Source organism: Thermomonas fusca DSM 15424, assembly GCF_000423885.1.
In the GTDB taxonomy this organism is placed as follows: Bacteria; Pseudomonadota; Gammaproteobacteria; order Xanthomonadales; family Xanthomonadaceae; genus Thermomonas; species Thermomonas fusca.
The window spans coordinates 1-55,437 of record NZ_KE384101.1 but is presented as its reverse complement, the minus strand read 5'-3'; the positions used below and the strand labels follow the sequence as shown (position 1 = coordinate 55,437).

The 55,437-nt window shown below is 69.7% G+C and carries 53 protein-coding genes and 1 pseudogene (1 of these 54 only partly in view); 24 read left to right on the top strand and 30 right to left on the bottom strand.

Annotated elements, in window-relative coordinates; all coding sequences use genetic code 11:
• Window positions 1-765 carry the 5' portion of a ribosome small subunit-dependent GTPase A gene (gene rsgA, locus G582_RS0113610; RefSeq protein WP_028840280.1) on the bottom strand. Its footprint begins 360 nt before the window's first position, so the window shows 765 of its 1,125 coding nt (coding positions 1-765); it begins with the start codon at window positions 763-765; its stop codon lies beyond the left edge, outside the window.
• Between the two features lie 138 nt (window positions 766-903).
• Here rsgA and G582_RS0113605 point away from each other — a divergent pair, with 138 nt between their 5' ends.
• From G582_RS0113605 to grxD, 3 genes are all read left to right on the top strand, one after another.
• Complete coding sequence (locus tag G582_RS0113605; protein ID WP_028840279.1) at window positions 904-2,163, top strand: aminotransferase class I/II-fold pyridoxal phosphate-dependent enzyme; 1,260 nt, start codon at window positions 904-906, stop codon at window positions 2,161-2,163.
• Between the two features lie 60 nt (window positions 2,164-2,223).
• Complete coding sequence (locus G582_RS0113600; RefSeq protein WP_028840278.1) at window positions 2,224-2,850, top strand: SGNH/GDSL hydrolase family protein; 627 nt, start codon at window positions 2,224-2,226, stop codon at window positions 2,848-2,850.
• A 115-nt stretch (window positions 2,851-2,965) separates the two neighbouring features.
• Window positions 2,966-3,889, top strand: coding sequence for a Grx4 family monothiol glutaredoxin (gene grxD, locus G582_RS0113595; RefSeq protein WP_028840277.1), 924 nt, complete (start codon window positions 2,966-2,968; stop codon window positions 3,887-3,889).
• Window positions 3,890-3,967: 78 nt separating this feature from the next.
• On the opposite strand, the gene G582_RS0113590 is transcribed toward grxD, so the two are convergent.
• Window positions 3,968-4,510 carry a DUF924 family protein gene (locus G582_RS0113590; protein ID WP_028840276.1) on the bottom strand — a complete coding sequence of 181 codons (543 nt, stop codon included), beginning with the start codon at window positions 4,508-4,510 and terminating at the stop codon, window positions 3,968-3,970.
• On the bottom strand, window positions 4,507-5,283 hold the full coding sequence (locus tag G582_RS0113585) for an AMP nucleosidase (protein WP_028840275.1): 777 nt from the start codon (window positions 5,281-5,283) through the stop codon (window positions 4,507-4,509). Before G582_RS0113585 ends, G582_RS0113590 begins: the two co-directional genes overlap by 4 nt.
• A 119-nt stretch (window positions 5,284-5,402) precedes the next feature.
• Here G582_RS0113585 and G582_RS0113580 point away from each other — a divergent pair, with 119 nt between their 5' ends.
• The 5 genes from G582_RS0113580 (at window position 5,403) to G582_RS0113560 (ending at window position 10,288) form a co-directional block, all read left to right on the top strand.
• A complete protein-coding gene (locus tag G582_RS0113580) occupies window positions 5,403-6,785 on the top strand; it encodes an amidohydrolase (RefSeq protein ID WP_028840274.1) in 1,383 nt (460 codons plus the stop codon).
• The gene (locus G582_RS0113575; protein ID WP_028840273.1) at window positions 6,782-8,092 is read left to right on the top strand and encodes an amidohydrolase family protein; all 1,311 of its coding nucleotides are present in this window, start codon (window positions 6,782-6,784) and stop codon (window positions 8,090-8,092) included. Before G582_RS0113580 ends, G582_RS0113575 begins: the two co-directional genes overlap by 4 nt.
• A gap of 135 nt (window positions 8,093-8,227) precedes the next feature.
• Window positions 8,228-9,169 (top strand): DegV family protein, encoded by a 942-nt coding sequence (locus G582_RS0113570; RefSeq protein WP_028840272.1) that lies wholly within the window; start codon window positions 8,228-8,230, stop codon window positions 9,167-9,169.
• Between the two features lie 62 nt (window positions 9,170-9,231).
• The gene (locus G582_RS0113565) at window positions 9,232-9,576 is read left to right on the top strand and encodes a hypothetical protein (RefSeq protein WP_028840271.1); all 345 of its coding nucleotides are present in this window, start codon (window positions 9,232-9,234) and stop codon (window positions 9,574-9,576) included.
• A 13-nt stretch (window positions 9,577-9,589) separates the two neighbouring features.
• A complete protein-coding gene (locus G582_RS0113560) occupies window positions 9,590-10,288 on the top strand; it encodes a Dph6-related ATP pyrophosphatase (protein ID WP_028840270.1) in 699 nt (232 codons plus the stop codon).
• 93 nt (window positions 10,289-10,381) lie between these two features.
• Here the strand turns inward: G582_RS0113560 and fghA are convergent, their stop codons facing one another.
• The 5 genes from fghA to yihA form a co-directional block, all read right to left on the bottom strand.
• Entirely contained in the window at window positions 10,382-11,212 is an 831-nt protein-coding gene (fghA, locus tag G582_RS0113555; RefSeq protein ID WP_028840269.1) for an S-formylglutathione hydrolase, read from the bottom strand.
• A 13-nt stretch (window positions 11,213-11,225) separates the two neighbouring features.
• Window positions 11,226-12,335 carry an S-(hydroxymethyl)glutathione dehydrogenase/class III alcohol dehydrogenase gene (locus tag G582_RS0113550; RefSeq protein WP_028840268.1) on the bottom strand — a complete coding sequence of 370 codons (1,110 nt, stop codon included), beginning with the start codon at window positions 12,333-12,335 and terminating at the stop codon, window positions 11,226-11,228.
• Between the two features lie 168 nt (window positions 12,336-12,503).
• Window positions 12,504-15,218, bottom strand: coding sequence for a phosphoenolpyruvate carboxylase (gene ppc / locus G582_RS0113545; RefSeq protein WP_248642820.1), 2,715 nt, complete (start codon window positions 15,216-15,218; stop codon window positions 12,504-12,506).
• Window positions 15,219-15,308: 90 nt separating this feature from the next.
• Window positions 15,309-16,673, bottom strand: a complete 1,365-nt coding sequence (locus G582_RS0113540) for a glutamate--cysteine ligase (RefSeq protein WP_028840266.1) — start codon at window positions 16,671-16,673, stop codon at window positions 15,309-15,311.
• A gap of 247 nt (window positions 16,674-16,920) precedes the next feature.
• Window positions 16,921-17,532, bottom strand: a complete 612-nt coding sequence (gene yihA, locus G582_RS0113535; RefSeq protein ID WP_038054343.1) for a ribosome biogenesis GTP-binding protein YihA/YsxC — start codon at window positions 17,530-17,532, stop codon at window positions 16,921-16,923.
• Window positions 17,533-17,632: 100 nt separating this feature from the next.
• Between yihA and G582_RS0113530 the strand changes: the two genes are divergently transcribed.
• The 4 genes from G582_RS0113530 (at window position 17,633) to G582_RS0113515 (ending at window position 20,820) form a co-directional block, all read left to right on the top strand.
• The gene (locus tag G582_RS0113530; protein WP_169380658.1) at window positions 17,633-18,418 is read left to right on the top strand and encodes a c-type cytochrome; all 786 of its coding nucleotides are present in this window, start codon (window positions 17,633-17,635) and stop codon (window positions 18,416-18,418) included.
• Window positions 18,419-18,497: 79 nt separating this feature from the next.
• Window positions 18,498-19,190 carry a thiol:disulfide interchange protein DsbA/DsbL gene (locus G582_RS16835; RefSeq protein ID WP_051247287.1) on the top strand — a complete coding sequence of 231 codons (693 nt, stop codon included), beginning with the start codon at window positions 18,498-18,500 and terminating at the stop codon, window positions 19,188-19,190.
• A gap of 18 nt (window positions 19,191-19,208) precedes the next feature.
• Window positions 19,209-20,051, top strand: coding sequence for a thiol:disulfide interchange protein DsbA/DsbL (locus tag G582_RS16830; protein WP_051247285.1), 843 nt, complete (start codon window positions 19,209-19,211; stop codon window positions 20,049-20,051).
• Between the two features lie 10 nt (window positions 20,052-20,061).
• A complete protein-coding gene (locus tag G582_RS0113515; RefSeq protein ID WP_038054337.1) occupies window positions 20,062-20,820 on the top strand; it encodes an endonuclease/exonuclease/phosphatase family protein in 759 nt (252 codons plus the stop codon).
• A gap of 7 nt (window positions 20,821-20,827) precedes the next feature.
• Here the strand turns inward: G582_RS0113515 and G582_RS0113510 are convergent, their stop codons facing one another.
• Complete coding sequence (locus G582_RS0113510) at window positions 20,828-21,628, bottom strand: sulfite exporter TauE/SafE family protein (protein ID WP_156880565.1); 801 nt, start codon at window positions 21,626-21,628, stop codon at window positions 20,828-20,830.
• A 49-nt stretch (window positions 21,629-21,677) separates the two neighbouring features.
• Between G582_RS0113510 and G582_RS16825 the strand changes: the two genes are divergently transcribed.
• A complete protein-coding gene (locus G582_RS16825) occupies window positions 21,678-23,744 on the top strand; it encodes a lytic transglycosylase domain-containing protein (RefSeq protein WP_051247283.1) in 2,067 nt (688 codons plus the stop codon).
• A gap of 45 nt (window positions 23,745-23,789) precedes the next feature.
• Window positions 23,790-25,019 carry a multifunctional CCA addition/repair protein gene (locus tag G582_RS0113500; RefSeq protein WP_028840261.1) on the top strand — a complete coding sequence of 410 codons (1,230 nt, stop codon included), beginning with the start codon at window positions 23,790-23,792 and terminating at the stop codon, window positions 25,017-25,019.
• Window positions 25,020-25,070: 51 nt separating this feature from the next.
• Here G582_RS0113500 and G582_RS0113495 read toward each other — a convergent pair whose 3' ends face one another.
• From G582_RS0113495 to tsaD, 6 genes are all read right to left on the bottom strand, one after another.
• Window positions 25,071-25,478, bottom strand: a complete 408-nt coding sequence (locus G582_RS0113495; RefSeq protein ID WP_028840260.1) for a VanZ family protein — start codon at window positions 25,476-25,478, stop codon at window positions 25,071-25,073.
• Between the two features lie 10 nt (window positions 25,479-25,488).
• A complete protein-coding gene (locus tag G582_RS0113490; RefSeq protein ID WP_038054334.1) occupies window positions 25,489-26,679 on the bottom strand; it encodes a class I SAM-dependent methyltransferase in 1,191 nt (396 codons plus the stop codon).
• Window positions 26,679-27,170, bottom strand: a complete 492-nt coding sequence (locus G582_RS0113485) for a 6-pyruvoyl trahydropterin synthase family protein (RefSeq protein WP_028840258.1) — start codon at window positions 27,168-27,170, stop codon at window positions 26,679-26,681. Before G582_RS0113485 ends, G582_RS0113490 begins: the two co-directional genes overlap by 1 nt.
• Window positions 27,167-27,871 carry an SDR family oxidoreductase gene (locus G582_RS0113480; protein WP_028840257.1) on the bottom strand — a complete coding sequence of 235 codons (705 nt, stop codon included), beginning with the start codon at window positions 27,869-27,871 and terminating at the stop codon, window positions 27,167-27,169. Before G582_RS0113480 ends, G582_RS0113485 begins: the two co-directional genes overlap by 4 nt.
• Entirely contained in the window at window positions 27,868-28,227 is a 360-nt protein-coding gene (gene folB, locus G582_RS0113475; RefSeq protein ID WP_028840256.1) for a dihydroneopterin aldolase, read from the bottom strand. The genes G582_RS0113480 and folB overlap by 4 nt, the downstream gene beginning before the upstream one ends.
• 111 nt (window positions 28,228-28,338) lie before the next feature.
• Window positions 28,339-29,355 (bottom strand): tRNA (adenosine(37)-N6)-threonylcarbamoyltransferase complex transferase subunit TsaD, encoded by a 1,017-nt coding sequence (gene tsaD / locus G582_RS0113470; protein WP_028840255.1) that lies wholly within the window; start codon window positions 29,353-29,355, stop codon window positions 28,339-28,341.
• An 89-nt stretch (window positions 29,356-29,444) separates the two neighbouring features.
• Between tsaD and rpsU the strand changes: the two genes are divergently transcribed.
• The 4 genes from rpsU to dnaG all read left to right on the top strand — a co-directional run bounded on the left by rpsU (window position 29,445) and on the right by dnaG (window position 32,505).
• Window positions 29,445-29,660, top strand: a complete 216-nt coding sequence (gene rpsU, locus G582_RS0113465) for a 30S ribosomal protein S21 (RefSeq protein ID WP_028840254.1) — start codon at window positions 29,445-29,447, stop codon at window positions 29,658-29,660.
• A gap of 100 nt (window positions 29,661-29,760) precedes the next feature.
• Entirely contained in the window at window positions 29,761-30,207 is a 447-nt protein-coding gene (locus G582_RS0113460) for a GatB/YqeY domain-containing protein (protein WP_028840253.1), read from the top strand.
• Window positions 30,208-30,261: 54 nt separating this feature from the next.
• Entirely contained in the window at window positions 30,262-30,759 is a 498-nt protein-coding gene (locus tag G582_RS0113455; RefSeq protein ID WP_028840252.1) for a GNAT family N-acetyltransferase, read from the top strand.
• Window positions 30,760-30,780: 21 nt separating this feature from the next.
• On the top strand, window positions 30,781-32,505 hold the full coding sequence (dnaG, locus tag G582_RS0113450; RefSeq protein ID WP_028840251.1) for a DNA primase: 1,725 nt from the start codon (window positions 30,781-30,783) through the stop codon (window positions 32,503-32,505).
• A gap of 3 nt (window positions 32,506-32,508) precedes the next feature.
• Here the strand turns inward: dnaG and ada are convergent, their stop codons facing one another.
• The 6 genes from ada to G582_RS0113420 all read right to left on the bottom strand — a co-directional run bounded on the left by ada (window position 32,509) and on the right by G582_RS0113420 (window position 37,505).
• Entirely contained in the window at window positions 32,509-33,360 is an 852-nt protein-coding gene (ada, locus tag G582_RS16820) for a bifunctional DNA-binding transcriptional regulator/O6-methylguanine-DNA methyltransferase Ada (protein ID WP_083961228.1), read from the bottom strand.
• A 62-nt stretch (window positions 33,361-33,422) separates the two neighbouring features.
• Window positions 33,423-34,067, bottom strand: a complete 645-nt coding sequence (gene alkB / locus G582_RS0113440) for a DNA oxidative demethylase AlkB (protein ID WP_038054331.1) — start codon at window positions 34,065-34,067, stop codon at window positions 33,423-33,425.
• A complete protein-coding gene (cyoE, locus tag G582_RS0113435; protein ID WP_051247281.1) occupies window positions 34,064-34,993 on the bottom strand; it encodes a heme o synthase in 930 nt (309 codons plus the stop codon). The genes alkB and cyoE overlap by 4 nt, the downstream gene beginning before the upstream one ends.
• 2 nt (window positions 34,994-34,995) lie before the next feature.
• Complete coding sequence (locus G582_RS0113430) at window positions 34,996-36,144, bottom strand: COX15/CtaA family protein (protein WP_028840249.1); 1,149 nt, start codon at window positions 36,142-36,144, stop codon at window positions 34,996-34,998.
• Window positions 36,145-36,156: 12 nt separating this feature from the next.
• Complete coding sequence (locus G582_RS0113425) at window positions 36,157-36,744, bottom strand: hypothetical protein (RefSeq protein WP_028840248.1); 588 nt, start codon at window positions 36,742-36,744, stop codon at window positions 36,157-36,159.
• Entirely contained in the window at window positions 36,741-37,505 is a 765-nt protein-coding gene (locus G582_RS0113420; protein WP_038054328.1) for an SURF1 family protein, read from the bottom strand. Before G582_RS0113420 ends, G582_RS0113425 begins: the two co-directional genes overlap by 4 nt.
• 60 nt (window positions 37,506-37,565) lie before the next feature.
• Between G582_RS0113420 and G582_RS0113415 the strand changes: the two genes are divergently transcribed.
• Complete coding sequence (locus tag G582_RS0113415) at window positions 37,566-37,793, top strand: twin transmembrane helix small protein (RefSeq protein WP_028840246.1); 228 nt, start codon at window positions 37,566-37,568, stop codon at window positions 37,791-37,793.
• Window positions 37,794-37,859: 66 nt separating this feature from the next.
• On the opposite strand, the gene G582_RS0113410 is transcribed toward G582_RS0113415, so the two are convergent.
• The 5 genes from G582_RS0113410 to coxB are packed head-to-tail and all read right to left on the bottom strand — an operon-like array spanning window position 37,860 to window position 42,125.
• Entirely contained in the window at window positions 37,860-38,750 is an 891-nt protein-coding gene (locus G582_RS0113410; RefSeq protein ID WP_028840245.1) for a cytochrome c oxidase subunit 3, read from the bottom strand.
• A 31-nt stretch (window positions 38,751-38,781) separates the two neighbouring features.
• Window positions 38,782-39,360 carry a cytochrome c oxidase assembly protein gene (locus G582_RS0113405; RefSeq protein WP_028840244.1) on the bottom strand — a complete coding sequence of 193 codons (579 nt, stop codon included), beginning with the start codon at window positions 39,358-39,360 and terminating at the stop codon, window positions 38,782-38,784.
• A complete protein-coding gene (locus tag G582_RS18260; RefSeq protein WP_169380656.1) occupies window positions 39,357-39,494 on the bottom strand; it encodes a hypothetical protein in 138 nt (45 codons plus the stop codon). The genes G582_RS0113405 and G582_RS18260 overlap by 4 nt, the downstream gene beginning before the upstream one ends.
• 19 nt (window positions 39,495-39,513) lie before the next feature.
• Window positions 39,514-41,136, bottom strand: coding sequence for a cytochrome c oxidase subunit I (gene ctaD, locus G582_RS0113395; protein WP_028840243.1), 1,623 nt, complete (start codon window positions 41,134-41,136; stop codon window positions 39,514-39,516).
• 29 nt (window positions 41,137-41,165) lie between these two features.
• Window positions 41,166-42,125, bottom strand: a complete 960-nt coding sequence (gene coxB, locus G582_RS0113390; protein WP_051247270.1) for a cytochrome c oxidase subunit II — start codon at window positions 42,123-42,125, stop codon at window positions 41,166-41,168.
• Window positions 42,126-42,400: 275 nt separating this feature from the next.
• Between coxB and putA the strand changes: the two genes are divergently transcribed.
• A complete protein-coding gene (gene putA / locus G582_RS0113385) occupies window positions 42,401-45,616 on the top strand; it encodes a bifunctional proline dehydrogenase/L-glutamate gamma-semialdehyde dehydrogenase PutA (RefSeq protein WP_051247267.1) in 3,216 nt (1,071 codons plus the stop codon).
• A 144-nt stretch (window positions 45,617-45,760) separates the two neighbouring features.
• Here the strand turns inward: putA and G582_RS0113380 are convergent, their stop codons facing one another.
• A complete protein-coding gene (locus tag G582_RS0113380; RefSeq protein ID WP_028840240.1) occupies window positions 45,761-47,140 on the bottom strand; it encodes an outer membrane protein transport protein in 1,380 nt (459 codons plus the stop codon).
• A 181-nt stretch (window positions 47,141-47,321) separates the two neighbouring features.
• Between G582_RS0113380 and G582_RS0113375 the strand changes: the two genes are divergently transcribed.
• Window positions 47,322-48,014 carry a rhomboid family intramembrane serine protease gene (locus G582_RS0113375; RefSeq protein WP_028840239.1) on the top strand — a complete coding sequence of 231 codons (693 nt, stop codon included), beginning with the start codon at window positions 47,322-47,324 and terminating at the stop codon, window positions 48,012-48,014.
• 15 nt (window positions 48,015-48,029) lie between these two features.
• Here the strand turns inward: G582_RS0113375 and G582_RS16815 are convergent.
• From G582_RS16815 to gpmI, 3 genes and pseudogenes are all read right to left on the bottom strand, one after another.
• A pseudogene (locus G582_RS16815) lies at window positions 48,030-49,379 on the bottom strand (S41 family peptidase); the annotation flags it as partial.
• Between the two features lie 102 nt (window positions 49,380-49,481).
• Window positions 49,482-50,687 carry a murein hydrolase activator EnvC family protein gene (locus tag G582_RS0113365; RefSeq protein WP_028840238.1) on the bottom strand — a complete coding sequence of 402 codons (1,206 nt, stop codon included), beginning with the start codon at window positions 50,685-50,687 and terminating at the stop codon, window positions 49,482-49,484.
• Window positions 50,687-52,246, bottom strand: coding sequence for a 2,3-bisphosphoglycerate-independent phosphoglycerate mutase (gpmI, locus tag G582_RS0113360; RefSeq protein WP_248642818.1), 1,560 nt, complete (start codon window positions 52,244-52,246; stop codon window positions 50,687-50,689). Before gpmI ends, G582_RS0113365 begins: the two co-directional genes overlap by 1 nt.
• A 111-nt stretch (window positions 52,247-52,357) precedes the next feature.
• Between gpmI and G582_RS0113355 the strand changes: the two genes are divergently transcribed.
• From G582_RS0113355 to G582_RS0113345, 3 genes are all read left to right on the top strand, one after another.
• Window positions 52,358-53,041 (top strand): DUF4097 family beta strand repeat-containing protein, encoded by a 684-nt coding sequence (locus tag G582_RS0113355; protein WP_028840236.1) that lies wholly within the window; start codon window positions 52,358-52,360, stop codon window positions 53,039-53,041.
• Window positions 53,042-53,094: 53 nt separating this feature from the next.
• Window positions 53,095-54,819 carry a M28 family metallopeptidase gene (locus G582_RS0113350; protein ID WP_028840235.1) on the top strand — a complete coding sequence of 575 codons (1,725 nt, stop codon included), beginning with the start codon at window positions 53,095-53,097 and terminating at the stop codon, window positions 54,817-54,819.
• Window positions 54,820-54,897: 78 nt separating this feature from the next.
• Window positions 54,898-55,290 carry an MAPEG family protein gene (locus G582_RS0113345; protein ID WP_028840234.1) on the top strand — a complete coding sequence of 131 codons (393 nt, stop codon included), beginning with the start codon at window positions 54,898-54,900 and terminating at the stop codon, window positions 55,288-55,290.
• Window positions 55,291-55,437: the final 147 nt, after the last annotated feature.

Here is a 55,437-nt window from a genome sequence, read left to right as displayed (position 1 = left end):
GTGGGTGGTGGTGTGGCGGCCACGGGCGTCGCTTTCGCGCACCGCGCCGGTCTTCATCTTCTCGCTGCCAAGCAGGGTGTTGCTCAGGGTCGACTTGCCCGCGCCTGAGCTGCCCACCAGCACCACGCTGCAACCCGCGCCCAGCCACGGCGCCAGCGCAGCGGCGGCGGCAGGGTCTCTGGCGTTCAGCGCCAGCACCGGCACCCCCAGCGCGCGCAGTGCCTGCAATGCGGCCTCGACGTCGGCGTCGTCCCTGTCGGACTTGGTCAGCACGACCACCGGCTGCACGCCGCTGCCGGCCACCAGCAGCAGGTAGCGCTCGATCCGGCGCGGGTTGAAATCCGCATCCAGCCCGCAGACCACGAACACCGTATCGATGTTGGCGGCGATCACCTGCTGGCGGTAGTGCTCGCCGGCGGCACCGCGCTTGATCGCGGAAAAACGCGGCAGCAGCGCGACGATCCGCAGCGATTTCGGCGCCTCGCCTTCCACCAGCACCCAATCGCCCACCGCGGGGCGCGCCTCGGGATTGATCTCGCCCTTGCGGTAGCTGCCGGCGCGCTGCCACTCCGGCAGCGATTCGGCCGGGTCGACCTGGTCGATGGCTTCGGCCACGCGGTAGCCGCTGCGGTGCTGCTCGACGATCCGCGCCGGCCGCGCGGCCGGATGCGCCGCCAGCAGCGCCGCCCAGCCGGGCTCCAGCGCCTGCGGCGGCCAGCGCCAGCCAATGGCGAAGAGCGCGGTGGGCGCGGCGGGCAGGCTCATGCAGGGCAGCTTTCAGTCATGCGGCGGATTCTAGCCCTGCCGGGAGGCGGCCATGCGGTGCGCCGCCCGGCCGGGCAAGCCGTGGCGGCGCGCCATTTTCCGCTAGGCTTTGCTTCCCCCCACCCTGCGTTCACGCCGATGTCATCGTTCAACCCCCGCAACAGGATCGCTACCCGCACGCGCCTCACCGAGGTCCGCTACGAAATCCGGGGTGAGCTGGCGCGGCGAGCGCGGGAGCTGGAAGGCCAGGGCCGCAAGCTGATCAAGCTCAACATCGGCAATCCCGGCGCGTTCGGGTTCCGTGCCCCGGAGCATCTGCAGGACGCCATCGCCGGCGGCATCGCCCGTACCGACCCCTACACCCACCAGCAGGGCCTGCCGGAAGCGCGCGAGGCCATCGCCGACTTCCACCGCCAGCGCGGCACCCCGAACGCGGCGCCGGAGCGGGTGTTCGTCGGCAACGGCGTGTCCGAGCTGATCGATATTTCCCTGCGCGCGCTGCTCAACCCCGGCGAGGAAGTGCTGGTGCCCTCGCCCGACTACCCGCTGTGGAGCGCCGCCACCATCCTCAACGACGGCCGCCCGGTCTATTACAAATGCGACCGCGACAACGGCTTCCTGCCCGATCCCGAGCAGATTGAATCGCTGGTGTCCTCGCGCACCCGCGCGATCGTGCTGATCAACCCGAACAACCCAACCGGCGCCAACTACCCGCGCGCGCTGCTGGAGCGCATCGTGGAGATCGCCCAACGCTACCGGCTGCTGCTGCTGGTGGACGAGATCTACGACGGCATCCTCTACGACGACGCGGTGTTCCAGCCGGTCGCGCCGCTGGCCGGCGACCTGCCGTGCATGAGCTTCGGCGGCCTGTCGAAGGTGCATCGTGCCTGCGGCTGGCGGGTCGGCTGGGCGGTGCTGTCGGGCGATCCGCTGGCCTGCGGCGACTTCCACCACGCGCTCGACCTGCTGGGCGCGCTGCGCCTGTGCGCCAACGTGCCGGGGCAGTTCGCGATCCAGCAGGCGCTGCACGGCACCGACACCATCGGCGAACTGGTGCGGCCCGGCGGCCGCCTGTACGAAACCCGCCGCGCGCTGATCGACAGCTGCGCCGCCAGCCCGCACCTGTCGCTGGTAGCGCCGGCCGGCGCGCTGTACGGCTTCCCGCGCATCGTCGGTGCCGCCGCGCAGGGCCTGGACGACCACGACTTCGCGCTGGAGATGCTGGAGCAGGAGGACGTGCTGATCGTCCCCGGCACCAGCTTCAACGTGCCCTACCGCGACCACTTCCGCGTCACCCTGCTGCCGGAAGCGCCGGTGCTGCGCGAGGTGTTTTCGCGCATCGACCGCGTGCTGACCCGCCGCGCCGAACGCGCGCAGCGGCAGAGCGCGGTGGCCTGAGCGAAATGGAAATGGTGTCAGGGACAATTTCTCCCCGGCATCGGAATGGAAAAGGCCGGCATGGAAATTGTCCCTGACACCATTTCCTACCTCGCGCTGGGCGACTCCTACACGATCGGCGAAGGCGTCGATCCCTCCGGACGCTGGCCGATGCAGCTGGCCGCGCGCCTACGCGACGCGGGGATCGCCATCGCCGATCCGCGCGTCATCGCCACCACCGGCTGGACCACCGACGAGCTGGTGGCGGCGATGGACGCGGCCGAACCGCTGGGCGATTGGGATTTCGTTTCGCTGCTGATCGGCGTCAACAACCAATACCGCGGGCGCAGCGTGGACGACTACCGGGAGGAATTTGCCGCGCTGCTGCAGCGTGCTATTGCGCTAACGCGCCAGCGCGCTGCGCGGGTGTTGGTGCTGTCGATCCCCGACTGGGGCGTGACTCCATTCGCCCGCCGCGAACTGCGCAGCCCGTGCCGGATCGCACAGGAGCTAGACGCCTACAACGCCGCCGCGAGCGAGCTGTGCTCGGCCGAGGGCGTGGCGTTCGTGGACATCACCGCGATTTCCCGCACGGGCGAGATCACCGACATGCTTGCGGCCGACGGCCTGCATCCGTCCGCGCTGCAATACGCACGCTGGGCCGAGGCGGCGCTGCCGGTGGCGCGACGGCTGCTGGCAGCGCCCTGACTGCCTGCCATTGCATCCGGCGGCCACCGGCGCCGCGCAGCTTGACCCGCGTCATCCGGCCAGCCACGGCCGCCGGCGTAGAATTGACGGTTCTCCCCACGTCGGAAGCTGCACCATGTCCCTCGACCCCGCCCTGCGCGCCCGCATCGACGCCCTGCTGGCCGCCAACCCCGTTGTGCTGTTCCTGAAGGGCACGCCGGATGCGCCGCAGTGCGGCTTCTCGGCCAAGACCGCCGCGGCGATGGACGCCACTGGCGCCGACTACGCCCACGTCAACGTGCTGGCCGACCCGGAAATCCGCGAAGGCATCAAGGCCTACGGCGACTGGCCGACCATCCCACAGCTGTACATCCGCGGCGAACTGGTCGGCGGCTGCGACATCGTCACCCAGATGGCCGCCAGCGGCGAGCTGCACGCCGCGCTGGGGGTGGCTGCGCCCGACCGCACGCCGCCGCAGATCACCATCACCCCGGCCGCCGCCGAAATGCTGAAGTCCGCGCTGTCCAACGCCGGCGAGGGCTATGCGCTGCAGGTCGAGGTGGACAAGGGCTACAACGCCCGCCTGCAGCTGGCACCGGTGGACGATAGTGCCATCGCCAGCGAATCCGCCGGCATCCGCGCCCAGTTCGACCTGGTCAGCGCGCAGCGCGCGCGCGGCATGACCATCGACTGGGCCGACGACGCCCGTGGCAAGGGCTTGGTCATCGACAACCCCAACGCCCCGCCGAAGGTGCAGGCGCTGACCCCGGCGCAGGTGCGCGAGCGCGTGCAGGCCGGCACCCTGGTGCTGGTGGACGTGCGCCCGTCGGAAGAGCGCGCGCTGGCGGAAGCGCCGGTGGCGTATCGCCATTTCGACGATGGCGTGGAGGAAATCGAGGCGCTGCCGAAGGACACCGCTCTGGCCTTCCTGTGCCAGTCGGGCGCCCGCAGCGGGCAGGCGGCGGAGCACTTCCGCGCGCTGGGCTTCAAGGCGCTCTACAACGTGGCCGGCGGCATGGTGGCCTGGGCCGACCTGGACCCGGCAGTGGCGCGCTACTGAGGCACCGAAGGTCGTGCGGACACTTCCCGCATGACCTGCCCGCGGCGCGCACTCGGCGGTGCGCGCCTGCGGAATCCGTCAAAAGCCGCCGCCGGCGTCCAGCCATGCCTGTTCGTCGGGCCGGTTGATCCGCCCCAGCGTGGCGTTGCGATGCGGGAAGCGGCCGAACTGGGCGATCACGTCGCGATGCGCCACCGCATAGCCCAGCAAATCGGGATCATCCAGCGCGGTGAACAGCTCCACCGCGCGCTGTTGGTCGGCCATCGCTTCGGAATGCTCGAACGGCATGTAGAAGAAGAACCGCAGCGCCGGCTCGACCCGTGCATCGAAGCCGGCGTCGATGGCGCGCGCAGCGTAGTGCAGCGCCAGCGAATCGGTGGCAAAGGCATGGCCGCTGCCGCGGAAGATGTTGCGCGGAATCTGGTCCAGCAGCAGCACCAGCGCCAGCGCACCGTCGGCATCGGCCATCCAGTCGTCATGTTCGCGGCGCGCGGCGGCGAAATGCGCGGCCTGCCAGCGCGCGCGGCATTCCTCGTCGAACGCGGCGCCACCGCGGAACCACTTGTCCATGCCGGCGTCGCGCCAGAACGCGAGGAGACTACAGGCGAGTTCCCGGCTCACTCGTCGAACCGCAGATGGCGCACAGACTTGCCGTTGCGGCGGATCAGCTTCAGCGACTCGATGCCGACCTTGATGTGGTTGCGCACGAACTCGGCGGACACGCGTGCATCGCTGGCCTCGGTCTTCACGCCCTCCGGGATCATCGGCTGGTCGGACACCAGCAGCAGCGCGCCGCAGGGGATGCGGTTGGCGAAGCCGGCGGCGAAGATGGTCGCGGTTTCCATGTCGATGGCCATGCAGCGCATCGCGCGCAGGCGCTCCTTGAAGGCGTCGTCGTGTTCCCAGACCCGGCGGTTGGTGGTGAACACGGTGCCGGTCCAGTAGTCCAGCTCCATGTCGCGGATGCTGGTGGAGATGACGCGCTGCAGGGCGAACGCGGGCAGCGCCGGCACCTGCGGCGGCAGGTAGTCGTCGCTGGTGCCCTCGCCGCGGATCGCCGCGATCGGCAGCACCAGGTCGCCCAGCTGGTTCTTCCGCTTCAGCCCGCCGCACTTGCCCAGGAACAGCACCGCCTTCGGGCAGATCGCCGACAGCAGGTCCATCACCGTGGCGGCGTTGGGGCTGCCCATGCCGAAGTTGATCAGGGTGATGCCATCGGCGGTGGCGCTGGGCATCGGCCGGTCGATCCCGACCACCGGCGCGCCGGTCATTTCCGAGAAATGCGACAGGTAGCCGCCGAAGTTGGTCAGCAGGATGTGCTGGCCGAAGCTCTCCAGCGGTACGCCGGTGTAGCGCGGCAGCCAGTTGTCGACGATTTCCTGTTTGCTCTTCATCGCGGTCCTTTTCGTTTCCCGGATTCTAAGCCCGGCCCCATGACCTCGGTCATGTGGCGGCCTGCGCGCGATGACGCTAGGGTGCTTGCATCGATTTTCCGCAGCAGGGGAACCACCGCATGAAACCGTTGACCGTCGCCGTGCTGGCGGCGCTGCTGGCCGGCTGCGCGAGTGCGCCGCAGAAGCCGGCTGCGCCCGCCAAGCCGTACGACTTCGCCGCCGATCCCTACCCCAGCACCTACCAGCGGATCGCCTCGCCGCCGGTGCTGCTGCAGCACGCCATCGTGCTGACCGGCACCGGCACGCGGCTGGACGATGCCGACGTGCTGATGCGCGACGGCCGCATCGTCGCGGTCGGCAACGGCATTGAAACCGGCAGCGACGCGGTGCGGGTGGACGCCACCGGCAAGTGGATCACCCCCGGCATCATCGACATCCACTCGCACCTGGGCGTCTACGCCAGCCCCGGCGCCAGCGCGCACAGCGATGGCAACGAGGCCACCGCGCCGGTGACTGCACAGGTGTGGGCCGAACATTCGGTATGGCCGCAGGACCCCGGCTTCCACGCCGCGCTGGCCGGCGGCGTGACCGCGCTGCAGATCCTGCCCGGCAGCGCCAACCTGATCGGCGGGCGCGGCGTCACCCTGAAGAACATCTCTGCCACCACCTACCAGGGCATGAAGTTCCCCGGCGCGCCGTGGGGCCTGAAGATGGCCTGCGGCGAGAACCCCAAGCGCGTCTATGGCCAGCGCGGCGGCCCGTCCACCCGCATGGGCAACGTGGCCGGCTACCGCGCGGCGTTCGCCGACGCCGCCGAGTACATGAAGAAGCGCAAGGCCGGCGGCAAGGACGCGGAGGCCAAGCGCGACCTCAAGCTGGACACCCTGGCCGGCGCGATCAACGGCGACATCCGGGTCAACATCCACTGCTACCGCGCCGACGAGATGGCGATCATGCTCGACCTCGCCAAGGAGTTCGGCTTCAAGATCGCCGCCTTCCACCACGGCGTGGAGGCCTACAAGATCGCCGACCGGCTGGCCGCGGAGGGCGTCTGCGGCGCGCTGTGGGCGGACTGGTGGGGCTTCAAGATGGAAAGCTTCGACGGCATCCAGGAGAACATCGCGCTGGTCGACCGCGTGCCCGGCGGCTGCGCGATCGTGCATTCCGATTCCGCCGAAGGCATCCAGCGGCTCAACCAGGAGGCGGCCAAGGTGATCGCCAACGCCGGCCGCGTGGGCATCCGCATCAGCCCCGAACACGCGATCCAGTGGCTCACCCGCAACCCCGCCAAGGCGATGGGCATCGACGACCAGACCGGCACCCTGGAGGCCGGCAAGATGGCCGACGTGGTGGTGTGGAACGGCAATCCGTTCAGCAGTTTCGCCCAGGCCGAGCAGGTCTACGTGGACGGCGCGCGGCTGTACGACCGCCGCGATCCGGCACGGCAGCCGACCTCGGACTTCCTGCTCGGGCAAGAGATCGTGTCGGGAGGTGTGCGATGAACGCCCGCATCATCAAGCGCCTCGCGCTGGCGTCGGCGCTGTTCGCCGCCTGCGGCCTGGCGCAGGCCCAGGACCTGCTGATCCGCAACGCCACCGTGCATACCGCCAGCGCGCGCGGCACCCTGCAGAACACCGACGTGCTGGTGAAGCAGGGCCGCATCGCCGCCATCGGCAGCGGCCTCGTCGCCGGCAATGCGCCGGTGGTGGATGCCCAAGGCCAGCCGCTGACGCCGGCGCTGTTCGGCGGCATCACCGACATCGGCGTGGAGGAGGTGTCCGGCGAGTCGGCCACCGTCGATGCCACCCTGGCGCTGGGCGCCAACGCCGCCGACATGCAGGTGCGGCCGGAGTTCGACGTCACCCTGGCCTACAACCCGGAATCGGTGCTGGTGCCGGTGGCGCGGGTGGAAGGCGTCGGCTGGACCCTGCTGGCGGCCGGCAGCCGCCCCGGCGGCTCGCTGATCGGCGGCCAGGGTGGCGTGGTGCGGCTGGACGGCAGCCTGGACGCGGTGGGCCCGCGCGCGCTGTTCGTCACCCTCGGCGGCGCCGGCGCCAACCTCAGCGGCAGCTCGCGCGCGGCGCAGTGGATGCTGCTCGACCAGCTGATCGACGAGGTGCGCGGGCGCATCCCGGCCGACTCGCAGTTCGCCCTGCTCACCCCGGCAGGCCGCACCACCCTGGCGAAATACTTCGGCGGCGGTGGCCGGGTGCTGGCGCGGGTCCAGCGCGCGGCCGACATCGTCCGCCTGCTGCGCTGGGCCAAACAGCGCGGCGTGCGGGTGGCGCTGGTGGGTGCGGCGGAAGGCTGGAAGGTGGCCCCGCAGATCGCCGCGGCCGGCGTGCCGGTGTTCGTCGACGTGCTGGCCAACCTGCCCGGCGATTTCGACGAGATCGGCGCCAGCCTCGAGAACGCCGGGCGCCTGCACGCGGCAAGGGTCAAGGTGTCGTTCTTCCAGGGCGGCGACGCCTCCCACAACGCACGCAAGCTGCGCCAGCTGGCCGGCAACGCGGTGGCCAACGGCCTGCCCTGGGAAGCGGGCTTGGCCGGCCTGACCTCGGTGCCGGCGGCGGCGCTGGGCGCGGGCGCGGACATCGGCGCGACCATCGCGGTTGGCCAGCGCGCCGACCTGGTGCTGTGGAGCGGCGACCCGCTGGACGTGGCCAGCGTCGCCCGGCAGCTGTGGCTGGACGGCCGCGCGTTCCCGATGCGCAGCCGCCAGACCGAGCTGCGCGACCGCTACCTGCGCGCCGCCGGCACGCCCCAGGAAGGCCAGTTGCCGCGCGCCTACCCGGCCGACGCCCGCTGACGCCCGCGGCAAACCGGGGCGCGCGCAGCTGAACGGCGGCGCTCTCCGGGACGCACCGTTGCCGCCCGGGCGCATGCACGCACGCCCGACTTGCGGTACGGTCGTGGGCAACTGAACGGGGGGCTGGAGGACAACATGCGCATCGGAATCATCGCGGATTCGGCCTGCGACCTGCCAAACGACTTCATCGAACGCGAGAACATCACCATCCTGCCGGTGACCGTGCAGATCGGGCAGGCGGTGCTGGCCGACGTGCGCAACGAGGAAGCGACGATGAACTTCCTCAGCGGCGAAACCGCCGCGCGGGCGTTCGAGGCGGAAACCACCCCGTTCACCGTGCAGCAGGTGCACGACCTGTTCCTGGGCAAGCTGGTGCACGACTACGACTACGTGTTCTGCATCACCACCACCCGCACCCGCAGCGGCATCCACGACAACGCGCAGCAGGCCAGCTTCACCATCCTCAACGACTACAAGGCGGTGCGGGCTGCCTCCGGCAACAACACTCCGTTCTCGCTGCGGGTGATCGACAGCCAGAGCGTGTTCGCCGGGGTCGGCGTGCCGGTGATCGAGGCGGTGCGCATGCGCGCCGCCGGCGAGTCGCCGCCGCGGATCCGCGCGCACCTGGAGGCCATCGCCAGCAAGACCCACGCCTACATGGTGGCGCCGGACCTGAACTACCTGCGCAACCGCATCAAGAAGCGTGGCGACAAGAGCGTCAGCTTCCTCAGCGCGACGCTGGGCACGGCGCTGGACATCAAGCCGATCCTGCACTGCAACCAGGGCGAAACCGGCCCGGTGGCGAAGGTGAAGGGTTTTGCCGCGGCCAGCCGCAAACTGTTCGATTTCACCGCCGAACGCGTGGCCTCCGGTTTGCTGACCCCCACCGTGAACCTCTGCTACGGCGGTGCGCTGGAGGAGATGCGCGCGCTGCCGGGCTACCAGCACCTTCGCGACGTGTGCAAGGACCGCGGCGTCGAGGTGTTCGAGAGCTTCATGGGCCTGTCCGGCCTCGTCAACGTCGGCCGCGGCGCGCTGGTGGTGGCGTTCGCGGCGCCGCCGCACCGCTTCGGCTGAGCAGTGACGGCGCCTCCACGGCCAGGCCACTAGCCTCTGGACTCATCTTTCCGGGATCGACCATGACCACTCGCTACTACATCCGCCTGCCCAATCCCGACGAGGCACGAGGCAACGACCCTGAACTGAGCTTCCGTTCGCGCGGCGCGGAAGGATTCGCCGAGGAGTTGCAGCAGGCACTGCGCGATGACGCCCTGTTCCTGCGCTGGCAGGCCAGGCAGGAAGAGCCTGACGATGTCGATCCGGCGCTGGCCGCCACCGACCCGGCCGCCCGCGTCACCGGCCAGCAGGACGACCTGCACATCGACCTGATCGTGGATACCCGGCTGTCCTCGGCGCTGCTGCGCCAGCGCATGGCGTTGCTGGCCGGCAGTCACTGGCAGCTGCGCGACGTCACCGCGGCCTGAGTTTCCCCACCCCATGATCCCGGCGCTGCTGTCATGGAGTGGCGGCAAGGACGCCGCATGGGCCCTGCACGCGCTGCGCGCGGCTGGCGAAGTCGAGGTGGTGGGCCTGCTTACCACCCTCACCGAAGGCTTTGATCGCGTATCGATGCAGGGCATCCATCGCGACGTGCTGCATGCGCAGGCCGGCGCCGCCGGACTGCCGCTGATCGAAGCGTGGATTCCGCAGGCGGCCGACAACACGAGCTACATCGCCAGCTTCACCGATGCACTGGCGCGTGCGCAGGCGCGCTGGCCGGACCTGGCCCATATCGCCTACGGCGACCTGCTGCTGGCCGACATCCGCGCCTGGCGCGAAGCCCTGTGCGCAGACCTGGGCTGGACGCCGCTGTTCCCGCTGTTCGACAGCGACACCGCACGGCTGGCGCGGGAGATGATCGAAGGCGGCCTGCGCGCGCACCTGTGCTGCGTGGATACCACCCAGTTCGACGCGGCGTTCGCCGGCCGCGCCTTCGACGCCCGCCTGCTGGACGACCTGCCCGCGGCTGTCGACCCCTGCGGCGAGCGCGGCGAATTCCACACCTGCGTTTCCGCCGGGCCGATGTTTGCCGCGCCGCTGGCGCTGCAACCCGGCGACACCGTGCTGCGGGACGGCCGCTTTGCCTACACCGATTTCATCCTCGACGGGCCGGGAATCTCCCGGACCGTCCTGTAGCCGCAGCTTCGGCCGCGGCCTGCCCCCGCGATGCCCATGGCTCGCACAGTGGCGGCCGAAGCCGCTCCCGCGGTCAGGGATTCGGAAGCCGGCCTACGCTTTCAGCGCGGCGGCGTGATGGGCGATGTGCTCGCCGATGAAACTGGCGATGAAGTAGTAGCTGTGGTCGTAACCCGGCTGCATGCGCAGATAGACGGGATACCCCGCCGCATCGGCGGCCTCCTTCAGTCGCCACGGCTGCAGCTGGGCGCCCAGGAACTCGTCCGACTCGCCCTGATCGATGAGCATCGGCAGCTGGTCCGCTGCCGCACCGATCAGCTGGCTGGCGTCGTACTGCGCCCACGCCGCGCGATCCTCGCCGAGATAGGCGGCAAAGGCCTTCTGCCCCCACGGCACCGCCGACGGCGCCACGATCGGCGAGAACGCGGACACGCTGCGGTAGCGGCCCGGCTTCGACAGCGCCAACACCAGCGCGCCGTGGCCGCCCATCGAATGCCCGCTGATGGCGCGCGCACCGGTGACCGGGAAATGCGTCTCGACCAGCCCCGGCAGCTCGTCCGCCACGTAGTCGAACATGCGGTAGTGCGCCGCCCAAGGCGCCTGCGTGGCGTTGACGTAGAAGCCGGCGCCCTTGCCGAGGTCGTAACTGTCGGCATCCGCCACGCCGTCGCCGCGCGGACTGGTGTCCGGGCAGACGATGGCGACGCCGTGTTCCGCCGCGTAGCGCTGGGCGCCGGCCTTGGTGATGAAGTTCTGCTCGCTGCAGGTCAGGCCCGACAGCCAGTACAGCACCGGCACCGGGCCGTCCTGCGCCTGCGGCGGCAGGTAGATCGCCAACGTCATGTCGCAGCCGAGCACCGCCGAGCGGTGCCGGTACACGTCCTGCCAGCCACCGAAGCAGGCGCGGTGTTCGATGCGTTCCATTTAGCCTGCTCCCTCAGAAATGCACCACGCTGCGGATCGACTTGCCTTCGTGCATCAGATCGAAGGCTTCGTTGATCGCCTCCAGGCCCATCGTGTGGGTGACGAACGGCGCCAGCCGGATCTCGCCGGCCATCGCTTCCTCCACCATGCCGGGCAGCTGGCTGCGGCCCTTCACCCCGCCGAACGCCGTGCCCAGCCACTTGCGGCCGGTGACCAGCTGGAATGGGCGGGTGGAAATCTCCTGCCCCGCGCCGGCCACGCCGATGATCACGCTCTGGCCCCAGCCGCGGTGCGCGCATTCCAGCGCCGCGCGCATCACGTGGACGTTGCCGATGCACTCGAAGCTGTGGTCCACGCCCCAGCCGGTCATCTCCACGATCACCTGCTGGATGGGTTTATCGAAATCCTTCGGGTTCACGCAGTCGGTGGCGCCCATGTCGCGCGCCATGTCGAACTTCGATGGATTGGTGTCTACGGCGATGATCCGCCCGGCCTTCGCCCGTTTCGCGCCCTGGATGACGGCCAGGCCGATGCCGCCGAGGCCGAACACCGCGACCGAATCGCCTTCCTGCACCTTAGCCGTGTTCTTCACCGCGCCAAGCCCGGTGGTGACGCCGCAGCCCAGCAGGCAGACCTGCTCGTGGTTGGCCTCGGGGTTGATCTTCGCCAGCGAAACCTCGGCCACCACCGTGTATTCGCTGAAGGTGCTGCAGCCCATGTAGTGGTACAGCGGCTGGCCGTTGTAGCTGAAGCGGGTGGTGCCGTCCGGCATCACGCCCTTGCCTTGGGTGGCGCGCACGGACGTGCACAGGTTGGTCTTGCCGGACTTGCAGAACAGGCATTGCCCGCATTCGGCGGTGTACAGCGGAATGACGTGGTCGCCCGGCGCGACGCTGGTGACGCCCTCGCCCACCTCCACCACCACGCCCGCGCCTTCGTGGCCCAGCACGCAGGGGAACAGGCCCTCCGGGTCGTCGCCGGACAGGGTGAACGCATCGGTATGGCAGACGCCGGTATGGCTGATCTTCACCAGCACCTCGCCGGCCTTGGGCGGGGCGACGTCGATCTCGACGATCTGCAGCGGCTGGCCAGCGGCAAAGGCGACGGCGGCGCGGGATTTCATGGGCAAGCTCCGGGTTGCGAATGGCCTGCATGATAGTCCGTGCGATCGCGCGCGATCACGATCGGGTTGCCACTCATAGCTCGACCAGATTGCTTCGAACGGCCCCGACCCGGCATCCGTGGCCGGGGGTTCACAGCGGCGTACGGCAGGCCGCGCGAGCACCGTTGCTCACCCCGTGTTCTGGATCCCCGCAGCGATGCCGTTGACGGTGGAGACCAGCGTGCGCAGCAGGGCTTCGTCCTCGCGCCCGCCTTCGCGCCAGCGCCGCAGCAGGTCCACCTGCAGCAGGCTGATCGGATCGACATAGGGGTTGCGCAGCCGGATCGACAGGCGCAGCCGGTAGTCGTCGGCCAGCAGCGCGTCGCGCTGCTTGATCGCGAGGATCGCTACGCGGGTGCGTTCAAACTCCTCGGCGATGCGCGGGAAGAACGCCGGATGCAGCTCGCCCGCCAGCGCGGAATAGCGCTCGAAGATATCGATGTCGGATTTCGCCATCGCCATCTCCACGTCATCGATCATCGCGGCGAAGAACGGCCAGTCGCGGGTCACCGCCGCCATCGCGTCCAGCCCGTGCGCGTCGATGCCGTGGCGCAGCGCGGTCCCGACGCCATACCAACCGGTCAGGCCGGAGCGGCTCTGCGCCCACGAGAACACCCACGGGATCGCGCGAAGATTCGCGATGCCGCCGTCGCGGCGGCGCGACGGCCGCGAGCTGATGTGCAGGCGCTCGATCACGTCCACCGGCGTGGCCGCGCGGAAGTAGGCCGGGAAGTCCGGATGCTCGTGCACCAGCGCTCGGTAGTGCGCGCGCGAGACCTGCGCCAGCTCGGTGGCAAGCGCGCGCCACTGGTCCTCGCGCGGCTCCGGTGGGCGCGGCCGCAGCGATGCGCGCAGCACCGCGCCGGTCATCTGCTCGAGGTTGCGCAGCGCCAGCGCGCGGATGCCGTACTTGCGATGGATCACCTCGCCCTGCTCGGTCACGCGCATGCGCCCGGCCACGCTGCCGCGCGGCGCGGCGATGATCGCGCGCTCGGTCTTGCCGCCGCCCCGGCTGACCGACCCGCCGCGGCCATGGAAGAACACCAGCTGCAGGCCGGCCGTGCGCGCGACCTCCAGCAGCTCCACCTGCGCGCGCTGCAGCGCCCAGCGCGAAGCCAGCAAGCCGCCATCCTTGGCGCTGTCGCTGTAGCCCAGCATCACCACCTGGCGCCCGCCGCGCGCGGCCAGATGGCGGCGATACAGCGGGTCGGCGAACAGCGCCCGCATCGTCGCCGGCGCCGCTTCCAGGTCGTCCACCGTCTCGAACAGCGGGGCCACGTCCAGCGGCACTTCGCCGTCGGCGACGCAGCCAGCGATCCGCGCCAGCGCCAATACCGCCAGCGCGTCGGCGGCATTGCGCGTCATGCTGATGATGTAGGGGCCGAAGGCGTGTTCGCCCAGCACCGCGCGCAGTTCGCGCACGACGCGGAACACCTCCAGCGTGGCCATGGCGTCGGCTGCGCCCGCATCGGTCGGTGCAGCGCCCGAGATCAGCGCATGCAGCCGCTCTACACGCGCCGGCAGCGGGCGCGCGGCCCATTCGGCATCCCCCTCCAGTGCCGCCAGCGCCTGCTCGTGCACGGCAGAATCCTGGCGCAGGTCCAGCGCGGCCATGTGCAGGCCGAAGCTGCGCGCACGCCAGAGGATGCGTCGCAGCGCGAAGCGGCCGGCGTGGTCGCCGCGATGTCGGGCCAGGCTGGCGTCGATCAGTTCCAGGTCGTCGATGAAGGCGGCCGCGTCCGGGTAGCCACCGGCCACACCGTCCTCCGTCGCCTGCAGGCGCGCGCGCATCGCCCACAGCAGCTGCCGGTACGGCATGTCGGCCAACCGCGGCCGGTTGCGCACCATGCCTTCCGGCAGCAGCGCGCGGTGCGCGGCGGCGCGCGCCTCGACCTCGGCATCGATGCCGGCATGGCCGTGGCTCTGGGTGAGGATGTCGCCGAGGGTGCGCAGGTCGGCCAGATAGCAGTCCAGCGCCAGCGCGCGCTGGGCGGTCAACGCGTCGCGCACGCTGGCCGCACCGACGTTGGGGTTGCCGTCCATGTCGCCGCCGACCCAGCTGCCGAAGCGCAGCAGCGGCGGCAGCGCGATGCGTTCGCCGTAGACGGCCTCCACCGCATCGGAAAACGCCTCGTAGAACACCGGCAGCACGCGGTACAGCACGCTGCCGAGGTAGAAGCCGACGTGCTCGACCTCGTCGGCCACGCTGGGCCGCTGCGGTGGCGCTTCGTTGGTCTGCCAGGCGGTGGTCAGCGACTGGCGGATGCGGGCGTCGTCGGCGCGCCGCTCCGGCGGCGTGCGGGTGCGGTCGATGTCGGCGATCAGCCGTTCGACCACGGTCTTTTCCTTCAGCAGCAGCGCGCGCCGCACCGCTTCGGTGGGATGCGCGGTGAACACCGGCTCCACGCACAGCCCGGCCAGTTGCGCCTGCAGCTCGGCCAGCGTCACGCCCTCCTCGCGCAGGCCGCGCAGCACCGCTTCCAGCCCGCCGGGCTGCGGCGCCGTGCCCAGCCGCTGGTAGTCGCGGCGACGGCGGATGCGATGCACGCGTTCGGCCACGTTGGTGGCGCTGAAGTAGGCCGCGAACGCGCGCACCAGCGGCTCGGCCTGCGCCAGCGGCACCTGCGCCAGCCGCTGCGCCAGCGCATCCACCGGCTCGCCCTGCTCGCGCCTTGCGATCGCAATCCGCCGCAGCGCCTCGACCTGTTCAAGGAATGCCGGCGCCACCTGTTCTGCCAGCATGTCGCCGACCATCGCGCCGAGCCGGCGCACGTCGTCGCGCAGCGGCGCGTCGGTGGCTGTGAAATCAAGCTGCTCGCGCAGCGGCATGTCGGAAGTGGCCATGCCCGCAGGCTAGCGCGATTTTGATGCACTGCGGCAACGGTTGCGGATGCGACCATTGCTCCGCCCGTTTTCCGCGGGAGGCGTCAGGCCTCAGTACGAGAACTCGCAGAACACTGGGTCCACGCTGCCGCGCCATTCGCCGTGGAACAGCGCCAGCTTGCGCTCGGCGGGGGTCTTGCCGGATTCCACGATCTCCACCAGCGGATCGAGGAAGCCGGTTTCGTCGGCGCCGCAGCGATCCTGTACCGCGCGGCGACGCAGGCCGGCGACGGAAATCTCCAGCGCGCGGCGGGCCAGCTCGCGCAGCGTGCCGCCCCGGAACGGCAGCCCCAGCGCCTGCTTCGGCACGCCATCGCGCAGGGCATGGCGCTCGGCCATGCTGAAATCCTTGACCAGGTCCCAGGCCGCATCCAGCGCCGCGTCGTCGTAAAGCAGACCCACCCAGAACGCCGGCAGCGCGCACAGCCGGCCCCAGGGACCGCCGTCGGCGCCGCGCATCTCCAGGAATTTCTTCAACCGCACTTCCGGGAAGGCGGTGGTCATGTGGTCGTTCCAGTCGCGCAGGGTCGGCAGCGCGCCGGGCAGCACGTCCAGCCGGCCCTGCATGAAGTCGCGGAACGATTTGCCGCTGGCATCAACGTAGATGCCGTCGCGGTAGCTGAAGTACATCGGCACGTCGAGCAGGTAGTCGACGTAACGCTCATAGCCGAAGCCGTCCTCGAACACGAAGTCGAGCATGCCGGTGCGGCCGGCGTCGGTATCGGTCCAGATGTGCGAGCGGTAGCTGAGGTAGCCGTTGGGCCTGCCTTCGGTGAACGGCGAATCGGCGAACAGCGCAGTCGCAATCGGTTGCAGCGCCAGCGACACGCGGAACTTCTTCACCATGTCCGCTTCGGACGCGTAGTCCAGGTTGACCTGCACCGTGCAGGTGCGGGTCATCATGTCCAGGCCCAGGCTGCCGACCTTGGGCATGTAGGACTTCATGATCTGGTAGCGGCCTTTCGGCATCCACGGCATTTCGTCGCGCCGCCACTTGGGCTGGAAACCCATGCCGAGGAAGCCGAGCTTCAGCTCGTCGGCCACTTCCCGCACTTCGCGCAGGTGGCTGCCGACTTCCTTGCAGGTCTGGTGGATGGATTCCAGCGGCGCCCCCGACAGCTCCAGCTGGCCGGCCGGCTCCAGCGTCACCGACGCGGCATCGCGCGACAGCGCGATCACCCGGCCGTTTTCCTCGTAAGGCGCCCAGCCGAACCGGACCAGACCCTTCAGCAGCGCCTCGATGCCGCGCTCGCCGTCGAAGGTTGGCGGGCGCAGGTCGTCCAGCCGGAAGCCGAATTTCTCGTGCTCGGTGCCGATCCGCCACGCCTCGCGCGGCTTCTCGCCCGAGGCCAGCACCTCGGCCAGCTGGTGGCGGTCGGTGATCGGCATGTCGCTGGCAGTGCTGGGTCCGGACATGCTGGGCTTCCCGTGTGGATGCGCAGGATATCGCGCGCGGGCGCCCCGCCGCAGCACGCTGGCCGACTTTCACTGTTCCGGCTGCATGCGTATTCCCGGCCCGGTCCGTTGTTGGCCAATCGGGCGCTGGTGGCCTCCGGAGCGTCGCCCGATGATGAGCCCCCATGCGCCTGTTGAGCTGTGCTTTCGCCCTGCTGTTCGGCTTCTCTGCCTCGGCACAGACGGTAGATCGGGTGGAGAACGAGCGTCAGATCCCCAGCCAGCCGGCGACCACGGCGCGCAGTTCGTCCACGCCCTGCTTCGACTCGCCGGAGAACAGCTGCACGCTGACGCTGTCGGCGAATGACCGCGACAGCTCCATCCGCACCGCCTGCAGGGTATTGCCGGCGGCGCCGCGACCGAGCTTGTCGGCCTTGGTCAGGATCACGTGCGCCGGCAGCCCGCGGCGCATGGCGTAGCCCAGCATTTGCCGGTCGTATTCCTTCAGCGGATGGCGCACGTCCATCACCACCACCAGCCCGCGCAGGGCGTCGCGGCTGCCGAAATACCCCTCGAGGAAGGCCTGCCAGTGCGCCTGCAGGTCCTGCGGCACCTTGGCATAGCCGTAGCCCGGCAGGTCGACCAGGTATTTGTTCTCGTGCGGCGGCAAGCCGAAGAACACCAGCTGCTGGGTGCGGCCGGGCGTCTTGGACACGCGTGCCAGCGCGTTCTGCTGGCAGAGCGCGTTCAGGGCGGAGGATTTGCCGGCGTTGGAGCGGCCGGCGAAAGCCACTTCGAAGCCGCCATCGGACGGCAATTGCCGGAAATTGTGGGCGGCCAGCAGGTACTGGGCGCGCGCGAACGGATTGGGTGCAGCCATGGGCATAGCATGGCATGTCCGCGCCGGTGCGCGCCCGGTTTGACCGCTTCGGGCGCGCCGACCATAATTTGCAGGTTGCGCGGCACCTGTCCGCGTCCTTATGCCAGTGGAGTTACGCATGCGTCCTGTCCATGCCCTTGCCGGTGTTGCCTGTCTTGCTCTTGCCGCGGCCGCCTGGGCCCAGAGCACGCCGGTCGCCGCACCCGACAACGCCCCGGTGCAGACCGCGCCGCTGGTGGAGAAGCCCGCCACCTGGGGTGATGCCCAGGCCGGACAGGCCAAGGCCGGCGCCTGCGCGGCCTGCCACGGCCTCGACGGCAACGCCATGCAGCAGAACGCGCCGCGCATCGCCGGCATGCCGGAACGCTATCTCGCCGAGCAACTGCACCTGTTCAAGAGCGGTCAGCGCACGGGCGGCCTGGCCGCGATCATGGCGCCGTTCGCCGGCATCCTCAGCGCGCAGGACATGCGCGACGTCGGCGCCTGGTATGCCACCCAGAAGGCCGGCACCGGCGTGGCCGACGATACCGCGATTGCCGAAGGCCCCAACCAGGGCCTGAAGTTCTACCAGGTGGGCGAGCGCCTGTTCCGCAGCGGCGACCCCGCCCGCGGCCTGCCCGCCTGCATGGCCTGCCATGGCCCGTCCGGCGCCGGCAACCCCGGCCCGGCCTACCCTGCTCTGCACGGCCAGGATTCGGCGTACGTGACGCGCCGGCTGGAGGAATACCGCATCGGGACCACCACCTACACCGCGCCGGCGCACTTCAAGCTGATGGCCGCGGTCAGCAAGTCGCTGAGCGACGAGGAAATCCGTTCGCTGGCCAGCTATGTGCAGGGCCTGCATACCCGCGCGCCCGGGACCACCAAGGAAAGCATCGCCCGCTGAGCGCGATGCTTCATCATGCGTTGGCCCTGGCCCGTGCATGCTCATCGGGCCCCTTAGTTGATCGCCGGAGCCTGATTCGATGCGCGCACTGCTGTTGTCGCTTGCCCTGCTTCTGACCATCGCGCCCGCGCAGGCACAGCGCGTCCTGCCCGGCCTGACCGATGGCGTGCAATACCGTTACGTCGACAACGGTCAGCCCTACCGGCCGCTGCCGCCCGGCATGGTGGAAGTGGCCGAGGTGTTCGCCTATACCTGTCCGCACTGCGCGCACTTCTCCCCGATGCTGGAGGCGTGGGCGAAGCAGCTGCCCGCACACGCCCGGCTGGTGCTGGTGCCGGGTGTGTACGACCGCGACGATCCGTGGCCGCGGGTGTTTTTCGCCGCGCAGGCCGCCAAATCCCTGCCGGTGCTGCATCCGCGCCTGTTCGCCGCGATCCATGAAACCGGCGAACTGCCGCGCAATGCCGACGCCGCGCAGATCCTCGCCTTCGCCAGCCGCGTGCAGGGCAGCAACGCCACCGCGCTCAAGATCGCGATGGCCAACGACGCGAAGCTGCTGCCGCAGCTGAAGCAGGCCTATGAATTCGGCGCCCGCAGCCAGATCGACGGCACGCCGTCGCTGATCGTGGCCGGGCGCTACGTGATCCTCGGCAACAGTTATGAAAGCCTGCTGGGCAATGCGCGCGCGGTCGTCGCCGCGCTGGCGCCAAAGCAGAAACCCAAGGCGACCGCGCGCCCGGCGCCGGCCAAGCCCGCCTCTCCCCGATCCTGACCGACTGACGGAACCGCCATGACCGCACTGCGCCACGCCCTGCTCCTGCTCGTCCTGCTGCCGCTGGCCGCCTGCAAGAACGACGCACCCGCGCCGGTTGCGGCCGGCGACGCCGCCCCGGCAGAACAGGCCGCCACCCAGGCCGCCAGCGCCGAAGACCCGCAGCGCGCCGCGCAGGCCGAAGCGGCGGTGCAGGCCGCCGCCGAAGCCGCCGCCAAGGCGCCGCCGCCGGTGGAAGGCACCGACTACGTCACCATCGCGAACGGCCAGCCGTTCGATACCGCGCCGGGCCGGATCGAAGTGGTCGAATTCTTCGGCTACGTCTGCCCGTTCTGCGCCGCGGTGCAGCCGCAGGTGGCGGCGATGAAGGCCAAGCTGCCGCCGGACGTGCATTTCGTCTACGTGCCGGCCGCGTTCGGTGCGATGTGGGACAACTACGCCAAGGCCTTCTACGCCGCCGAAGCGATGGGCCTGCTCGACAAGACCCACGATGCGATGTTCCGCGCCATCCACATCGACCAGACCCTGAAGGGCGAGCGCGGCATGGACACGCCGGAGGACATCGCCGGGTTCTACGCCAACTACGGCGCCAACCCCGGGCAGTTCCTCAACAGCATGCAGAGCTTCGCGGTGGCGACCAGGATGAACCGCGCCCGCCAGTACATGACCGAAGCCTTCGCCAACGGCGACCAGATGGGAACGCCTGCGTTCGTGGTCGCCGGCAAGTACCGGGTCAAGGGCAAGAGCGTGGACGACATGTTCCGCATCATCAACCAGCTGATCGTCGCCGAACGCGCCAAGCTCGGTGCCGCCACGCCGGCGGCGCCGGCGCCCGCCGCGGCGGAAGCGCCGCAGGGCTGATCCCGCCGCCATGCACAACCGCCGGCTGCGCCTGCTGAGCGCGAATATCCAAGCCGGCTCCAGCACGCGCGGCTACCACGACTACGTCGCGCGCAGCTGGTCGCACGTGCTGCCGGCCGGCAACAAGCGCGGCGCACTGGACACCATCGCCGAACTTGCGGGCCGCCACGACATCGTGGGCCTGCAGGAGGCCGACCCGGGCAGCCTGCGTTCCGGCTTCACCAACCAGACCCATTACCTGGCCGAGCGCGCCGGCTTCGCCTACTGGAGCCACCAGCCCAACCGCAGCGTGGCCGGCGTGGCCTCAAGCGCCAATGGCCTGCTCAGCAAGCTGGAACCGCGGCTGGTCGAGGATCACCCGCTGCCCGGCCGGGTCAAGGGCCGCGGCGTGCTCACCGCCACCTTCGGCGACGGCCGCAGCGCGCTGACCGTGGCGGTGGCGCATCTCTCGCTGGGCAGCCAGTCGCGGCGCTCGCAGATCGACTTCATCGCCGACATCCTCGCCGGCCTGCCGCATGCGGTGCTGATGGGCGACTTCAACTGCGATCCAGACCAGCCGGAGATGCAGCAGCTGTACCGCAAGACCCAGCTGCAGCCGCCCGACCGCTGCGTGCTCACCTTCCCCTCGTGGCGTCCGCAGCGTGCCATCGACCACATGCTGGTGACCCCGGCGCTGGCGCTGGCGACGATGCAGGCGCTGCCCGCCGCGCAGTCCGACCACCTGGCGCTGTCGGTGGAGCTGGACGTGCCGGAAGCGGCGCTGCGCTGAAGCGGCGCTAGAGCGCGCTGTACGCGAACGCGCAGCCAACCACCAACAGGAACACCGCGAATACCCGCTTCAACGCCGGCCCGCTCAGCGCATGTGCCAACCGCGTACCCAGCGGCGCCGCCAGCACCGAGGCCAGCGCCACGCCGATCGCCGCCGGCAGATAGACATAGCCCATCGCCCCCGCCAGCGGCAGCGCGTCCGCCGGCGCCTGCAATGCGTAACCCAGCGCGCTGCCCAGGCCGATGAAGATGCCGCAGGCGGACGAGGTGCCCACCGCGCGCACCGGCGCCACCCCGCGCCAGACCAGCAACGGCACGGTCAGGCTGCCGCCGCCGATGCCGACGATCGCCGACACGATGCCGATCCCGCCGCCGGCCAGCGTGTAGCCGGGGCCTTGCGGCACCAGCGCGGCATCGCCGCCCGACTTCGGCTGCACCAGCAACATCTGCGCGGCCACGATCCAGCAGTAGCCCGCCACGCACCAGCGCAACACGTTGCCGTCCAGCACGATGGCGAAGCGGCTGCCCAGCCAGCCGCCCAGCAGCACGCCCGGCACCATCCACGCCACCGTCGGCCACAGCACGCTGCCGCGGCGGTGGTGCGCGCGTGCCGACGACGCCGCGGTCAGCACGATGCTGGCCAATGAACTCGCCAGCGCCGCGTGCATCGCCGCGTCCGCCGGCACGCCTTGGGTGGGCAGCAGCCACGCCAGCGCGCCCACCAGCACCAGCCCGCCGCCGATGCCCAGCAGCCCGGCCAGCACGCCGGCGCAAGCGCCCAGCGCCAGGTAAAGAAGCAGCAAAGACATCACGCACCATCGAAAAAGACGTTCATCGATGCTCGGCTATAGTCGGGTGATGCACAAGATCGCGCCTTCGCTGCTGCTGTTGTCGTCGCTGGTTGCCGGCACCGCCACCGTCCACGCGCAGTCGCCCACGCCGCGCCCGGCGCCGCTGTTGCAACCGGCGCCGGTGCGGATCGCACCGCCCGACCCGGCACTGCGGGCCGCCTTCGACACCGCCGCCGGCAGCAACGGGCTGGATGATCTGGCGCTGGCCGGCTTCTCCAGCCAGCCGCTGGCCGGCTGGCTGGAATACGTGGCCCTGCGCGGGCGCATGGATACGCTGCCGCTGGCGCGCGGCAATGCCTTCCTGGCGGCACGCCGCGGCGAGCCGGTGGCCACGGCCTTCCGCACCGACTGGCTCAACGCGCTGGCCCGTCGCAACGAATGGCAGGCCTTCCTCGAACAGTGGGATGCCGACATCGACAGCGCCGCGCTGCGTTGCCTGCGCCTGCAGGCACTGATGGCGGTCAATCGCGCCGATGCGCAATGGACTGCCGAAGCACAGGCGCTGTGGCGCAGCAGCGGCCGCTCTCTGCCGGCGCAATGCGACGCGCCGTTCGCGCTGCTGACTGCAAAGGGTGGCCTGACGGATGCGCTGCGCTGGGAGCGCTTCGACCTTGCCGCCGCCGATGCGCAAGTCGGAGTGATGCGCGCGACCGCCGCCGGCCTGCCCGTCGCCGACGCCGCACTGGCGCTGCAGTACGCGGCCTATCTGGACGCACCGGATGCGGCGGTCGGGGCGTGGCCGAAGACCGCGCGCAGCCGGCTGGTCGCCTCGGTCGCGCTGGCGAAGCTGGCGAAGGCCGACCCGGACCGCGCCGAAGCGCTGCTGCCCGGCGTCGCGCAGGCGCTGGCGTTCGACGAAGCCGGCCGCAGTCGCGTGCTGTACCAGGTCGCACTGTGGACGGCGGCGTCCTACCTGCCGGAGTCCGCGCGCCGCCTCGCCAGCGTCCCGGCGTCGGCCTACGACGACAGCTTGCACGAATGGCGGGTGCGCGAAGCGCTGTCGCGCAGCGACTGGGCCGCTGCGCTGGCCGCGATCAGGCGCATGCCGGACGCGCAGCGCAACGACTCGCGCTGGCTGTATTTCGCCGCCCGCACCAGCGAGCTGACCGGCGATACGGCCGGCGCCAGGTCGCTGTATGCGCAGGCCGCGCGCAAGCCCGACTTCCACGGCTTCCTCGCCGCCGACCGTCTCGAACAGCCGTACGCGCTGTGTCCGTGGCTGCCGGCACCGACGCCGCCGCTGAAGCAGGCCGTGGCGCGCGATCCGAACATCGTCCGCGCCGTGCAGCTGTTCCAGCTCGACCGCAGGGGCTGGGCCGCGCGCGAATGGAACGCCGCGCTGGCGCGCTTCAGCGACGAGCAGCGGCGGCTGGCGGTGGAAGTGGCGCAGGACAACGGCTGGTTCGACCGCGGCGTGTTCGGCCTGGTCAACGTCGATGGCAAGCGCTACCCGGAAGAGCAGCGCCTGTACCGGCCGCGCTTCCCGCTGCACCACGACGCCACGATCCGCCACGAAGCCGCGCGCAACAACCTCGATCCGGCGTGGGTAGCGGCGGAGATCCGCGCCGAAAGCGTGTTCGACCCGAACGCCCGCTCCGGCGCCGACGCGCGCGGGCTGATGCAGGTGCTGCCGGCCACCGGCGCGGCGGTCGCGGCGAAGACCGGCCTGCCGTGGCGCGGCGCCGAGGGCCTGTTTGATCCCGACCTCAACATCGCCATCGGCAGCGCCTACCTGCGCCAGTTGATGGACCGCTACGGCGGCAAGCCGTACCAGGTGATCGCCGGCTACAACGCCGGCCCGACCCCGCTGAACCGCTGGGTGTCGCAGCGCCCGGCGATGGACCCGGATTTTTGGATCGAGACCATCAGCTACAAGGAAACCCGCGAATACGTGGCACGCGTGCTCAGCTTCAGCACGATCTACGACTGGCGCCTGGACGGCAGCGCGCAGCGACTGACCGACCGCATGCTCGGCCTCGCCAGCGGCCAGCGCAAAGCGTTTGCCTGCCCGGCGGAACCGAGCGCCGCACCTGCCGCGGCGACAAAACACGCACCGGCGAAGCGCCGCAGGTAAGGCAGCTCGGGCATCATCGGCGACATGACCGCGCTTCCCGAGACCGTGAAAACCTACCTCGTCGGCGGCGCCGTACGCGACGCTCTGCTCGGCCTGCCGGCAGGCGACCGCGATTTCGTGGTGGTCGGCGCCGGCGTGCAGCAGATGCTGGATGCCGGCTTCCGCCAGGTTGGCCGCGACTTCCCGGTGTTCCTGCATCCCGATACCGGCGAGGAACACGCGCTGGCCCGCACCGAGCGCAAGTCCGGGCGCGGTTACACCGGCTTCGTGGTGCACGCCGATCCGTCGGTGACGCTGGAGGACGACCTGCGGCGCCGCGACTTCACCATCAACGCCATCGCCCGCGCCGGCGACGGCACGCTGGTCGATCCGTTCGGCGGCGCACGCGACATCGAAGCGCGCGTGCTGCGCCACGTCGGCGAGGCCTTCGTCGAAGACCCCTTGCGGGTGCTGCGCGCGGCGCGCTTCATGGCGCGCTTCGCGCCGCTGGGTTTCACCGTCGCCCCGGAAACGCTGGCACTGATGCGGCAGATGGCCGCCAGCGGCGAGCTGGCCGAGCTGGTGCCGGAGCGGGTCTGGCAGGAGCTGGCAAAGGCGCTGCGCGCCGCTGCCCCCGGCGCCTTCCTGCGCACCCTGCGCGAGGCCGACGCCCTGCGCGCGGTGCTGCCGGAAGTCGATGCGCTGTACGGCGTGCCACAGCGTGCGGAATACCACCCGGAAATCGATACCGGCCTGCACTGCGAGCTGGTCTGCGACATGGCCGCCCGCCTCGCGCCGCGGGACGACCTGATTGGCTACGCCGCGCTGTGCCATGACCTCGGCAAGGCGCTCACCCCCGCGGACGTGCTGCCGAAGCACTTGATGCACGAGCAGCGCGGGGTCGCCCCCGCAATCGCCATGAGCCAGCGCCTGAAAGTGCCGAACGAACACCGCGAGCTGGCGGTCGCCTGCTGTCGCGAACACCTCAACGTCCATCGCATCGCCGAACTGAAAGCCGCGACCGTGCATGAACTGATCGCCCGCTGCGACGGTTTCCGCAAGCCGGCCCGCATCGACCAGCTCGCCAGCGTCTGCGAAGCCGACGCGCGCGGCCGTGCCGGCAGGTCCGAAGCCAACTATCCGCAGGCCGACACGCTGCGTCGCCTGCACGCAGCGGCCATGGGGGTGCGCGGTGCGGACATCGCCGCGCAAGGCGTCACTGGCCCGGCGTTCGGTGAGGCGCTGCGCAAGGCGCGGATCGCGGCGATTGCCGAAGCCCGCCAGCCCTCGGACTGAGAGAGCACCCGGCGACACAGGCGCAGGGCGATCACGCTGGACCGGCAGGCGTCAGTGGCGCCGATCGAAGCGCAGCAGAAGATCGCGCAGCGGGGTGAATGCGGTGGCCAGCCCGATCAGGACACCAAGCGTATTGGCCAGCGCATCGTTGCGATCCAGCATCCGGCCCAGCTTCATCGACGCCTGCAGGTACTCCAGGCCGATCCCCAGCAGCACCAGCAGCAGGCAGATGAAGGCCCACGACAGCCGCCGCGCGAACAGCTGCACCGCCCCCGCGGCCAGTACGGCGTAAGCGGCGAAATGCTCCATTTTGTCGCTGACCGGCAGCGGCGGCAGGTCCTTGCCCGGCAGCAGCGAGCCGATCACCACGATGGCGATCGCCAGCATCCACAATCCCGCCCACAGCCACGGCCGCTTGAACGGCTTCAGCGAACGGCCGATGCGCGGCGCGCGACTCATCGGCAGTGACTCACAGGCGATGGCTCAGGTCGCCGACCAGGAACGCGGCGTCCAGCTCGACGCCGCGCTGGAAGCCGATCGCCTGGAAGCGCTCGCCCATCTCGCTGGGCAAGGTCAGCACCTTGGCCTGCTGGCGCAGGTTGTGGCGCGCCACTTCATCGGCCGTCTGCGCCTCGGCGGCGGCAAGGTTCTCCTGCAGCCGGTTGCCGAGCAGGAAGCTGGCCTGCGAGCAGTAGCCGGAAAACTCGAAGCCCGCGCCCACCCCGGCTTCCGCCAGCGCAGTGAAATCCACCGAGGCGGTGATGTCCTGCAGGCCGGGCCAGGCGAACACGTCATTGGTCACGTGGTGCTGGCGGAACGCACGCAGGGTGCCGTCGTCGCGGCCGGGCTGGTAGTACTCGCTACGCGCATAGCCGTAGTCGATGAACAGCAGCGCGCCGTTGCGCAGGCCGCCGGCCACCGCCTGCAGCCAGTACGGCAGCTGCGCCAGCACCTCGCTGCGGTAGCCATCGGCGAACGGTTCCGGCAGCTGCGATTCGATCCGGCGCACCGCCGCCGACAGCATTGCATCCGCCGGCTGTTCGCTGCGGACAAAGCGGCCTTCGCCGTCCAGCGTCACGCATTCCTCCAGCACCTCGCCGGCGCGGATGACGAAACGCGGCGCCGGCAGCGCATCGATCACCTCGTTGGCGAACAGCACGCCGTCCCACGGCTCCGCGATCGGCCCGTCCAACCATTCCACCCGCGCGAACAGGTCCGGCGACAGCCGTGCCTGCAGCCGCTCGCATTGGCGCTGGCGCAGGTCGGCGCTGGGCTCGAGGATCGCGTAGCGCGCCGGCAGCACCCCGTCGGCGTGCAGCTTCTCCAGGCAGGCTTCGGCGAACGCGCCGCTGCCGCCGCCCACTTCCATGAACACCGCGCCCTTGCCCGCCTGCCGCAGCGCCGGCGCCAGCGCGTCGGCCACGCAGGCGCAGAACAGCGGCGAACGCTCCGGCGCGGTGGTGAAGTCCCCGCCCGGGCCGAACTTGTGCGCGCCGGCGCTGTAGTAGCCCAGCCCCGGCGCGTACAGCGCCAGCTCCATGAACTTCCAGAACGGAATGCGCCCGCCGGCGCCGATGATCTGTTCCTGGATCACCTCGCGCAGGTGCGCGCTGTGCGCCTGCGCGTCGGCGGAAGGCAAGGGCAGGGTGGAAGCGGCCATCAGTCGAGCTCCATGCGCCGGCCGGCGCTCTGTCCCGGCCCGGAAAACACCCGCACCTCGATCGCCGCGATGGCGTGCGCGCGCAGCGCGTCGCGGTCCTCGCACAGCCGCTGCAGGAACCAGTACGCGAACTCCTCCAGGGTGGCGTTCTCGATCGGCAGCAGCAGCACGTCGCCGCGCAGGAACGGGATGCGCTGGCCGTTGAAATGCGCGTGCACGTGTTCGCCCGCTTCCTCGATGCGCAGGTACTTCGAGCGCGTCGGCAGGATCGTCCACTCGTTCAGTTCGCGGCACAGCGCGACGATGCGGTCCTTGTAGATGCCGTAGTCGAAGCACATGCCGTTGCCCAGCATGCGCGCGTGGATGTCGACCTCGACCGTGAAGTTGTGGCCGTGCAGGCGCTCGCGTTCTGTCGCGTTGAAAATGGTGAAATGCGCCGCCGAGAACTTCATGTTCTGCTTGGCCAGGCGGATGACGACGGACGGGCTCATGGGAAATCCGCCTCGCCGATGTCGCCCAGCTGCGGCCGCATCAGGATGTCCTCCACCACCGTGCGCGCCGAGAGCGACCACGCCGCCCAGGCCATTTCCGCCACGTCCGCGGCCGGCATCAGCCGTTCCGGCGGCAGCTGCACGCCGTCCCACGACGCGGTCAGGGTCGCGCCCGGCAGCAGCGCCACCACGCGTACGCCGTGCGGCTTCATTTCCTCGCGCAGGTTGCGCGAGAAGCCGTACAGCGCGTGCTTGGCGATGCTGTAGGAACCGCCGTTCGGGTAGGCGGCGATGGATGCGGTGCTGCACACGTTGAGCACCATGCCGCTGCGCCGCTCGACCATCTTCGGCAGCAACCGCCTGGTCAGCCGGTAGGCGCCGAACAGGTTGGCCTGCAGCATGTCCAGCAGGGCATCGTCGTCCTCGCCGGCGATCCCGCCGGGCCGGAACGCGCCGGCGTTGTTCACCAGCAGGTCGACGGCGCCGTGTTGCGCGAGGACACCGCGGGCCAGCGCATCCACGGCATCGCCGTCGCGCATGTCGCAGGCATGGCATTCGACCTGCGGCAGCGCGGCACGCAGTTCATCAAGGCCTTCCTGCCCGCGCGCGCAGGCGATCACAGTGGCGTCTTCGCGGGCGAAGCGTTCGACGATGGCGCAGCCGATCCCGCGCGAGGCGCCGGTCACCAGCACCACGCTCATGCAAAACTCCCGCGCTCGATCTCCACACCCACCGCGGCGGCGTTCGCCAGCGCGTCCGGCTTGGACAACTTAAGCCGCACCGCCTTGGCCCCGAATTCGGTCAGGATCAGGTCGGCGCAGCATTCGGCCAGCGTTTCCACCAGCATGAAGTCGGTCTGGGCGACGTAATCGGCCAGCCGCAGGCTCACCGCCTCGTAGTCCAGCGCATCGGCCAGGGTGTCGCTGCTGGCGGCGATGCGGTTGTCGAAGCGCATGCGGATGTCCAGCAGCACCGGCTGGGTGGCGTGGCGCTCGCGGTCATGCACGCCGATCAGGGCGTCCAGGCGCAGGCCTTCGATGAAAACGGTATCTGTCATGGGCGTGTTCGCGTATCCCGGGGAACCGGATACCGCGGCGGAATGGGGATTGGATGCACAGCTTAACAACCCGTCCGTGCGCGCCGCCGCCGGCGCGCAGCGCCCGCCCGCTCACACCGCCGCGAGCGTCGCCATGTCCCAGCGCGGCACCGCGCGGATCGCGGCATCGTCGTGCTGGCCGGCGGCCAGCCGCAGCGCACCGGCAAACGCGATCATCGCGCCGTTGTCGGTGCACAGCGCCGGGCGCGGGAAGCAGGCACGGCCGCCGCGCTTCTCGCACATCTCCACCAGCCGGGCGCGCAACCGCCGGTTGGCGCCCACGCCGCCGGCCACGATCAGGGTGTCGGTGCCGGCCGCATCCAGCGCGCGGCCGCACTTGATCGCCAGCGTGTCCACCACCGCGTCCTCGAAGCCACGGGCGATGTCGGCGCGGGTCTGCTCGGACTGGTCGCAGTCGCGCCAGGCCAGCAGCACCTGCGTCTTCAGGCCGCTGAAGGAAAAATCCAGCCCCGGCCGGTCGGTCATCGGCCTCGAGAATTTGAATTTTCCCGGCACGCCCTGCTCGGCCAGTTTGGCCAGCTGCGGTCCGCCCGGGTACGGCAGGCCCATCATCTTGGCGGTCTTGTCGAAGGCCTCGCCGGCGGCGTCGTCCAAGGTTTCGCCCAGCAGCCGGTAGCTGCCGATCGCCTCCACCGCCACCAGCTGGGTGTGCCCGCCGGACACCAGCAGGGCGACGAACGGAGGCTGCGGCGCGTCTTCCTCGATCAGCGGCGCCAGCAGGTGGCCTTCCATGTGATGCACGCCGATCGCCGGCACGTCCAGCGCCCACGCCAACGAACGGGCCACGCCCGCGCCGACCAGCAGCGCGCCCACCAGGCCGGGCCCGGCGGTATAGGCCACGCCATCGATGTCGGCGGTGGACAGGCCGGCTTCGGCCAGGGTCTGGCGGATCAGCGGCAACAGTTTGCGCACGTGGTCGCGGCTGGCCAGTTCCGGCACCACCCCGCCGTATTCGGCATGCAGGGCGATCTGGCTGTAGACCGCATGGGCGCGCAGGCCGCCTGCGCCGGTGTCGTAGACCGCGACGCCGGTCTCGTCGCAGGAGGATTCGATGCCGAGGACGTTCATCCCCCTATCTTGCGCCGAAAGCAGGGCTGCTGCTATCATGCGCGGCTCGCCCACTTGTCCGGGCGTATTCTCCAGTCACGAGATTCCCGATGCCCGCCGTCAAAGTCCGCGAAAACGAACCCTTTGAGTTTGCCCTGCGCCGCTTCAAGCGCACCTGCGAGAAGGCCGGCGTGCTGGCCGAGACCCGCAAGCGCGAGTTCTACGAGAAGCCGACCCAGGAGCGCAAGCGCAAGGCCGCTGCCGCCGTGAAGCGCCAGGCGCGCCGCAGCTCGCGCGACGTCACCAAGCGCCAGCGTCTGTACTGAGCGCGGTGGTTGGCTGCGGAAGCCGGCACGCGCGAGCGTGGCCGGCTTTTCGCGTTTCTGCATTCCAGCTTCTTTTGAAGCACGCCCGATGGAGCACGCCATGAGCCTCAAGCAGCAGCTCACCAATGACATGAAAGCCGCGATGAAGGCCGGCGAAAAGGATCGTCTGGCCGTCATCCGCCTGATCAACGCCGCCATCAAGCAGAAGGAAGTGGATGAGCGCGTGGAGATGACCGATGCGCTGGTGCTGGCCGTACTGGAAAAGATGGTCAAGCAGCGCAAGGACTCGATCACCCAGTACGAAGGTGCCGCCCGCGAAGACCTCGCCGCGATCGAGCGCTACGAGCTGGGCGTGATCGATGCCTACCTGCCGGCCAAGCTGGACGAGGCCGCGATCCAGGCCGAGATCGACAAGGCGATGGCCGCCACCGGCGCGGCTTCGGCTGCCGACATCGGCAAGCTGATGGGCGTGCTGAAGCCGGCGCTGGCGGGCCAGGCCGACATGGGCCTGGTGTCGAAGCTGGTGAAGCAGAAGCTGGCGCCGTAAACCAACGGGTGTTCCTGCCCCACCAAGGGCTGCGCTTGCCGGTACCCTGACGCCATGAACAACGCCCTCCTCTCGATCCGCCCCGCCACCCCGGACGACGTGCCGGTGATCCGCCAGCTGATCGCCGAACTGGCCGAGTACGAACGGCTGGCGCATGCCGCCGTGGCCACCGACGACGACCTGCACACGCAGCTGTTCGGCGAGCGTCCGGCCGCCGAGGTGCTGATCGGCGAAATCGACGGCACGCCCGCCGGCTTCGCCCTGTTCTTCCACAACTTCAGCACCTTCCTCGGCAAGCGTGGCCTGTATCTGGAAGACCTGTTCGTGCGCCCGTCCTACCGCGGCAGCGGCCTCGGCAAGCACCTGATGGCCGCGCTGGCGCGGATCGCCGTGCAGCGCAACTGCGGCCGCTTCGAATGGAGCGTGCTGGACTGGAACGAACCCGCCATCGGCTTCTACCGCAGCATCGGTGCCACCGGCATGGACGAATGGACCGTGCAGCGGCTGGAGGGCGCGGCGCTGCACGCGCTGGCCGCCCGCGACGAGCTGTGAGCCGGGCCACCGGCTAGCGCAATGGCCCGCATCCCCGACGCCTTCATCGATGACCTCCTTGCCCGCTCCGACATCGTCGAAGTGGTGGGCGCGCGGGTGCCGCTGAAGCGCCAGGGCAAGGAGTACGCGGCGCGCTGCCCGTTCCACGACGAGCGCAGCGCCAGCTTCACCGTCTCGCCGACAAAGCAGTTCTACCACTGCTTCGGCTGCGGCGCGCACGGCACCGCGATCAGTTTCCTGATGCAGTACGAGCGGCTGGAATTCCTCGACGCGGTGGAAGAACTGGCACGCCGGGTCGGGCTGGAAGTGCCGCGCGACACCGCCCAGCGCAATGCCAACCCCGAGACGCGCGACCTGTACGGCGCGATGGAAGCGGCCTCCACCTTCTTCCGCACCCAGCTGGCCCGCAGCGACAAGGCACGCGCCTACGTGGACAAGCGCGGGATCGCCGCGGAGATCGTCGAACGCTATGCCATCGGCTACGCGCCGGACGGCTTTTCCGGGCTGCGCGACGCGCTGGGCAGCGACCCGCAGCGCATGCAGCTGCTGGAGCGCGGCGGGCTGTTCTCGAAGAACGACAAGGGCCACGTCTACGACAAGTTCCGCGACCGGCTGATGTTCCCCATCCACGACCGCCGCGGGCGCACGATCGCCTTCGGCGGCCGCGTCATCGACCCCGAGGATTCGCCGAAGTACCTCAACTCGCCGGAAACCGCCCTGTTCCACAAGGGACGCGAGCTGTACGGCCTGTGGCAGGCCAAGCAGGCCAACCAGAAGCTCGAGCGGCTGATCGTGGTCGAGGGCTACATGGACGTGGTGGCGCTGGCCCAGTTCGGCGTGTCGCAGGCAGTGGCCACGCTGGGCACCGCGACCACGCCGGACCACGCCGAGCTGCTGTTCCGCAGCGCACCGGACGTGTACTTCTGCTTCGACGGCGACCGCGCCGGCCGCAGCGCGGCGTGGAAGGCGCTGGAGTCGGTGCTGCCGCGGATGAAGGACGGTCGGCAGGCGCTGTTCTTGTTCCTGCCCGACGGCGAGGACCCGGATTCGATCGTGCGCCAGGAAGGGGCGGATGGTTTCGACGCGCGCCTGCGCGCGGCCACCCCGCTGTCCGAGTTCTTCTTCGCGCAGCTGTCGGCGGATGTGAATCTTTCCAGCCTCGACGGCAAGGCGCGTCTGGCCGAGCGCTGCAAGCCGCTGCTGGCGCAGATCCCCGACGGCGCCTTCGGCGACCTGATGCGCCAGCGCCTGACCGAACTCACCGGCGTCGGCGCGCGTGCCAGCGCGCCTGCGCCAGCGCAGCGCACGATGCGCAACGCGCGCAGTACGCCGGCGCAGAAACCCAGTCTGGTGCGCGCGGCGATCACCCACCTGCTGCACCGCCCCGGCTTCGCGCTGGAGCTGCAGCCGCCCTACCGTTTCGCCACGCTGCGCCAGCCAGGCATCGAGCTGCTGTCCGAGCTGGTGCTGCTGGTGCGCGAACGCCCGGACATCAGCACCGGCGCACTGCTGGAACACTTCGAAGGCCGCGACGAACTGGCCGCGCTGCAGAAGCTGGCGGTGCTGGAATTGCCCGGCGAAGAACCCGACCTGCGCATGGAGTTCACCGACGCGATTTCGCAGCTGGAAAAGCTGGTGCAGCAGCAGCGCATCGAGGAACTGCAGCAGCAGCAGCGCGACGGCGCCCTGGGCGATGCGGACAAGCAGGAACTGCGCGCACTGCTGCAGGCGATGCTGCAGCGCTGAGACTCAATCGGTGCCGCGCTCGCGCGCCAGCAATTGCTGCTTGCGCGCGATTCCCCAGCGATAGCCGGACAGCGCGCCGTCGCTGCGCACCACCCGATGGCAGGGAATCGCCACCGCCAAGGTGTTGGCCGCGCAGGCCTGCGCCACCGCGCGCACGGAGGTCGGCTTGCCGATGCGCGCGGCGATCTCGGCATAGCTGACCGTCGCCCCCGCCGGCACCTTGCGCAATGCCTCCCACACCCGCTGCTGGAACGCGGTGCCGCGGATGTCCAACGGCAGATCCAGGCCCAGCCCCGGCGCTTCCACGAAGCCGATGACCTGCGCGACCAGCCGCTCGAACCCGGCATCGCCGCCGACCAGTTCCGCGCGCGGGAAGCGTTCCTGCAGTTCGCGCAGCAAGGCTTCGGGATCGTCACCCAGCGAGATCGCGCACAGGCCACGTTCGCTGCGCGCCACCAGGATCGCGCCCAGCGCGCACTGGGCCACGGCGAACTCGATCCGTGCATCCGCGCCGCCGTCGCGGTACTGCGCCGGCTTCATGCCCAGCAATGCGTCGACGCTGTCGTAGAAGCGGCTGCTGGCGTTGAAGCCGGCATCGAACGCGGCATCGACCACCCGCGCGCCCGGCCTCGCCAGCGCATCGCGCAGCGCCCTGCCGCGCCGGGCCTGCGCGTAGGCGCGCGGCGTCAGCCCGGTGACGGCCTTGAACAGGCGGTGGAAGTGATGCGGGCTGAGCCCCGCCTCGCGCGCCAGCACGTCCAGCGCCGGCGGCGTCTCGGCCTGCTCGATGCGGCGGCAGGCGGCGGCGACCAGGGCGGCATCGCGGCGGGTCTTGGCGGTGGCGGAAGCGTGCATGGCGCAACTGTAGTCCGGCCCCGCGCGGCGCACATCCCGGTTCTTGCGCAGCCCGGGCTGGTTCAGCGCACCTTGCGGAAGGTCAGGTTGAGCCGGCACTCGCCGGTGGCGGGATGCAGGCCCGGCGGCACCGGCAGCACGCCGTGGAAGCGCATGCGATCCGCGCCGCCCCAGACCACCACGTCGCCGTGCATGAGCGGCACCCGCACGGTCTTGTCGCCGCGCGCGAAGCCGCCAAAGAGGAAGGTCGCCGGCAGCCCCAGCGACACCGAGACGATCGGCGCCACCCGATCGTCTTCGTCGCGATCCTGGTGCAGCGACAGCCGGCTGCCCGGCGCGTAACGATTGACCAGGCAGGCGTCGGGCCGGTAGCCGGGAAACCCCGCCGCTTCCGCGGCTTCGCCGGCGAGCGCGAGGAAGGCTGGCGGGATCGCGGGCCACGGCCGGGCCGTCTGCGGATCGTTGGGGTCGTAGCGGTAGCCGCGGCGGTCGCTGCACCAGCCGAAGCGGCCGCAGTTGCTCATCGCCACCTGCATCACGTGTCCGCCCGGCGTGACCAGATGACGCAGCGGCGCGGCGGCAAGGACCGCATCGATCCCGGCCAGCAGCGCCTCCGCGAACGGCAGCGCGAAGCCGTGCAGCACGCGGGCTTGCGGCCCCAGCGCGGTGCTGCGGCCCTGCGCCTGCGCGGCGAACAGATCGCTCACGGTGCGGGCGCGAACTCCAGCGCGGGCGCGGCGTCGAACAGCGGCAGCAGCCAATGGTCGACCAGCAGGAAGGCGAACAGCGCCATCAGGTAGACGATGGAATAGCGGAACGTGCGCATGGCGAAGAACTCGTCCGGCGGGTCCAGCAGCTTCCACGCGTACCACAGGAACACCGCGCCCAGCACCAGCGCACCGGCGAGGTAGAACACGCCGCTCATGCGGGTGGCCCAGGGCAGCACGGTCACCACCACCAGCAGCACCGTGTACAGCAGGATCTGCCAGCGCGTGTAGGTGACGCCGTGGGTCACCGGCAGCATCGGCACCAGCGCGCGCGAATAGTCCTCGCGGCGGAAGATCGCCAGCGCCCAGAAATGCGGCGGCGTCCACACGAAGATGATCAGCACCAGCAGCAGCGCGTGCGCCCAGTCCCATTCGCGCTGCATGCCGGTGACGGCGGCCCAGCCCAGCAGCGGCGGCACCGCGCCGGCCAGCCCGCCGATCACGATGTTCTGCGGAGTGGCGCGCTTGAGGAAGCAGGTATAGACGATTGCGTAGCCGATCAGCCCGGCGAAGCTCAGCAACGCGCAGATCCAGTTGACCCACAGCACCAGGATCAGCATCGACCCCAGCCCGAGCAGCAGCGCGAAACCCAGCACCTGCCCCGGCCGCAGCGCGCCGGTGGCCAGCGGCCGTTCGGCAGTGCGCGCCATCAGCTTGTCGATGCGCGAATCCAGCAGGTGGTTGATCGCCGCGGCGCTGGCCGCCGCCATCCAGATGCCTATGCTGCCGGCCAGCAGCCGCGACCATGGCCACTCATCGCCGGGCCGGATCGCCAGCAGCATGCCGATGACCGCGGTGAACACGATCAGCGCCACGATCCGCGGCTTGGTCACCGCCCAGTACTGCCTCCACAGCGGTCCGGTCATGCTCAGGCCTCCGGCAGGCGCAGCCGCGCCAGCAGGGTGACCAGCACGAACAGCAGCGCCACTGCGCCGGCGTTGTGCAGCACCGCGATCTTCAGCGGCAGCGACAGCACCACATTGGCAATGCCCAGCGCGAACTGGGCGCAGACCAGCACCGCCAGGGTGCTGCCCCAGCCGCGCAGTCCGGGGATGCGCAGCAGGCGCACGGCCATGAACAGCAGGTAGCAGGCCACCACCACCGCCATCATCCGGTGCGCCAGCTGGATCGCCACGCGCGCGGCGTTGTCGAGGATGCCGCCTTCGTAATCCACGCCGATGCCGCGCCACAGCACGAAGCCTTCGGTGAAGTCATGCGCCGGCCACCACGCGCCCGCGCACTTGGGGAAATCGGTGCCGCAGGCCAGCGCCGCGTAGTTGGCCGACGTCCAGCCGCCCAGCGCGATCTGCACCGCCAGCAACGCCAGGCCGATGCCAAGCAACAGCCGCAGCTTGCGCGCATCGCCGCTGACGATGGGGATTCCGGTGGCACGCCACGCGATCCACACCAACAGCGCGAACGTGGTCAGCCCGCCCACCAGGTGCCCCATGACCACGATGGGCTTGAGCAGCCAAGTCACCGTCCACATGCCCAGCAGGGCCTGGAAGATGATCACCGCCAGGGTCAGGGTGCTGGCGCGCGCCAGATCCACGTTCGACCAGCGCAACACGCCGGCGAGCAGCAACGCCTCGCCCACCACCGCCAGCGCCGAAGCAGACACGTGCAGGCCGCGCATGTACAGCGGGATCGCCACCGCCACCGCGGTGGCCGCACCGATCACGTGCAGCCAGCCGCGCGGTCGCCGGCGCGTGGCCAGCAGAGCCAGCGAGAGCACCAGCACGCCCAGCAGGCCGGCGATCATGCGGTGGAACTGTTCGCGCCAAGCCTTGCTGGGCTCCACCGGGCGGATCGCGGTGGCGACGTGGTCAACAATCTGATCCGCATGCGTCGGCCATGCCGCCTTGCCGTAGCAGGTGGGCCAGTCCGGGCAGCTCAGGCCGGCATTGGACAGCCGCACGAACGCGCCGAACACGATCACGCAGGTTGCCAGCAGCACCGCCAGCCAGGCGAGACGATGGAAGTGGCGATACAGATAGGCGGGCTGGGTGGTGGGCATCGCACTCATGGCTCAGTTGACCCTCAGCAGCCGCGCAAGGTCGCTGCGCAGGTCGCCCGGGTCGGAACCGCCAGCGTAACGCAGCACCACGAAACCATTGGGATCCACCAGCCAGACCGGATCGGTGCCGGCGGCGTCCTTGTCGCTGCGTGCCAGCACGCTGCGCAGGCGCGCATCGGCGCGGACCAGATGCACTTCGCGCAGGGTGGCCACGTCCACCGGCGCTGCGCCGGCCCAGAGCACGTGCACGCGGTCGGCGTTGCGGCCCATCAGCCGCCAGACCTTGTCCAGGTCGCCAAGCAGGCGCGTGCAGGCCTCGCGACGCGCGCCGTCGCAGTCGCGCGGCATCGCCACGATCCGCCAGGTGCGCGGATCGTCGTGCCACGCATAGGGCCGGCCATCGGCCAGCGTCGGCGAATACCCGCGCAAGTCGACATAGGGCTGCAGCATCTCGCCCTTGTTTTTCATCCCGTCCGGGCGCCAGCCGGAAAACCGCAGCGCGCCGGCCACCAGCATGCCGCCGAAGAACATCCCCAGCACCACCAGCAGGGCGACGCGGTTGCGGCGTTGCACCGTACGCGCCGGATTGGATTCCGTCATTTCGCTTTCTTCTTCATTCTGAACGTGAGGGTGGCGGCGACGACCAGCACAGTCAGCGCCAGCCCGAACCATTGCACCGCATAGCCGAGATGACGCTCGGGCAGCATGGTGTTGGGCAAGATATCCAGATCGCGCTCGCCGGGCGCCGCCATCACCCCGGCATCGCCCGGTTCGCGCTGCGGGTCCAGCCGCAGCACGCGCGGCGCGATCGCCACCCGCAGCTCCAGCGTCTGCGCGAGTGCCGCCAATTCCATCCGCGAGGCCAGCCAGCGATCGCCTTCCTGCTTCGCCAGCGCGTCGCCATGGGCCAAACCGGGCGTCGGCGGCGGCGCCAGCAGGCCGCGCACGCCCTGCCCGATCCCGGCCGGGCATCCTGCTTGCGGCAGTTCGCGGCTGCCCGCCAGCGGCCACCAGCCTGCATCCACCAGCAGCGCCTGCGCGCCGTCGTCGGGCAGCAGCAGGCAGTACTGGCGCACGCCGACGCGGCCTTCGCGCTGCTGGCCATCCAGCCACACGGTGGCGGCTAGCAGGGTGCCGCGCCCGGCCGCCCAGTCGTAACCCTGCGCGCGCGCCGGATCGGAAGCCAGCAGCAGCGGCTGCGGATGCGCGTGATCCAGCGCTGCGGACGCCGCCGCCAGCATCGCCTGCTTCTCGTGCATGCGGCCCAGCTGCCAGCGCCCCAGCTGGGCGAAACCGGCCGCCACCAGCAGCGCCAGCAGCCACCAACCCAGCACTCTTCGCACGCCGATATTCACCGCCATGCCCCCGGCTGCTGCGATAATGCGGCGCGGGCACAAGCTGCCCGGAACCTGGAGCAATGCATGAGCGATTCGCTGAAAACCCTGCTCATCGTCGGGATCCTGATCCTCATCCTGTGGAACCTGGGCGCGGGCCTGTACTACATGCTGGCCGACAAGGGGCAGACCAAGCGCACCGTGAATTCGTTGACCAAGCGCATCGTGCTGAGCATCGCGCTGATCCTGTTCGTCGTGCTGGCCATCCACCAGGGCTGGATCACGCCGCACGGGGTGGGTCGCAGCCCGGTCTGATCCAGCTGGCGCCCCAGAAACAAAGGCCGGCATTGCCGGCCTTTTGTCTGCTCGCCGCGAGGCTGGTTACAGCACGTAGACGAACAGGAACAGGCCCAGCCACACCACGTCGACGAAGTGCCAATACCAGGCCACCGCCTCGAACGCGAAGTGGTTGTCCCTGGTGAAATGGCCCTTGGCGCAGCGCAGCCACATCACCGCCAGCATGATCGTGCCGAGGGTGACGTGCGCGCCGTGGAAGCCGGTCAGCATGAAGAAGGTGGAGCCGTAGATGCCCGACCCCAGGGTCAGGTTCAGCTCGGTGTAGGCGTGGATGTATTCCTCGGCCTGGAAGAACAGGAACAGGCCACCCAGCAGCACGGTCAGGCCGAGGAACAGCAACAGCGCGCCGCGCTTGCCGGCCTTCAGGGCGTGATGGGCGATGGTCACGGTGACACCGGAGGACAGCAGGATCAGCGTGTTGAGCAGCGGCAGGCCCCAGGCCGGCACGGTCTGGTAGCTGCCGCCGATATCGGCCGGGCCGTTGCTCGGCCAGCCGCCGGCGAAGCCCGGCCACAGCAGGCTGTTGGTCACCGCGCCGTGGCCTTCGCCGTTCAACCACGGCAGCGCGAACTGGCGGGCGTAGAACAGCGCGCCGAAGAACGCCGCGAAGAAGAACACTTCCGAGAGGATGAACCAGACCATGCCCATGCGGAAGGACACATCGACCTGCTTGTTGTAGTGGCCGGCCAGCGATTCGCGGATCACGTCGCCGAACCACTTGAACAGGATCGCCAGCAGGCCGGCGATGCCGACGAAGAACACGGTGCGCCCCCAGCTGACTTCATTCAGCCAGGTGGCGAAACCGACCATGGTGGTGAACAGGGCGACCGAGGCGAACAGCGGCCACTTGCTGCTGTGCGGGACGAAATAGGTGTCCTGGTCGTGGCTGCCTTGGGCGGCGTGGGCATTGGCCATGGAGATTTTCCGGTTGGGTCTTGGCGGAGGATCAGGGCGCGGAACGGACCGCGCCCGCGTGGCCCGTCGTTGCCGCAAGTGCGGCGGTCTGGGCGTCGTTCTTGTAGAAGGTGTAGGACAGGGTCAGCGTCTTCACCCCGGCCGGCAGCGCCGGATCGATGATGAAGCGCACCGGCATGTCGCGGGACTCACCCGCCGCCAGCGTCTGCGCGGTGAAGCAGAAGCATTCGGTCTTGTTGAAATAGCCGGAGGCGCGCGCAGGTGCGACCGAAGGTACGGCGCTGCCGACGATCGCGCGGTCGGCGGTGTTGCGGGCGAAGTACAGCGCCTCGTACTGGCGGCCCAGCTGCACCCGCATCGAGCGTTGCTCGGGCGCGAACTGCCACGGCAGCTTCGAGTTGACGCCGCCATCGAACTGCACGGTCACCCAGCGCGCGTCGTCGCCTGCGGCAGTGGCGCCTTTCGCCGCCACCGGTCCCTGCTCCAGCCGCACCCCGAACACCTTTTCGCAGGCGATCCGGTACAGCGGCACCAGCGAGAAGGCGAAGCCGAACGCGGCCACCGCCACGCCGACCATCTTCCACACGCCGAAGGTGCGCGAGGCGCTCATCGCCCCGCCACCCCGGACAGGAAGAACAGCGCGTACACCGCCACCGCGATCACCGCGCAAAGCAGCGCGGTGCGGCGGGCGCGCCTGCGGCGCGCTGCCAGGGTGGTATCGACGGTGGCGGGATCGACGGGCATCTGCGCGTTCCGGGCGGCGTCAGTGGCTGACGTCGCCGTGGGCCAGGTCGCCGTCCTTGATCACCGGCGGACGCTCGAAGGTGTGGTGCGGGGCCGGCGACGGCACCGTCCACTCCAGGCCACGCGCGCCTTCCCAGGCGCGGGCTTCGGCCACGGCGCCGTGCTTCTTCGAGCGCAGCAGCACGAAGGCCATCATGAACGGGGTGAGGAACATGCCGAACGCACCGATCGAGCTGATCAGGTTCCAGTCCGCGAACACCACGTTGTAGTCCGGGATGCGGCGCGGCATGCCGGCCAGGCCGAGGAAGTGCTGCGGGAAGAACAGCAGGTTGACGAACACCATGGTCCACCAGAAGTGGAACTTGGCCAGGCCCTCGCTGTACATGCGGCCGGTCCACTTCGGCCACCAGTAGTAGATGGCGGCGATGATCGCGAACAGCGCGCCGGTCACCAGCACGTAGTGGAAGTGCGCCACCACGAAGTAGGTGTCGTGGTACTGGAAGTCGGCCGGCACGATCGCCAGCATCAGGCCGGAGAAACCGCCGATGGTGAACAGCACCACGAACGAGATCGACCACAGCATCGGCGCTTCGAAGGTCAGCGACCCGCGCCACATGGTGGTGACCCAGTTGAACACCTTCACCCCGGTCGGGATCGAGATCAGCATGGTGGCGAACATGAAGTAGACCTCGCCACCCAGCGGCATGCCTACCGTGAACATGTGGTGGGCCCACACGATGAACGACAGGAACGCGATCGCCGCGGTGGCGTACACCATCGCCTGGTAACCGAACAGCGGCTTGCGGCTGAAGGTCGGGATGATCTCCGACACGATGCCGAACGCCGGCAGGATCATGATGTAGACCTCGGGATGCCCGAAGAACCAGAAGATGTGCTGGTACATCACCGGGTCGCCGCCGCCGGCCGCGTTGAAGAAGCTGGTGGCGAAGAAGCGGTCGGTCAGCAGCATGGTCACCGCGCCGGCCAGCACCGGCATCACCGCGATCAGCAGGAACGCGGTGATCAGCCAGGTCCAGCAGAAGATCGGCATCTTCAGCAGGTCCATGCCCGGCGCGCGCATGTTGAGCACGGTGGCGATGATGTTGATCGCGCCCATGATCGAGCTGATGCCCATCATGTGGATGGCGAAGATCGCGAACGCCAGGTTGCTGCCGCCCTGCAGCGACAGCGGCGGGTACATGGTCCAGCCACCGCCGGGCGCGCCGCCCGGCAGGAAGAAGGTCAGCAGCAGCAGCGCGAACGCGAACGGCATGATCCAGAAGGACCAGTTGTTCATGCGCGGCAGCGCCATGTCCGGCGCGCCGATCTGCAGCGGGATCATCCAGTTCGCCAGGCCGACGAAGGCCGGCATGATCGCGCCGAAGATCATCACCAGCGCATGCATGGTGGTGAGCTGGTTGAAGAACTCGGGCTTGACGAACTGCAGGCCGGGCGTGGCCAGCTCGGTGCGGATGCCGACCGACAGCGCGGCGCCCACGATCGCCATCAGGAAGGCGAACACCAGGTACAGCGTGCCGATGTCCTTGTGGTTGGTCGAGAAGAACCAGCGCTCGATGAAGCCCTGCTTGTGATGGCCGTGGGCGTCGTGCTGGCCGACGGCGTCTGGATGCGTGGCGGACATGGGGAAACCTTCTGGATGCTATGCGTGGATCAACCGGCCTGCGCGGCGGCGGGCTGGGCGGTTTGCGGGGCGGCGGCGGTGGCCTCGGGCGCGGCTTCGGCTTCGGCAGCCGGCGCGGCCGGAGCCGCTTCCGGAGCCGCCGGGGCGGCCGGCGCGCGCTTGGCCTTCTCTTCGGCCAGCCACTGCGCGAACTCTGCCTTGCTCACGGCCTTCACCACGATCGGCATGAAGCCGTGGTCCTTGCCGCACAGCTCGGCGCACTGGCCGCGGTAGATGCCCGGCTTCTCGATCTGCGCCCAGGCCTCGTTGACGATGCCCGGCACGGCGTCCTGCTTCCAGCCCAGCGCCGGCACCCACCAGGAGTGGATCACGTCGTCGGCGGTCAGCACGAAGCGCACCTTGGTATCGACCGGCAGCACCAGCACGTTGTCGACGTTCAGCAGGTAATGCGGGTCGTCGGCCTCGGTCACGACCTTGCCGCTCTGGCGCAGCTCGTCGTGCTTGCGGTCGAGGCGACTGGTGAAGGACACGTCCTCGCCCAGGTACTCGTACTTCCACATCCACTGATAGCCGGTGACCTTCACCGTCATCGCCGAATCGCGCACGTCGTACATGCGCATCAGGCCGCTGGTGGCCGGGAACGCAAGGCCGACCAGGATAAGCACCGGGATCGCCGTCCACATCGCTTCCAGCTTGGTGCTGTGGACGAAGCCGGTATCCGCCACCGCGCCCTTGGACTTGCGGAACTTGAAGATGGCCACGGCCATGGCGCCGAATACCAGCACGCCGATCACCACGCAGACCCAGAGCACCACCATGTGGGCGTCATAGGCGGCCTGCGAGGTCGGGGTGACGCCCGGCCCCATGTTCAGCTGCCAGCGGTGCGGGTCGGCGGGACCGGCCGCGGCGCCCTGCGCCTGGACCGCCAGCGGCAGCGCCACGGTCATCGCGGCGGCCAGCGCCAACTGTTTGAAACGACGGGATGTCATCACTCCGAGCCCCACATGTCCTGAATCGATTCCGGGATGGATGGCCGCGCCACGGGCTCCCGGGCTGCAAGCAGCCTGGAGAACCGTATCCGCGCCCGACAGGTCGCCAGTAAACAGCAACCCGTTTTGACCTGGATCAAGTCCGCGCAGCAATCGCGCCAAGGCTTGACCTGAGTCAAAGATTACTGGCGCAGCGGGGCCACGGCAACCTGCGCATGCCTGTTCGATGCCGCCGATCTACACTATGGCCCCCTGCGAACACTGCCTGCGGGCGCATGAGCATCGATTTCCAGACCGTTTCCGTCGCTCCCATCCTGTCCCCGGAGCTGGCACAGCCCGCGCCGCCTTTCCGCGCCGCGATCACCGCCGGCTGGATCCGCGACGAGGCCACCCACGTCCGCTGGCTGCTGGAGCAGGCCCGCCTGCCGGCCGCCGAGCGCGACGCCGCGCAGGCGGTGGCCGCCGACCTGGTCCGCCGGGTCCGCGCCCGCGCCAAGAGCCAGGGCGTGGTGGAGGCCTTCATGCGCCAGTACGACCTCGGCAGCGAGGAGGGCGTGCTGCTGATGTGCGTGGCCGAGGCGCTGCTGCGCATCCCCGACCAGGCCACCGCCGACGCGCTGATCCGCGACAAGCTGGGCGATGCCAACTGGAAGCGCCACCTCGGCCAGTCCGATTCGGTGCTGGTCAACGCGTCCACCTGGGGCCTGATGCTGACCGGCAAGCTGGTCGATCTGGCCGATGACACCAGGCGCGATGCCCACGGCGCCTTCCAGCGCCTGGTCGGGCGCGCCGGCGAGCCGGTGATCCGGCTGGCGGTGCGCCAGGCGATGAAGATCATGGGCCACCAGTTCGTGCTGGGCCGGACCATCGATGAGGCGCTGGTGCGCAGCCGCAAGGGCGAGGGCGCGAACTACCGCTATTCCTTCGACATGCTGGGCGAGGGCGCGCTGACCACCAAGGATGCATTGCGCTACCAGGAGGCCTATCGCAGCGCGATCCACGCGATCGGCCGCGACTACGCGCCGCACCGCACGCAGGCGCCCGACGCGGTGTTCGGCGCGCCCAGCATCTCGGTCAAGCTGTCCGCCCTGCACCCGCGCTATGAGCACGCCAAGCGCGCGCGCGTGCTGGACGAGCTGGGCGGCCGCCTGCTGGAACTGTCGCAGCTGGCCAAGCAGTACGACATCGGGCTGACCATCGACGCCGAGGAAACCGACAGGCTCGAACTCTCGCTGGACCTGATCTTCCAGGTGCTGGCGGACGCGTCGCTGCGCGGCTGGAACGGCTTCGGTATCGTCGTGCAGGCCTACCAGAAGCGCGCGCCGTTCGTGATCGACCACATCGCCGCCATGGCCGGCCAGCTGGGCCGGCGCATCCCGGTGCGGCTGGTCAAGGGCGCCTACTGGGATGCCGAGGTCAAGCGCGCGCAGATGGACGGGCAGGCCGGCTACCCGCTGTTCACCCGCAAGCAGAACACCGACGTCAGCTACATCGCCAATGCGCGCCGGCTGCTCGATGCGGGCGACGCGATCTACCCGATGTTCGCCACCCACAATGCACAAACCATCGCCACCGTGCACCGCATGGCACGGGCGATGCGCGGCCGCCGCGACTTCGAGTTCCAGAAGCTGCACGGCATGGGCGACGACCTGTACGCGGAAGTGATCCCGGCCGACCGCCTGGACGTGCCCTGCCGCGTGTACGCGCCGGTGGGCTCGCACGAAGACCTGCTGCCCTACCTGGTGCGCCGCCTGCTGGAGAACGGCGCCAACTCCAGCTTCGTCAACCGCATCACCGACGAGAGCATCCCGGTCGAAGAGCTGATCCGCGACCCGGTGGAGTTCGTGTCCTCGCTCGAACACATCCAGCACCCCCGCATCCCGCTGCCGGTGGACCTCTACCGCAGCCAGAACCAGCACCGAGGCAATTCCATGGGCATCAACCTGGCCAACGACGACGCGCTGCGCGACCTTGCGGCGGCGATGAACAGCGCCGGCGCCGGCAGCTGGACCGCCAGCCCGCTGGTCGCCGGCACCCAGCCTGCCGGCGAGAAGATCGCGGTCACCAACCCGGCCGACCGCCGCGAAACGGTAGGCCACTGGCAGGCCAGCACCAGCGCCGACGTCGAGCGCGCGCTGGCCAACGCCGTGGCCGCGCAGCCCGGCTGGGACGCCACCCCGGCCAGTTCGCGCGCCGCCCTGCTGGAACACGCCGCCGACCTGCTGGAGGCGCGCATGCCGGCCTACATGGCGATGTGCACCAAGGAGGCCGGCAAGACCCTGGCCGACGGCATCGCCGAAGTGCGCGAGGCGGTGGATTTCCTGCGCTATTACGCATTACAGGCAAGGGAGCACTTCGCCCCGATCGCCCTGCCCGGCCCCACCGGCGAATCCAACCAGCTGCAGCTGGCCGGGCGCGGCGTGTTCGCCTGCATCAGCCCGTGGAACTTCCCGCTGGCGATCTTCCTCGGCCAGATCGCCGCCGCGCTGGCCGCCGGCAATACCGTGATCGCCAAGCCGGCCGAGCAGACCAACCTGATCGGTTTCGCCGCGGTCAAGCTGATGCACGAAGCCGGCATCCCGCAGGACGTGCTGCAGTACCTGCCCGGCGACGGCGCCACCGTCGGCGCGGCGCTGACCCGGGATGCACGCGTGGCCGGCGTCTGCTTCACCGGTTCCACCGAAACCGCGCGCCTGATCAACCGTGCCCTGGCCAGCCGCGAGGCCGGCCCGATCGCCACCCTGATCGCCGAAACCGGCGGCCAGAACGCGATGATCGCCGACAGTTCCTCGCTGCCCGAACAGGTGGTCAAGGACGCGCTGGGCTCGGCCTTCACCTCCGCCGGCCAGCGCTGCTCGGCCGCGCGCGTGCTGCTGGTGCAGGACGACATCGCCGACAAGGTGATCGGCATGTTGGCCGGCGCGATGGCCGAGCTGAAGGTCGGCGATCCCGGCCTGCCGTCCACCGACGTCGGCCCGGTGATCGACACCGAGGCCAAATGCGTGCTCGAAGAGCACGCCGCGAAGATGCAGGGCTCGGCGAAGTTCATCGCCCGGGCCACGCTGGGCGAGGGCACCGAGCACGGCACCTTCTTCGCGCCGACGGCGTGGGAACTCAAGTCGATCGCCGAACTGGACCGCGAGAAATTCGGCCCGGCGCTGCACGTGGTGCGCTGGAAGGCCGACGAACTGGACGCGCTGATCGACACCATCAACGCCACCGGCTACGGCCTGACCCTGGGCATCCATTCGCGCATCGACGCCACCATCGACCGCATCGTGGCGCGCGCCAAGGTCGGCAACATCTACGTCAACCGCAACCAGATCGGCGCGGTGGTCGGGGTGCAGCCGTTCGGCGGCCAAGGCCTGTCCGGCACCGGCCCGAAGGCCGGCGGCCCGCACTACTTGCCGCGCTTCGCCACCGAGAAGACGGTGACCGTCAACACCACCGCCGCCGGCGGCAACGCCAGCCTGCTGACGCTGGGCGACTGATTCCGTCGCTCTGCGCAGCCCGCAATGAAGACCCCGCCGCGGCGGGGTTTTTCATGCGCGCGTGCCGCAGCGAATCGCCCCGCAGCGCGCAAAAAAAGAAGCCCCGCTTGCGCGGGGCTTCCGATGCTGCAATGGCGCGAGCGATCAGAACTTGTAGTTGATCGAAGCGCCCAGCACGTCGCCGCGGACCTCGTAGCTACCCTTCAGCGTGCTGCGGGTGGCCGAGGTGATGTCGATCGACGGCTGGTTGGTGAACAGGTGGGTGTAACCGAAGTTGAACTCGGTCTTCTCCGACGGCGTCCAGCCCAGGCCGAACGACAGCCAGCGGCGCGAGACGTCCGGCACGCGCACGTCGCGGTGCTCGTCGGTGGTCGGGGTCTGGTCGTATGCCACGCCGCCGCGCAAGGTGATGGTGTCGGACAGCTTGTACTCGGCACCGATCGAGGCGAAGGTGGTGTCGTCGTAGCCGAACACCAGCACGTTGTTGGGCTGGTTGGAGGCGAAGTCCACCACCACCTGGTCGAACGACGGCGCCCACGCGGTGCGGGAGAGATCGCCCATCACCGTCCAGCGGTCGTTGACGCGGTGGGTCAGGCTCAGGGTGGCCGAGGCCGGCAGGGTCAACTCGGCCTTGCCGCCGGTGTTGACGAAGATGCCGCGCGCCTGCGTCTGCAGGGCGGTGGCGACATTGCCGGGGACATCGAAGGTGGCCTTGCCGTCGTCGATCTTGTGCTTGACCTTGGAGCGGTAGCTCAGCGCGATGTTGGTGTCTTCGGTGACGCTGAAGGTGGCGCCCAGCACGTAGCCCCAGGCGTTGTTCTTGCCTTCGATGGTGGCGAAGCCATCGGCGCTGCCCGGGTACAGCCCCAGCGCGGCGCTGGCGCCGTTGGTCGCGCCGTAGGCAACGGCGCCGAAGTCGACCGCATTGCTCAGCTCGATGGCCAGGTGTTCGTAGAACACGCTGACGCCGAACGAGACGTACGGGTTGACGTCATAGGAGAACGCGGCACCGAGGTCGACCGCCTTCAGGTCGGTCTTGACGCCGTGGTAGCGGCCGACCCAGTTGCGGTCGTATTCGGTCTTGAAACCGAACGGCGCGGTCAGCGACATGCCGAAATGCATGTTGTCGTTCTCGCCGAACGGGATGTGGAAGTAGGTCGCCGGGACCGGCGCGATCATGCCGGCGTCGCCGCCGTTGCCGCCCTGGATCGGCATCCCGGTGCCAGCGCCGCCCGGACCTGCGAAGCGGCCACTGTAGCCGTCCTGCAGCTTGGCCGAGAAGGCGATGGCGCTCACGTCGGCCTGGAACTGGCGGCCGTTGAGCAGGCGCATCGACGCCGGGTTGGTGGCGACCACCGAGGCATCGCCCCAGGCGCTGGTGGAACCGGCAAACGCGCGGCCCAAGCCCTTCGCGCTGTTTTCCTTGAGCTGGAACGCCGCGGCGTCGGCCTGGCCCCAGGCCAGTGCACCGGCGATGCCGATGGCAAGGGCGGTGATGCGTGCGATTTTGGAAGCGGTATGCATGGTGGACGCTCTCTCCATAGGACGATGTGGATTCATGGTGCGCCTGCATCACCGGGATCGCCGAACGATCTTTACGATGCGCCGGGTGGATTCGGTCCCGACATACGACGCCGTATGTGACTATACCCGAACTTTAACTGTCCAATAACATTCCCGTATCGGCCCCATCTATCGAATCCACATGTTCGTCGGCATCCGTCCCCGCCAGCACCGCCTGATCCTGTGGGCTACCCCGCTGCTGTTCGCCACGCTGTGGCTGAGCTACGTGATTGCTGCGCTGCGCGCGCCGCCCGGCAGCATCGCCGCCGCACTGGACTGGGGCGTGCTGACCGGCGGGTTGGACAGCGTGGACGCGTGGCGGCGGGCGCTGGCCGACGGCAGCGTGCTGCGGCTGTTCTCGGGCCTGTTCCTGCACGCGGACTGGATCCACCTGCTGGGCAACCTGGTGTTCCTGCTGATCTTCGGGCTGCCGGCGGAACGCACCATGGGCGGCGGGCGTTTCCTGCTGCTGTTCCTGCTCGGCGGCGCGTTTTCCAACCTGGCGGCGGTGCTGGCCATCGACGCGCCGGACCGGGTGGTGATCGGCGCCAGCGGTGCGGTGTCGGCATTGATCGGCGCCTATCTGGCGCTGTTCCCCGGCGCGCGACTGGGCGTTGTGCTGCCGCTGGGGTTGTTCCTGCAGTTCGTGCGGGTGCCGGCGTTCCTGCTGATCGGCATGTGGGCGCTGCTGCAGGTGGGTTTTGCCTACAGCGGCCCGGCGTTCGGCGCGGTGGCCTGGCCGGCGCATATCGCCGGCTTCGTGTTCGGCGTGCTGTTCGCCCTGCTTACCCGCGCCGCGATCGCCCGCCGGCTGCGCCGCAGCCGCGGCTACTAGGCCGGCGCCTCGTTACGGAACGGGTTTCGGCTTCGCGGCCGGCTTCGGCGCCGGCTTTGCGGCCGTGGCAATCCCGGCCATGCGCTTCAATTCGGCCAGGGCGGCATCGATGGGTTTGCTGCCGGGCAGCACCTCGCCGGCATTGTCGCCTTCCATCGCGTCGGTCTCGGCGGCCAGGTGGCCCGGCAACACGGCTTCGCTGACCACGGCCGGACGCCGCTGTACGCCTTCCGGATGCAGGACCACGTCCGGCTGGATGCCAAGCGCCTGGATCGAATGCCCGCTGGGCGTGTAGTAGCGCGCGGTGGTGAGTTTGATCGAGTCGCCGTTGTCCAGCGGCAGCAGCGTCTGCACGGAGCCCTTGCCGAAGGTGCGGCTGCCGACCACGCGCGCGCGGTTGTTGTCGTGCAGCGCGCCGGCCAGCACCTCGGCGGCACTGGCCGAGCCCGCGTCCACCAGCACCACCAGCGGCGCGCCGTGCAGGCGATCGCCCGGGGTGGCGTCGAAGCGGCTGTCGCCGATGGTTTCGCGCCCGCGCGTGCTGACGATGCCGCCGCTTTCCAGCAGCTCGTCGGCGATCTGCACGGCGCCGATCAGCAGCCCGCCCGGGTTGCTGCGCAGGTCCAGCAGCAGGCCGCGCAGCGGCGCGTCCTTCTGCAGCGCGTCCAGCTGCTTGTTGAAGTCGGCCGCAGTCGAGGCCTGGAAGCTGGAGATGCGCAGGTAGCCCAGCCCCGGTTCGAGCATGCGCGAACGCACGCTGGTGGTACGGATGGTGTCGCGCACCAGGCTCAGGTCGAACGGTTCGCGCACGCCCTCGCGCAGCACCTTCACCATCACCTTGGTGCCGGCCTTGCCGCGCAGCGGCGCGGAGGCATCGTTCTGCCCGCTCTTAAGCATCTTGCCGTCGATGGCGACGATGCGGTCGCCGCTGCGCAGCCCGGCGCGCGCGGCGGGGCTGTCGTCCAGCGGTGCGATCACCCGCAGGGTGCCGTCCGGCAGCTGCTGCAGCTCGACCCCGACGCCGTCGTAGCTGCCGCGGGTCTGCTCGTCGAACTGCTCGGCGTCGGCCTTTTCCATGTAGGCGCTGTGCGGATCGAGGTCGAACAGCAGGCCGCGCACCGCCGATGCCATCAGCTCGCGGTCGTTGACCGGGTCCACATAGGCCTGGCGGATCGCGTTGAACACGGTCACGTAGCGGCGGATCTCGTCCAGCGGCACTTTCGCCGCCTCCGCCGCCACCGCGTCGGGATCGTCGCTGGCCAGCGCGGCATCCTGCGCGGCGGCCTCCGCGGGCGCGTCCTGCGCGGCCGCCAGTGGGGAATACAGCGCCGCCGCGATCAGAATGGAAAGAAGCCTGGCCCGCATGCGTTACTCCGTATGGCTGCGTCGGTGAGTCCGTTGGGCGGTTCGACCCGCGCCAACTGGCGCGGGTTCCCCATCATGCCTGCGAACCGCGCGCAGGCGGCGTCATTGCCGCGTCAGCCAGCCGGAGGGGTTCACCGGCGCACCGTTGCGGCGCAGTTCGAAATACAGCGCCGGGCGCTCCTGCCCGCCGGAACTTCCCACCGCGGCCAGCGCATCGCCGCGCCGCACGGCATCGCCGGCGGCGCGCAGCAGGCCGTCGTTGTGGGCGTACAGGCTCATGTAACCGTTGCCGTGGTCGACGATCAGGATGTTGCCGTAGCCGGTCATCCAGTCCGCGAACACCACCGTGCCATCGGCCACCGCCTTGACCGCGGTGCCGGCCGGCGCTGCGATCAGCACGCCGTCGCTGCGCCGCCCATCCGGCAGCCGGCCTCCGAACGCGGCCAGCAGGTTGCCCGACACCGGCCAGCTCAAGCCGCCTACCCGCATTGCCGGCGCGCTGGCAACCGCGCTGCGCTTTGGCGCCGGCTTGCCGCTGGCCTTGGCCTGCCGTTCGGCCTCGCGACGGGCGCGGGCGGCTTCGCGCGCCGCCTTCGCCGCGGCCGCGCGCAGCTGCGCCAGCAGGTTCTGCAGCGCCTTGGCATCCTGCCCCAGCGCCTTCTCGCGCTGGGCGCGGTCGCGGTACTGCTGGTCGAGTTCGGCCAGCAACCCGGCGCGCTGCTGGCGCGCGGCCTGCAGCTGCGCCAGCTGTTCGGCCTGTTTGCGGTCGGCCGCATCCAGCGCGTTGCGCCGCTGCAGGATTTCATCTTCCAATGCGCTCAGCCGCGCGACCTCGGCGCCGAGGTCGCGGATGCGCTCGACCTGGGCGCGCTGCAGATAGCCTTGGTAAGTCAACGCGCGCTCGGCTTCCGCCACCCGATCCTGCGCCAGCAGCGCCTTCAGCGGCGCCGCCTCGCCGGCGAACTGCGCGGCGCGCAGCAGCTTCGCCAGCTCGGCGCGCTTGGCCGCCAGGTCGCCGGCATGGCGCTGGCGCTGCTGCTGCAGCTGCAGCAGCGCTTCCGCGTCCCGGCGCATCTGTGCGCGCGTCTGCTGCAGGGCGCGCTGGGTGCCGCCCACCTGCTGGTCGGCCTCGCGCAGCTTGCGGCTGGCGTCGCCACGCTGGCCTTCCAGCTTGCGCCGCTGCGCGGCGACCTCGCGCAGTTCGCCGCGCACGCTTTGCAGGCGCTTTTCGGCGTCCTTCGTGTCCTGCGCACGCGCGCCGCCGGCGAGCGCCAGCAGGCAGGCGACGGCGACGACGAATGCGCGCATCAGGCCGGCAACAGCAGGCTCTGCCCGCTCATTTCCGCGGGCCGCGCCAGCCCCAGCAGATCGAGCAGGGTGGGGGCGACGTCTCGCAGGGCGCCGCCTTCGCGCAGCGCGGCGCGGCGTTCGCCCACGTAGACCAGCGGCACCGGGCCGACGGTGTGGGCGGTATGCGGCTGGCCGGTAACAGGGTCGCGCATCATTTCCACGTTGCCGTGGTCGGCGGTGATCAGCATTGCGCCCCCCGCCGCCCGCACCGCCGCCACGATCTGGCCGACGGCCACGTCCACCGCCTGCGTGGCAAGGATGGCGGCTTCCAGTATCCCGCTGTGACCGACCATGTCCGGATTGGCGATGTTGCAGACGATGGCATCGAAGCCGCCGCCCTTGATCGCATCGACCAGCTTGGCGGTCAGCTCGGGGCAGCTCATTTCCGGCTGCAGGTCGTAGGTGGCCACCTGCGGGCTGGGGATCAGGATGCGCTGCTCGCCCTCGAACACATCCTCGCGGCCGCCGCTGAAGAAAAACGTCACGTGCGCGTACTTTTCGGTTTCGGCGATGCGCAGCTGGGTCTTGCCCGCGCTGGCCAGCACCTCGCCGAAGGTGTGGCGCAGGTCGTCCGGGGCGAATGCCAGCGCCGCCGGCAGCCTGGCGTCGTATTCGCTCAGGCAGACGAAGCGCGCCAGCAGCGGGCAGCGCGCGGCGAAGCCGTCGAATGCGGGATCGACGAACGCGGCAGTGAGCTGGCGGGCGCGGTCGGCGCGGAAATTCATGAACACCACCGCGTCGCCATCGCGCATCGGCTGCGCGCCGTCGAGCACGGTGGGCGCGACGAATTCATCGTTCTCGCCGCGCGCGTAGGCCGCCTGCAGTGCGGCCAGCGCATCAATCGCATGCTGCCCGCTTTCGGCTTCGACGATCGCGTCCCAGGCACGGCGCACGCGCTCCCAGCGCTTGTCCCGATCCATCGCGTAATAGCGCCCGCCCACCGTGGCGATGTGCGCGTTGCCGAGCCGGGCGCACAGCGCCTGCAGGGTGCGCAGGCTGGGCTCTGCGGATTGCGGCGGGGTGTCGCGGCCATCGAGGAAGGCATGCACCGCGACCCGCGGCACGCCGGCGCGCTGTGCCAACTTCAGCATCGCAAACAAGTGCTGCTCGTGGCTGTGCACGCCACCCGGCGAGAGCAGGCCCATCACGTGCAGGGTGCCGCCGTTGGCCTTCACCGCGTCGCAGGCCGCGTTCAGTTCGGCATTGGCGAAGAAGCTGCCGTCCTCAATCGCGGCGTCGACGCGGGTCAGGTCCTGATAGACGATGCGGCCCGCGCCGAGGTTCATGTGGCCGACTTCGGAATTGCCCATCTGCCCGTCCGGCAGTCCGACGAAGCGGCCCTCGGTGTGGATCAGCGTGTGTGGGCAGGTCGCCAGCAGCTGGCGCCAGTGCGGCAGTTCGGCCAGCGCCAGCGCGTTGTCGGCGGTTTCCTCGCGGTGGCCCCAGCCGTCCAGGATCAGCAGGACAACCGGCTTCGGCGAACCGGCCGGGGGGTGCGACGGGATGCTCGTGGACACGATGGTTCCTGCGGATTGTGCGATGGAGGGAAATGGAATTGTAGCGGCGTGTAAACCCTGCGCCCGCAAGGCGCATCCCAGCTGTATCCCCAACAGGCCGCGGAGGCCCGGATGAACCGTTTCCTGCTTTGTACCCTGCTGCTGGCGACCAGCGCCGCCGCGTTCGCCTCGCCGCAGGCCAGCGAAAACCGCCGCGATATCGACAAGGTCAACGGCGGCATCACCGCCGAGGCCGGCCAGGCCTATGGCGACCTCGGCACGGTCAACGGCGGCATCGAGCTGGCCCGCGGCGCCAGCGCCGAAGAGGTGGAAACCGTCAACGGCGGCATCAGCGCCGAAGATGCGGTGACGGCTCGCGAGGTGTCGACCGTCAACGGCGCCATCCGTTTCGGCCGCGACGGGCGGATCAACGGCAATCTGGAAACGGTGAACGGCGGCATCTTCATCGACCGCGGCTCGCGGGTAGGCGGCGATGTCAGTACCGTCAACGGCGCGATCGGCCTGGTCGGCACTGCCGTCGAAGGTCGCATCGAAACCGTGAACGGCGACGTCACTGTCGGCGCCGACTCGCGGGTCGCGCGTGGCATCCGCATCGAGAAGCCGAAAGGCAACTTCGGCCTCAACTTCGGCAAGCACAAGATCCCGCGCGTGGTGATCGGGCCGAACGCCGTGGTCGACGGCCCGCTGGTGTTCGAGCGCGAAGTGAAGCTCTACGTGCACGCCAGCGCCCGCATCGACAGCGTCAGCGGTGCCACCGCGGTGCGCTACGACGGTGCCACCCCGCCCAAGGACTGACCCGGGCCACGGCTTGGATAGAATCGCGGGACATCCGAATGGAGAGTCCCGCGATGCTGCGCGCCACCTCGCTGTCCATTGCCATGCTGGCGCTATGCGCCTGCGGTTCCCGCGACCCCGCGCCGCAAGCCGCGGGCACCGCTGCGCCGGATGCGCGTAGTGCCACCGCCGTCGCCGGCAACCACGCGTTCCAGGACGCGATCACCGCCGGCGATTTTGCCGCACACGTGCAGGAACTGGCCTCGGACGGATTCGCCGGGCGCGGCCCGGGCAGCGTCGGCGAAGACCGTACGGTCGACTACATCAAGGCGCAGTTCGCCCGCATTGGCCTGCAGCCGGGCAACGGCGGCGACTGGTTCCAGACCGTGCCGATGATGGAGACCACCGCCGATGAATCGGCGGTGCTCGGGTTGAAGGTCGGCGGTACCAATCAGCAGCTGAAATTCGGCGAGGACATGGTGGTCGGCACACGCACCGGCCAGGCCCGCGTCAGCCTCAAAGACAGCCAGCTGGTCTTCGTCGGCTACGGCGTGGACGCCCCGGAACGCGATTGGAACGACTACGCCGGCATCGACGTCAAGGGCAAGACCGTGGTGATGCTGGTGAACGACCCCGGCTTTCACGGCCATGACGCCCGCCTGTTCGACGGCGACCGAATGACCTGGTACGGGCGCTGGACCTACAAGTTCGAGGAAGCCGCGCGCAAGGGCGCCGCCGCCGCGCTGATCATCCACGACACCCCCGGCGCTTCCTACGGTTGGGACGTGGTGCGCAACTCGTGGTCCGGCCCGCAGTACGATCTGCGCGCCAAGGACGACCCGGCGCCGCGCCTGCCGGTGCAGGGCTGGATCACCGGCAAAGCCGCCGATGCGCTGTTCAAGGCGGCCGGCCAGGATCTGGCCAAGCTGCGCGCCGCGGCCGGCCGCCCGGGATTCCGCGCGGTGCCGCTGGAGGCAAATGCCTCGCTGGAACTGACCAGTCGCAGCGTCGAAAAACGTTCGCGCAACGTGCTGGGCCTGCTCCCGGGCAGCGAAAAGCCCGACCAGGCGATCGTCTACATGGCGCACTGGGACCACCTCGGTACCCACGAAGGCGAAACCGGCGATGCCATCTACAACGGCGCGGTGGACAACGCCACCGGCGTGGCCGGCATCCTAGAAATCGCCGAAGCCATGCGCAAGGCGCCCACGCCGCCCAAGCGCTCGGTGCTGTTCCTGGCGGTGACGCTGGAGGAGTCTGGCCTGCTCGGCTCCAAGTACTACGTCGCCCATCCGGTGATCCCGCTCGCGCAGACCGTGGCGGTGATCAACCTCGACGCGATGGCGCCGGTCGGCAAGGCGCGTGACCTGATCGTGGTCGGCAAGGGCAGCTCGCAGCTGGAAGACCTGCTGAAGGCTGCCGCCGACCGGCAGCGGCGCCGGCTGGTGGAGGAATCCCATCCCGCCGCGGGCTACTACTTCCGTTCCGACCACTTCAACTTCGCCAAGGCCGGCGTGCCGGCGCTGTACATCGGCAGCGGCAGCGACCTGATCGAGGGTGGCCGCACCGCGGGCGAGGCCGCCAGTCGCGACTACAACGAGCATCGCTACCACAAGCCCGGCGACCAGTACGACGCCGCCAGCTGGAAGCTGGACGGCATCGTGCAGGATCTGGAAGCGGTGCGGTCGGTTGGCGAAATCCTTGCCAACAATGGCGAATGGCCGAACTGGCGCGATGGCAATCCGTTCAAGGCCGCGCGTGACGCGCTGCGTCCCGCTGCAGGCGCACGCGGGAAGTAGGCCCTGCTTCTTTGCGCCCGGCGCCGATGCGACTGGGCGTTCGGGCTAGACTCGCGGCGTCCATTGCCGGGAGTTCCCATGTTCATCGCCTATGTCTGCATCGTTGTCGCCGCCGCCCTGCCCTACCTGTGGGCCGTACTCGCCAAGACCTCCGCCCCCGGCTACAACAACAAGGATCCACGCGGCTGGATCGCCAAACAGGACAGTTATCGGGTGCGCAATGCGTACGCCGCGCACCTCAACGCATTCGAGGCGTTCCCCGCATTCGCCGCCGCGGTTCTGATGGCCCAGTTCGCCCAGGTCGAAGCGCAGCAGGTCGCCTGGCTCTCGATGGGTTTCATCGCCTTCCGCGTCCTGCACGGACTCTTCTATCTGGCAGTCCTGCAGGGGCTGCGCAGCCTTGCCTGGCTGGGTGGATTCGCCTGCGTGATCGCACTGATGCTGCTGGCAGCGGTGAGAGTCGGCGGCTGACGCCGGACCCGTCAGGATCGCCCAAGCCCACCGCGCCTCGAGTCGCGGTTATTGATTCTCGTGCTTGAAGATTTCCGGATGCAAAAAGACAAAACCCCGAACCAAGAGGCTCGGGGTTTTGCGGGATAAAGACCCTGGCGATGACCT

Excerpts from the sequence above, each read along its gene's own strand:
- G582_RS0113515 (WP_038054337.1), top strand. The coding sequence starts at position 20,062 with ATGCACAACCGCCGGCTGCGCCTGCTGAGCGCGAATATCCAAGCCGGC.
- G582_RS0113355 (WP_028840236.1), top strand. The coding sequence starts at position 52,358 with ATGAACCGTTTCCTGCTTTGTACCCTGCTGCTGGCGACCAGCGCCGCC.
- G582_RS0113575 (WP_028840273.1), top strand. The coding sequence starts at position 6,782 with ATGAACGCCCGCATCATCAAGCGCCTCGCGCTGGCGTCGGCGCTGTTC.
- G582_RS0113410 (WP_028840245.1), bottom strand. The coding sequence starts at position 38,750 with ATGGCCAATGCCCACGCCGCCCAAGGCAGCCACGACCAGGACACCTAT.
- rpsU (WP_028840254.1), top strand. The coding sequence starts at position 29,445 with ATGCCCGCCGTCAAAGTCCGCGAAAACGAACCCTTTGAGTTTGCCCTG.
- G582_RS0113560 (WP_028840270.1), top strand. The coding sequence starts at position 9,590 with ATGATCCCGGCGCTGCTGTCATGGAGTGGCGGCAAGGACGCCGCATGG.
- G582_RS0113460 (WP_028840253.1), top strand. The coding sequence starts at position 29,761 with ATGAGCCTCAAGCAGCAGCTCACCAATGACATGAAAGCCGCGATGAAG.
- yihA (WP_038054343.1), bottom strand. The coding sequence starts at position 17,532 with ATGGCTGCACCCAATCCGTTCGCGCGCGCCCAGTACCTGCTGGCCGCC.
- G582_RS0113550 (WP_028840268.1), bottom strand. The coding sequence starts at position 12,335 with ATGAAATCCCGCGCCGCCGTCGCCTTTGCCGCTGGCCAGCCGCTGCAG.
- G582_RS0113490 (WP_038054334.1), bottom strand. The coding sequence starts at position 26,679 with ATGGCCGCTTCCACCCTGCCCTTGCCTTCCGCCGACGCGCAGGCGCAC.
- G582_RS0113425 (WP_028840248.1), bottom strand. The coding sequence starts at position 36,744 with ATGACGGAATCCAATCCGGCGCGTACGGTGCAACGCCGCAACCGCGTC.
- G582_RS0113580 (WP_028840274.1), top strand. The coding sequence starts at position 5,403 with ATGAAACCGTTGACCGTCGCCGTGCTGGCGGCGCTGCTGGCCGGCTGC.
- G582_RS0113485 (WP_028840258.1), bottom strand. The coding sequence starts at position 27,170 with ATGAGCCCGTCCGTCGTCATCCGCCTGGCCAAGCAGAACATGAAGTTC.
- G582_RS0113510 (WP_156880565.1), bottom strand. The coding sequence starts at position 21,628 with ATGTCTTTGCTGCTTCTTTACCTGGCGCTGGGCGCTTGCGCCGGCGTG.
- putA (WP_051247267.1), top strand. The coding sequence starts at position 42,401 with ATGAGCATCGATTTCCAGACCGTTTCCGTCGCTCCCATCCTGTCCCCG.
- G582_RS0113430 (WP_028840249.1), bottom strand. The coding sequence starts at position 36,144 with ATGCCCACCACCCAGCCCGCCTATCTGTATCGCCACTTCCATCGTCTC.
- G582_RS0113375 (WP_028840239.1), top strand. The coding sequence starts at position 47,322 with ATGTTCGTCGGCATCCGTCCCCGCCAGCACCGCCTGATCCTGTGGGCT.
- G582_RS16835 (WP_051247287.1), top strand. The coding sequence starts at position 18,498 with ATGCGCGCACTGCTGTTGTCGCTTGCCCTGCTTCTGACCATCGCGCCC.
- G582_RS16830 (WP_051247285.1), top strand. The coding sequence starts at position 19,209 with ATGACCGCACTGCGCCACGCCCTGCTCCTGCTCGTCCTGCTGCCGCTG.
- G582_RS16825 (WP_051247283.1), top strand. The coding sequence starts at position 21,678 with ATGCACAAGATCGCGCCTTCGCTGCTGCTGTTGTCGTCGCTGGTTGCC.
- ppc (WP_248642820.1), bottom strand. The coding sequence starts at position 15,218 with ATGGCCACTTCCGACATGCCGCTGCGCGAGCAGCTTGATTTCACAGCC.
- G582_RS0113570 (WP_028840272.1), top strand. The coding sequence starts at position 8,228 with ATGCGCATCGGAATCATCGCGGATTCGGCCTGCGACCTGCCAAACGAC.
- folB (WP_028840256.1), bottom strand. The coding sequence starts at position 28,227 with ATGACAGATACCGTTTTCATCGAAGGCCTGCGCCTGGACGCCCTGATC.
- tsaD (WP_028840255.1), bottom strand. The coding sequence starts at position 29,355 with ATGAACGTCCTCGGCATCGAATCCTCCTGCGACGAGACCGGCGTCGCG.
- fghA (WP_028840269.1), bottom strand. The coding sequence starts at position 11,212 with ATGGAACGCATCGAACACCGCGCCTGCTTCGGTGGCTGGCAGGACGTG.
- cyoE (WP_051247281.1), bottom strand. The coding sequence starts at position 34,993 with ATGACCGGACCGCTGTGGAGGCAGTACTGGGCGGTGACCAAGCCGCGG.
- G582_RS0113530 (WP_169380658.1), top strand. The coding sequence starts at position 17,633 with ATGCCAGTGGAGTTACGCATGCGTCCTGTCCATGCCCTTGCCGGTGTT.
- dnaG (WP_028840251.1), top strand. The coding sequence starts at position 30,781 with ATGGCCCGCATCCCCGACGCCTTCATCGATGACCTCCTTGCCCGCTCC.
- G582_RS0113350 (WP_028840235.1), top strand. The coding sequence starts at position 53,095 with ATGCTGCGCGCCACCTCGCTGTCCATTGCCATGCTGGCGCTATGCGCC.
- G582_RS0113600 (WP_028840278.1), top strand. The coding sequence starts at position 2,224 with ATGGAAATTGTCCCTGACACCATTTCCTACCTCGCGCTGGGCGACTCC.
- ada (WP_083961228.1), bottom strand. The coding sequence starts at position 33,360 with ATGCACGCTTCCGCCACCGCCAAGACCCGCCGCGATGCCGCCCTGGTC.
- G582_RS0113365 (WP_028840238.1), bottom strand. The coding sequence starts at position 50,687 with ATGCGCGCATTCGTCGTCGCCGTCGCCTGCCTGCTGGCGCTCGCCGGC.
- G582_RS0113585 (WP_028840275.1), bottom strand. The coding sequence starts at position 5,283 with ATGAAGAGCAAACAGGAAATCGTCGACAACTGGCTGCCGCGCTACACC.
- G582_RS0113345 (WP_028840234.1), top strand. The coding sequence starts at position 54,898 with ATGTTCATCGCCTATGTCTGCATCGTTGTCGCCGCCGCCCTGCCCTAC.
- G582_RS0113565 (WP_028840271.1), top strand. The coding sequence starts at position 9,232 with ATGACCACTCGCTACTACATCCGCCTGCCCAATCCCGACGAGGCACGA.
- G582_RS0113495 (WP_028840260.1), bottom strand. The coding sequence starts at position 25,478 with ATGAGTCGCGCGCCGCGCATCGGCCGTTCGCTGAAGCCGTTCAAGCGG.
- G582_RS18260 (WP_169380656.1), bottom strand. The coding sequence starts at position 39,494 with ATGCCCGTCGATCCCGCCACCGTCGATACCACCCTGGCAGCGCGCCGC.
- G582_RS0113455 (WP_028840252.1), top strand. The coding sequence starts at position 30,262 with ATGAACAACGCCCTCCTCTCGATCCGCCCCGCCACCCCGGACGACGTG.
- G582_RS0113420 (WP_038054328.1), bottom strand. The coding sequence starts at position 37,505 with ATGGCGGTGAATATCGGCGTGCGAAGAGTGCTGGGTTGGTGGCTGCTG.
- ctaD (WP_028840243.1), bottom strand. The coding sequence starts at position 41,136 with ATGTCCGCCACGCATCCAGACGCCGTCGGCCAGCACGACGCCCACGGC.
- G582_RS0113405 (WP_028840244.1), bottom strand. The coding sequence starts at position 39,360 with ATGAGCGCCTCGCGCACCTTCGGCGTGTGGAAGATGGTCGGCGTGGCG.
- G582_RS0113415 (WP_028840246.1), top strand. The coding sequence starts at position 37,566 with ATGAGCGATTCGCTGAAAACCCTGCTCATCGTCGGGATCCTGATCCTC.
- G582_RS0113540 (WP_028840266.1), bottom strand. The coding sequence starts at position 16,673 with ATGTCCGGACCCAGCACTGCCAGCGACATGCCGATCACCGACCGCCAC.
- grxD (WP_028840277.1), top strand. The coding sequence starts at position 2,966 with ATGTCCCTCGACCCCGCCCTGCGCGCCCGCATCGACGCCCTGCTGGCC.
- G582_RS0113380 (WP_028840240.1), bottom strand. The coding sequence starts at position 47,140 with ATGCATACCGCTTCCAAAATCGCACGCATCACCGCCCTTGCCATCGGC.
- G582_RS0113605 (WP_028840279.1), top strand. The coding sequence starts at position 904 with ATGTCATCGTTCAACCCCCGCAACAGGATCGCTACCCGCACGCGCCTC.
- coxB (WP_051247270.1), bottom strand. The coding sequence starts at position 42,125 with ATGACATCCCGTCGTTTCAAACAGTTGGCGCTGGCCGCCGCGATGACC.
- G582_RS0113480 (WP_028840257.1), bottom strand. The coding sequence starts at position 27,871 with ATGAGCGTGGTGCTGGTGACCGGCGCCTCGCGCGGGATCGGCTGCGCC.